This is a genomic window from Parasphingopyxis sp., from assembly GCF_028279465.1.
Lineage (GTDB): Bacteria > Pseudomonadota > Alphaproteobacteria > Sphingomonadales > Sphingomonadaceae > Parasphingopyxis.
On record NZ_JANQNS010000009.1, the window covers coordinates 1 to 57,671 of the forward strand.

Here is a 57,671-nt window from a genome sequence, read left to right on the forward strand (position 1 = left end):
GGTCCCAAGGGTTTGGCTGTTCGCCAATTAAAGTGGTACGTGAGCTGGGTTCAGAACGTCGCGAGACAGTTTGGTCCCTATCTGCCGTGGGCGTCGATATTTGAGAGGAGTTGCCCCTAGTACGAGAGGACCGGGGTGAACATGCCTCTGGTGGACCTGTCATCGCGCCAGCGGTGCAGCAGGGTAGCTATGCATGGACGGGATAACCGCTGAAAGCATCTAAGCGGGAAGCCTCCCTCAAGATAAGATATCTCCGAGCCGTAGAAGACCACTACGTTGATAGGCCGGGTGTGGAAGCGCAGTAATGCGTGAAGCTTACCGGTACTAATAGCTCTTTTTACACTTTCGAGAGTCCCGCCATCAACGACAATGCCGTGCATTAGCGCGGTGCATTGTCCGCGATTTGTGGATGATCTTTAGTCACAGCCCATGACGGGCATCGATTTCTTCCCCTTTTTCACGCCGGCTCCATAGCTTGGTGGCTATGGCGTCAGTGACCCACCCGATCCCATCCCGAACTCGGCCGTGAAACCTGATTGCGCCGATGGTACTTCGTCTTAAGACGCGGAAGAGTAGGTCGCCGCCAGGCTTTGCAGCCGGCGTGGAAACGAACAGGGAAACCCATTTGCGATTGTCTTTTGAGGGCCTCAGGCGCCGGCGCGGATATCCATCCGCTTGGCTACCGCGCCAATAAGGCGCGACGGCCGTTCGGCCTTGCGGACCTGCGGTCCGGATCATAGCGATACTGGACCGGCACAGTTGGCGCGGGGTGGAGCAGCCCGGTAGCTCGTCAGGCTCATAACCTGAAGGTCGTTGGTTCAAATCCAACCCCCGCAACCAACCATACCGATCGATGATCGATAGCCCGGCCCTCATCCGCCGGGCTTTTTCGCATTTGACGCCGATCAAATCGCCAAACCTTTCCAATGCTATGCCCCATGCTATTAAAATACGGGGCGGAGATCGACGCAAACGATCCGCGCGAACGGTATGGAGGATCCGGCATGGGCGAAGATATCGGGAAAACCGTCTTCGGTGAATCTGACTATGATGCCTTTCGCGCGCGCCTGCGCGATGAGACGAAGACGCTCAAAAACTGGTTTGACGACCGGCGGTTTGACGAGGCGGATCGTTTCACGGTCGGGCTCGAGATCGAGGCCTGGCTGGTCGATGAGAATTGCCTGCCCGCCCCGCATGCCGACGAGTTCATCGCTACGGCCAATGACGAGCGCGTCGTGCCCGAGCTGTCGAAATTCAACTTCGAACTGAATGCCGATCCGCAGTCCCTGCACGGCGATTGCCTGGGCGCCACCCATCGCGAAATCGATGCACTCTGGAGCCGCTGCAAGCGTGCCGGTGACACGCTCAATCTGAAGCCGCTGACCACCGGCATGCTGCCGACGGTACGCGACGAGATGCTGCAGCCAGCCTGGATGGCGAGCGCCAACCGCTATGCGGCGCTGAACAATTCATTGCTCAGGGCGCGAGAATCTGAGCCGATCCATATCTGCATCGAGGGCGAGGACAGGCTCGACTATCGCTGCGATCACATCATGCTCGAAGCGTCCTGTACGTCGCTCCAGGCGCATCTCAAGATCAATCAGGATGATGCCGCCCGCTTCTACAATGCGTCGACCATAGCCTCCGCGCCGCTTGTCGCGGCGAGCGCCAATTCGCCCTTCCTCTATGGCAATTCGCTCTGGGCGGAGACGCGGATACCGGCCTTCGAACAATCGACCCGGGTGCATGGGTTTCGCGATCGCGAAGGGCGCGATGTGCTGCGGGTTACGTTGGGGACGGGCTATCTGCGCCACTCGCTGCTCGAACTCTTTCTCGAGAATCTGAGCTATCCGGTGTTGCTGCCGATGCTGCGCGATGACACCGGTGACCTGCCGCATGTCCGGCTGCAGAATGGCACGATCTGGCGCTGGAACCGGCCGATTATCGGGTTCGATGGCGATGGAAATCCGCATCTGCGCGTCGAGCAGCGGGTCATGCCGTCCGGCCCGACTGTGACAGATATGGTGGCCAATCTGGCGCTCTATTATGGCCTGGCTCTGGCGCTGGGGCGCGCAGATACGCCGCCGGAAATAGAAACGCCGTTCGAAGATGCGCGCACCAATTTCTATGCCTGTGCGCAAAACGGACTGGCGGCGCGCGTGCGTTGGGCAGGGCGCGACACCGATGTGCGCGCGCTGTTGCTTGACGAGTTGCTGCCCGCGGCCAAGGCAGCGCTCGCCGCGGAAGGGCTCGACCCGGCGAGTCTCGATCATTATTTCGACGATGTTCTGGTCGAACGCATCGCATCCGGCCAAACCGGGGCGGAATGGCAGCGGCGCTACTACCGCGCCAATGGCCGTAACTTCCAGGCGCTGACCGAGCGCTATGTCGAAATGCAGGCGAGCGGAGAACCCGTGCATCAATGGCAGATATGACGCGCGCGGCCGAGCCGCTGAAACTGGACCGGCTCGACCATTTTCCCGATAAACTGCTGGGCGCGGAGCCGTGCGACATCCTCGGCGTCTTCCCCAACCCCACACTTATTACCCTGGCCGGTGAAGCCGGCCCGCCGCTTTGGGTCACGACGCTTCTGCATGGCAATGAGACAACGAGCTTCTACGTTCTGCGCGCGCTGGCGGCGAAATATCGCGATCGGCCGCCGCCGCGAAACCTGAGCGTTTTTGTCGGCAATGTGGAGGCGACGGCTGCCGGCGTCCGCTACCTGCCGGGGCAGCAGGATTTCAACCGGATCTGGGCGGACGGCCATAGTCCCTATCATCGCCTCGTCCATGACGTCGCCGAAATCGCGCGCGCCGAATGTCCGTTCGCCAGCATCGATATTCACAATAACAGCGGCACCAATCCGCATTATGGTTGCGTCAACGCCCTGCGGCCGGCCGATCTCAACCTCGCCGCGATGTTCGCGCCGCTCGGCGTCTATTACCGGAACCCGGCCACGACCCAGTCGATCGCCTTTTCAAGCTTCTGTCCGGCGGTCACTGTCGAATGCGGCCGCAGCGGGGACGAAGCCGGAATTGCGCGCGCGATCGATTTTGTCGAACGCACAATGCGTCTTGATCGCTTTCCCGATGCACCGCCATCGGCCGATACGGTGCGCCTCTATCATACGCTCGGGTCGGTGCTGATCGATCCGGAATGCGATTTCGCCTTTGGCGGGGACACTATGCCGCTGAACCTGCGGTCCGATCTCGAACGCCTCAATTTCACCGATCTGCCGGCCGATACGCCATGGGCAAACGTGCACCATCCGGTCTCGCCGCTGCGGGTCGTTGACGAACATGGCAATGATCTGACCGCGCAATTCTTTCGGCGGGACGGCGATACGATCCGCCTTCGCTGCCCGGCAACGCCGGCGATGGTAACGCAGGATCGCACTGTGATCCGTCAGGACTGCCTCTGCTATCTGATGGAGCCGCTCTAATGCGCGTTTAGCTTTGCGCCAGATCAAATTGTGTGGTGCATGGCGCTGTAGGATAATCGCCGAATCGAAAGGGCGCGAGCCCGAATACAGCAGGAGAGTTTATCGATGTCGCACACCCCTCACGAACTGGCCGACGAATTTCCGGAGCATGTCGACAAGCTGCACGATCTGAAAATGTCGAACGCGCATTTTGCGCGGATCGCAGAGGAGTATCACAAGGTCAATCGCGAGATTCACCGGATCGAAACCGAAGTGGAGCCAGCGACTGACGAGCGCACGACCGAACTGCGCAAGCGCCGCCTCGAACTGAAGGACGAAGTCAACGCGATGCTGGTCGCTGCCTAGAGCCGCTCGGCGGAAAATCCTTGCGTCCCGGGCGCGATCCCGCTGTTGATGGCGGGATGACCGAAACCGGACACAAGATCCGCGTCGCCGCGCTATATCGCTTTACACCGCTCGAGGATCGCGACGTGATCCGCGCGGACTTGCTGTCCGTGTGCAACGCGCACGGCATAAAGGGCACGATCCTGCTCGCGCCGGAGGGGATCAATGGCACGATTGCCGGTTCCAATTCCGGCATCGATGCTGTGCTCGATCATATCCGCGCGCTGCCCGGCTGCACCGATATCGAAGTCAAATTCTCCGCCGCCTCGGAAATGCCCTTCTACCGGATGAAGGTCCGGTTGAAGCGCGAAATCGTGACGATGGGCGAACCCGATATCGACCCCGTCGGCAACGTCGGCGACTATGTCGCGCCGGCGGATTGGAATGCGCTGATCGCCGACCCGGATACGATCCTGATCGATACACGCAACGATTATGAGGTGGCGGTCGGCACGTTCGAGAATGCGATCGATCCGAAAACGCCGAGCTTTCGGGATTTCCCCGCCTGGTTTCGCGACAATCGGGAAGCTCTTCTGGCGGGGCGAGACAATCCGAAGATCGCGATGTTCTGCACCGGCGGCATACGCTGCGAAAAGGCGACGGCGCTGCTCAAGGCCGAAGGGCTCGATGCCGTCTATCATCTGCAAGGCGGCATCCTCAAATATCTGGAGACCGTCGCACCCGAGGAAAGCCGCTGGAATGGCGAATGTTTCGTGTTCGACGAGCGCGTGAGCGTGACACACGGTCTCGAACGCGGGAGCCATACATTATGTCGCGCATGCCGCATGCCTGTGAGCGCTGCGGATCGGGCCTCTCCCTATTATGTCGAAGGGGTCAGTTGCCCGGCCTGTTATGCCAGCCGAACCGCCGAACAGCGGCGCGGCTATGCGGAGCGGCAGCGCCAGAGCGAGCTGGCGGCGGCGCGGGGCGTGCCCCATGTCGGCGCGGAGCTACCGGACCATGACTGACTGGCCCATTCTCTACAGCTTCCGTCGCTGCCCCTATGCGATGCGGGCGCGGATGGCGCTGCTCGTCTCCGGGCAGCGCTGCATGCTGCGCGAGGTGCTGTTGCGCGACAAGCCGGAAGCCATGATCGCCGCCTCGCCCAAGGGAACCGTGCCGGTGCTGGTGTTGGCAGACGGTGCAGTCATCGACGAGAGTCTCGACGTTATGCGCTGGGCGCTCGCGCAAAGCGATCCGGAAGGCTGGCTGGAGCCGGACGTTTCGGAATGCACGGGGCTGGTCGAGACGAATGATGGCCCATTCAAGCATCATCTCGATCGCTATAAATATGCGACACGCTACGACAGCGACCCGGTCGAACATCGGGCTGCCGCGTCGGCCCTGTTGAACGCGCTTGAGGAGCGGCTACAGGCCAGGGCGCAGTTGCTTGGCGACGCCAGGTCTTTTGCCGATATCGCGCTGTTTCCCTTCATTCGCCAGTTCGCCGCGACCGACAGTACATGGTTCGATGCGCAGCCCTGGGCCGCGCTACGCAACTGGCTGGACGCGCATATCGGTTCTGCGCTGTTCAAATCCGCGATGGGGAAATTTCAGCCTTGGGCGCCGGGCGATCCGGAAATAATCTGGCCGGCCGATGGCGCTCGGTCTGATCTGTAAAGGCGACGCAGACCGTCGCGCGTGAATCAATGCCGGATGGCGACATCCTTCGCTGCCGGTGCATCTGCAGCATGTTCGCAGCCTTGCTGGGCCGCCCAATAGGCGACCTGATCGAGCGGCATGATACGGTTGAATGAAATACCGGCATGATGATCACTGACCCATCGCACGACACTGGCGCGGACGGGGAGGCCTTCGATTTCGACCACCGCGTCGACTCCAGCCTCGAGGAACATGCCGGCGGCGACTTTGACGCCGCCCTGAGATATATCCAACACCTGCAGCCGCTCATGCGTATCGCCGATCGTAACCTTGGCCATACCGTCTATGCTGAGGCGCGGCGCGCGCGGCGCCATGCGTCCGCTATGCGGCGCGAGCACTTCGTGCACGTCGATCGGTGTGTCGAATTCGATTCCGGCGCGGCCATCCTTGATCCAGCGCACGATCCCGCGCGCCTGGGCGCCAGCCTTGAACTCGATCTGGACGGGAGTGTCGATTGCGATGGGCGCGAAAACCTCGGTCATGACGCCGCGGCTCGAAATGTTCCGGATCAGGCACAATTCCTCCACCGTGTCCGTCATGATTTTGCCGGCCTGCAAGACGCTCATATAGCGCTGGCCGGAGCGCCGGTCAGGCGATAGCGGCGGCTGCTCGGACAGCGAAATCGTCGTGAACTCGGTCAAACCCGTATCGCCCAACATGATCTTCCCCTGATGACTATCTCCAAAACGCTAAACACACATATAGCAGAAAAGTTCCAACAAACAGGATTATTATTTGAAGAATATAAAGATTACTTGCCCAGGGGCGGATTTTATTGACCATCGATTTATACCTATAGTTAAGAAATCATAAACTAGACCAGTTACGGTGATCTCTCGCTTCATCCGCGCGGTCCATCAAGGCCATGGCGAATTGCGTTTCGCTTCGATATGCAAGCTCTGAAGGAGCCGCTCATGACCGATCCCAAGCTGCTCGAAGGCATCCGCGTCGTCGATATGACGAGCGTGATTTTCGGGCCCTATGCGACGCAGACACTCGCCGATTGCGGTGCCGATGTGATCAAGGTGGAACCGCCGACCGGCGATCAGTTCCGGTCCGCCGGTAAGCCCGCCAATAATCGCGGTATGGGCGCGTGCCATATGACGCTCAATCGCGGCAAGCGTTCGATCGCGCTCGACCTGAAGAATGACGACGACCGTGCCGTCATGCGGGAGCTGCTCTCTACCGCCGACGTGTTCATCCACAATGTCCGGGCGCATGCGATCGAAAAGCTGGGCTTCGGCTATGAGGCTGTTCGCGAATTCGCGCCCGATATCGCCTATGTCCACTGCACGGGGTTCGGCTCGGACGGGCCCTATGCGCCGCTCCAGGCCTATGACGATGTGATCCAGGCGGCGAGCGGGATGACGTCCATGTTGCCGCGCGCGGACAAAAATCCCGCGCCGCGCTTCGTGCCGGCGGCGATTGCCGACAAGGTGTCTGGCCTGCATGCCGCCTATGCGACGCTGACGGCCGTCATCCACAAGCTGCGCACGGGCGAGGGGCAGTTCGTCGAAGTGCCGATGTTCGAAAGCTTCACGCATTTTTCGTTAGAAGAGCATCTCTATGGCGCGACCTTCGATCCGCCCGTCGAGAGCATCGTCTATAAGCGCCAGGCTGAACCGACACGCCAGCCTTTCCCGACCGCCGACGGTCATGTCGCGATCGTGCCTTATACCGACGCGGATTGGGGTAAGCTGCTGACCGTGCTTGGCGATCCTGAATTCGTCGAGAAAGAACCCTATGACACGCCGCTCGGCAGGTTCCGCAATCAGCCGGATATTTTCACGCGCATCGCCGAGCTCACGCCGGCAAAGACCAGTGCGGAATGGACGCGGCTGCTCAACGAAGTGCGCATCCCGTGCATGCCGTGTCGCGATGTCGCCGATATTTTCGACGATCCCCATCTGAAAGCGACGGGCTTTTTCAAGCGCCGTGAACATCCGAGCGAAGGCGGCTATATCGAGATGCAGCCGCCGGTGCGCTTCGGCGCACGGCCGGACGCCGAACTCGGCTATGCCCCGCGGCTTGACGAGCATGGCGCGGAAATCCGCGAGGAGCTGGCGCAGCGCAGACCTGTCAGGCGCGCCTCATGATCCGGCTCTACGATTACTATCGATCGTCAGCGAGCTATCGCGTCCGCATCGCGCTCAATCTTAAGGGCCTCGACTATGAGCGCGTGGACATCAACCTGCTCGATGGCCGTCAGAAGAGCGACGAATATCGCGCCCGCAATCCGCAGGGCCTCGTGCCGCTCCTTGAGATCAACGGGGCGCAGCTCACCCAGTCGCTGAGCATCGTCAACTATCTGAACGGCGTCTATCCCGATCCGCCGCTTGCGCCCGCTGATCCGATTGCCGCCGCGCATGTCCGCTCGATGGCGCAGGTCGTGGCGAGCGATATTCATCCGCTGAACAATCTGCGTGTACTGAATTACGTCACCGACGTTCTCGGTCATGACAAGGAGAGCAGGGCGCGATGGTATGCGCATTGGGTGCATGAAGGGTTTGAAGCGCTGGAACAGCTCGCGCTCCGCCATGGCGGCGAGTATCTGTCCGGCGATCTGCCCGGCCTCGCCGATCTCTGCCTCGTGCCGCAAATATATAACGCCCGGCGTTTTGAGATAGCGCTGGACGCTTATCCGACACTGGTCGCCTATGACGCCAAGGCGAATGCGCTCGATGCGTTTCAGGCTGCGCATCCCGACAAAATCGGCTAGGCCCGTCCGAACCGCCCGAGTTCGAGTGATCCTTATGCGCAAATTCGCCGCTATTCTCCTTGCTACAGCCGCGTCGCCCGCCATCGCGCAGGGCGATCCGATCATCGTGACGGCCGCTGGTCTGGACGATCCGGTCGGCGAGGTCGCCTATAATGTCGTGACGATCGACGTGGAGGATTTGGCGCGCGAACCAAGCGGCCGGCTCGAAAATATCCTCGGCCAAATCGCCGGTTTTCAGCTTTTCCGGGCATCGGATTCGCGCTCAGCTAATCCGACCAGCCAGGGCGCGACATTGCGCGGGCTCGGCGGCAATGCGTCGAGCCGCGCGCTGCTGATCCTCGATGGTGTGCCGCAAAGCGATCCGTTCGGCGGCTGGGTCAGCTGGCCGGCCTTCGACACAGACACGATCGGGCGCGTGCGCGTCTCGCGCGGCGGTGGGAGTGGCGTGTTCGGGCCCGGCGCGCTCGCCGGCACGATCGAGATGGAAAGCCTGTCGACCGAGAATTTCCAGCCCGCGCGCGCCAGCCTGTCCTATGGCAGCCGCGACGCGATGGAGATGAGCTTCGGCGTGATGCTGCCGCCGAGCGAAAATACGCTGATCGACGTGTCCGGCTATTATGCGGAGGGCGACGGCTTCATCCCCATCGTTTCCGACCAACAGGGCTCGATCGACGAGCCAGCGGCTTATGAGCAATATGGCGGTGCGCTTCGCTATGCCGCGCCGATCGGCAATACCGAAATCCAGGTCGCTGGCCGTTTCTTCCATGACGAGCGCAATCGCGGTTTTCCGTTCAGCGGTAACCGGACGCGCGGCATCGACGGTAGCGTGCGGCTTGTCGGCCGTGGCGCGTGGCAGTGGGAGGCGCTGTTCTACTATCAGGATCGCGGTTTCCGCAGCAGCTTCGCCCGCGTCGATGCGGCGCGCACGACGGCCGATCAGGTGCTCGACCAGTTCAGCGTCCCCTCCACCGGCTATGGTGGGCGGTTCGAAATCCGGCCGGCATTGCCCGGCGATGCGGTCGAGCTGCGGCTGGGCGGTGACTATCGCGAAACTGAAGGACGGACGCGCGAGCGTTTCTTCTTCGTCGGTGGCGCGCCGACACGCGAACGCGAAGCGGGCGGCGTCACGCGCACGGTCGGCGGTTTCGCGGAGATTACGGCACGCGCTGCACCGGGACTGACACTTACCGGCAGCGGGCGTATCGATCGCTGGTGGATCGAGAACGGCTTCTTCCGTCAGGGCGATCTTGGCGGACCGCTGAACGATCAGACCCTGTTTGCGGATCGCGGCGACTGGCGGGTAACAGGCCGTGCCGGCATCGCCTGGGAGCCCGATAATCCGATTACGATCCGCACGGCCGCCTATACCGGCTGGCGTCTGCCGACGCTGAACGAACTCTTCCGGCCTTTCCGCGTCGGTAATGACGTGACGGGGGCGAACGCACTGCTGCGCCCCGAAAGCCTGGATGGTGTCGAGATTGGCGCGGACTATACGCCGGCGTCCTTCCTGCGGCTCAGCGGCACGGTCTTCTACAACCGCCTCGAAGACGCGATCGCGAACGTCACGGTCGGGCAGGGCCCCGGCTTCTTCCCCGGCATCGGTTTTGTGCCGGGCGGCGGTCTGGCGCGGCAACGGCAGAATCTCGACGCCATCGAAGCGGCGGGTGTCGAGCTCGACGCACGCGCGCAGTTCGCCGAATGGAGCGTCGCGCTGTCTTATGCCTTCACTGATGCGTCGGTAGACGCGACAGGAGTGGCGGTTGCGCTCGATGGGTTGCGCCCGCCCCAGGTCGCCCGGCATAGCGCGGCCGCGACGCTCGCTTATATCCGCCCGATGGGCGGCGAGGCGGCGATTACGCTGCGCTATATCGGTAGCCGGTTCGAGGACGATCAGAACCTGCGGAGGCTCGACGATGCGCTGACGGTCGGTGCGCGGGCGCTGATCCCGCTCTACGGCCCGCTGAAGATCGAGGTGCGGGCCGAGAATATCTTCGATGCGCGCGTCGAAGCCGGGATTTCCGGAACGGGCCTGATCGAACGCGCCACGCCGCAAACCTTCTGGGCCGGGCTGCGCTTCGCCTTCTTCTAGGTGCAGAGACCGTATACGGTCCGCCGAAAGACGCTACGGCCCCCTCGATTTCCGCTTTCCGTTCGCGTAACCCATTGGGAAAATAGAATCGGAGAGGCCCAATATGCACCCCTATATCCATGCCGAGTCCAATCCCGATAAGCTCGCGATCATCATGGGATCGACCGGCGAAACGGTCAGCTATGCCGAGCTCGACAAGAGATCGAACCAGATCGCGCATCTGTTCCGCAAACTCGGGCTCGGCCATGGCGATCCGGTCGCGGTTTGCATGGACAATCGCGCGCGCTTTTTCGACATCGCCTGGGCGGCCTTTCGCGCCGGTCATGTCTTCGTGCCGATCTCCTGCCGCCTGACGGCACCGGAGATTGCCTATATCCTCGAAGATAGCGGCGCGAAGGCGCTGTTCGCTTCCGATTATCTTGGCGATCATTTGAACGAACTGGCCGATTTCGGGCCGCCGCTCGAACGGTTCACGGTCGATGCGGCGCGCAAGGGATATGCCAATCTCGATGAAGCGGTCGCCGATATGCCCGAAACGCCGGTCGACGATCAGCGGGCCGGGGTCGATATGCTCTATAGCTCAGGCACGACCGGACGGCCCAAGGGCATCAAGCTGCCGCTGCCCGAAGACCCGCGCATCGATCAGGGCAATCCGCTCATCATGCTGGCCGGCACCGCCTTCGGTTTCACGCCGGACAGCACATATCTGTCACCCGCACCGCTCTATCACGCTGCGCCGCTGCGCTGGTGTCTGACTGTCCACAAGATGGGCGGCACGGTGGTCGTGATGGAGAAATTCGACGCCGAACAGTCGCTGGCGCTGATCGAGCAATACAAGGCGGATGTCAGCCAATGGGTGCCGACCCATTTCGTCCGCATGCTCAAACTGACCGAGGAAACTCGGGCAAAGTACGATGTGTCGTCGCTCAAATGCGCGATCCACGCCGCCGCGCCCTGCCCGGTCCCGATCAAGGAGCAGATGATCGACTGGTGGGGGCCGGTGCTGAAGGAATATTATGCGGGCAGCGAGGGCAACGGCTTTACCTTTATCGATTCCGAGACCTGGCTGACGCACAAGGGGTCTGTCGGCACGGCGCTGATCGGTACGATCCGGATCTGCGATGAGAATGGCGACGAAGTCCCGGCCCGCACCGAAGGCACCGTTTATTTCGAAGGCGGGTCGTCGTTCAAATATCATAATGACGCGGAAAAGACGGCCGAAGCCACGAACAAACATGGCTGGACGACGCTCGGCGATATCGGCTGGGTCGATGAGGAGGGCTTTCTCTATCTCACCGATCGCAAGAGCTTCATGATCATTTCGGGCGGCGTGAACATCTATCCGCAGGAAATCGAGAATCTGCTCGTGACGCATGACAGGATCGCCGACGCGGCTGTGATCGGCGCGCCCGACGAGGATATGGGCGAGCGCGTCGTCGCGATCGTCCAGCCGCTCGACATGGCCGATGCGACACCGGAATTCGGCGAGGAGCTGATCGGCTGGATGCGGCATCATCTTTCGGGCGTGAAAGTGCCGCGCCAGGTCGATTTCCGTGAGGAATTGCCGCGACATCCGACAGGCAAGCTCTACAAGCGCCTGCTGCGCGACGAATATTGGGAAAAGGACGGGGCTACCTGACAGTCTGGCTGAGGAGGAGAGGATGGCAGGAACAGCCGAAGACGTACCGACGCTGTCGGAAGATATGGCACGGCGGGTTATCGCGCCCGAGTCTTACGCCGAATGGGACGGTCTGCTCGATACGTTCGACTGGCTGCGCGACAATATGCCCGTCGGGCGCATCGTTGCCGCCGATGACAGCTTCGATCCTTTCTGGCTGGTCACGCGCTACGAAGATGTGATGCGGATCAGCAAGGACAATGCGACTTTCCTCAACAATCCGCGGCCGGTGGTCCTGTCGACCCGCGATGCGATCGAATTCTCGCTGAAGGTCACCGGCAGCAAGATGCTCGTCGATTCGCTGGTCGTCTTCGACGCGCCGATCCACCCGAAATATCGCCGGCTGACCCAAGACTGGTTCATGCCGAAGAATCTCAGGAAGATCGAGGACGAGATACGCGCACTGGCCAAACGCACGGTCGACCGGCTCGTGGAGAGTGGCCCCGAGAGCGATTTCGTCGCGCTCGTCTCCGCGCCCTATCCGCTCCATGTCGTAATGCAGATTCTCGGCGTACCCGAGGAGGACGAACCCAAGATGCTGTTCCTGACGCAACAAATGTTCGGCGGGCAGGACGAGGATCTGTCGGGCAGCGGGATGAAGGACATGACGCCTGAACAGATCACCCAGATCGTCGCTGGTGCGGTCAAGCAGTTCGAAGACTATTTCGCGAAGCTCGCCGCCGACCGCCGCGCCGATCCGACCGATGATGTCGCCAGCGTAATCGCCAATGCGACCGTGGATGGCGAGCCGCTCAACGACCGCGATATGGCCGGTTATTACATCATCGTCGCTTCGGCCGGACATGATACGACCTCGGCCTCGACCGCCGGGGCGATGCTGGCATTGGCGCAGGACGCGGAACAGTTCACGAAGGTGAAGGCGGACCGCAGCCTGCTGCCCGGCATTGTCGAGGAGGCGATCCGTTGGACATCGCCGGTTCAGCATTTCATGCGTACTGCCGCCGAGGACACCGAGGTCGGCGGGCAGACGATAAAGAAGGGCGACTGGCTGATGATCAACTATGTCGCCGCCAATCACGATCCCGCGCAATTCGATAACCCCCGCACGTTCGACGCCGCGCGGTCACCCAACCGCCATCTCGCCTTCGGGGCCGGCGCGCATCAGTGCTTGGGCCTTCATCTCGCGCGACTGGAGATGCGGATATTGTTTGATGAGCTGCTCGACCGGCTGGAAACAGTGGAACTGGCCGGCGAGCCCAAGCGCGCCAATTCGACCTTTGTCGGCGGGTTGAAGACGCTGCCGCTCAGATATCGGACGGCTGAGGAGTAGTGACGATGAAGGCGATGATCCTGATTGGCGCAACGATGGCGGTTGCAATGCCTAGCAACGCGATGGCGCAAAGCGATGCCGAGCGCGAGGCGGCACAGGCCAATTTCCGCCAAGCCGATGCGAATGGCGACCGCCGTCTCAGCCGGTCTGAATTCCGTACCTTTATCGACGCCAATGCTGAAGACGGACTCGGCCGCGCCAGCGCCGTCCGTCGCCTCGGCGCCTATGATCGCGCTTTCGACCGGGCGGACCGCAACGGCAATGGTGTGGTAACGCCCGCCGAACTTTCCGTCGTGCAGAGCGATTGAGCCTGAGCGGTGCGGCCCGTTCGCGCTAAAATCGGCCCGGCGCGATCGGCGCAACTATTATAGCTGCCGCTTCTCCAGTGCCGCCGCAAATTCCCGTCTGGCCGATGCTTTCAGGCAAGGCAGCAAGATAGCCAAGTGATGCCGCACACCGCGTTGCTGATCGGCCCAGCTTGGTTGTTCCAGTCCTTCCAGTTCGCGCAAATGGTCTATCCAGTAGCGGCTGATGATCCAGAGCGATCGGGCCAGCACTTCGATGTCTTCCGCACCCCTCCGTACGAATAGATCTTCGTCGTCAATCCGCCGAAGCAACCCGAGCAGCTCTTCATAGTCGGCGCCAAGTTCGGAATCGGGCCGCTGACCGATCGGGGCGCCGGCATATTGGATGCGATCGCGCATCAGGAACCGGTAGCGCCAGGTTAGCTCCATCCCGAACAGCAGATGCTCGACATAGTCGTCGGCGAGGGAGCCGGGTTTCAGTGCCGCGCGGCGGTCTTTCATCAACTGCAACGCATCATCTTCCAGCGCCATCGCCAGATCGCGCTTTGTTGGGAAATGATAGGTCAGATTCCCTTGGGACATGCCCAGAGTAGCGGCGACCTCTGTGACCGACGTGGCGGCATAGCCTTTCGCGTTAAAGATCGTGCGGCTCGCATCCAATATCCGGGTTGCCGTGGCGGAGCGCTGTCTCATCGGTTCGATTTTCCACTTCTCTTGCCGGCTGGTTTCGTAACGGGGTTGCAATTTAGTACATAATACCTATTTCTAGGTTTTACTACCTAAATTGATTCGTGTTGTGTGGGACAAGAGAATGGCTGAACAAAAAGGGCGCCATATCGTCATAGTCGGGGGCGGAACCGCAGGATCGGTGCTGGCGGCGCGTCTCAGTGAGGACGACGGCCTCTGGGTCACGTTGCTCGAAGCCGGTCCGGACGAATCGGCCTATGATTCGTCTGTCTTCGATCCGGCACGCGCGCCCGATGCGTGGCTGGGTGTATGCCCCATCGCCCGGACACTCATGCATACGGACAATAACGCGATCCCGATCTTGCAGGGGCGGATGCTCGGCGGCACGTCGGCGGTAAACGGCCTGGCCACTTTGCGCGGCTTGCCGGAGGATTATGACGGCTGGGCGGCATCGGGGCTGGAAGGATGGGGCTGGCAGGATGTTGTCGACACGTTCAAGGCGGCCGAAACAGACATGGATTTCGGCGCCGCCCCCCTTCATGGCGATTCCGGGCCGCTGACCGTCCGACGGTGGCGACGGGACGAAATGAGCCATGCGCAGCTCGCGTTCCTCGATGGCATGATCGAAGCCGGCAGCGATGCGGTGGCGGATATCAATGATCCGGGCCAGCTTCCGGGCATTGGCGTTTTTCCGGTTACGATCGATGCCGACGGCAATCGCCTGACCACGAGTCTCGCCTATCTACCGCCTGCCGTCCGGCAGCGCGAGAATCTAGTGATCCGCACGAACAGCCAGGTCACGGGCTTGCATATCGAGGGGCGGCGCGCGGCTGGCGTGATACTGGAGAATGGGGAGCAGATCGAAGCGGGCGAGGTCGTGATCGCGGCCGGCGCACTCTGGTCTCCGGTGTTGCTGATGCGATCGGGCGTCGGACCGGCCGCCCATCTGACCGATCACGGTATTGGCGTTGTCGCCGATCTCCCGGTTGGTGAAACGCAGCACGATCATCTCGGCCCGGGCGTTCCCTATCGCCATGAGGGGCCGCGCGGCGGCACGGCCGGCCCGGCGCAATCCCTGTATATCGGTGCCTCGAACGGGACGGATGTGGATTACCATCTTTTCCCGATCGCACCCGCGGCAACCGACGGACCGACGGACTTTAACATGGCCGCCTTCCTGCTGCGCTCGTCGGGACAGGGCACAGTCAGGCTGGGAGAATCACCGGAGGCCGATCCGATCGTCACCGCACCCCCCTTGCCCGACGACGGTATGGAACGCCTGCGTCATGCGTTCGATCGGCTCGCGGCATGGGAGCGATCTGACGCCTTTCGGGAATCCGGCTGCACCCCGCTCATTCCTTACGATCTGACCAAGCCCGACGCGGTCTCCGTTGCCATCGAACGCGGACTCATCAGCTACGGCCATATGACCGGCACTTGCCCGATGGGATCGGTGCTCGATGCCGATTGCCGCGTGCTGGGAATGGAGGGGCTGCGGGTCGTTGACGCCTCGGTCATGCCGACCATCCCGTCGGGCAACACCTATCTCGGATGCGTGATGATCGCCGAGCGCGTCGCCCGCAAGATGCGCGCCGGCAGCTAAAGACGACGCCGAACGAAATCGAACACAAATAGCGAGGAAAGACATGGATCTTCAGATCAAAGGCAAGAAGGCGATCATGGCCGGCGGCAGCGCGGGCATGGGGCGGGCGACGGCGGAACGATTGGCGGAGGCCGGGACCGAACTCTACATTACCGCCCGCGGCGAAGAGCGGTTGGCAAAGGCAGCAAACGAAATATCCGAGAAATATGGGGCGAAGGTGACACCGGTTGTCGCCGATTCGTCGACGGACGAGGGGCGCGCGGCGCTCTTCGCGGCCTGTCCCGATCCCGACATCCTCTCGATCACGATCAAGCCGCCGGCGCCCAATGGCGATTTTCTGAAGGTCACGCCCGATATGTGGCGCTCTTCGATCGAAACCACATTGATCGGGCCGATCGAGATCATGCGGCACTATATTCCCGTGATGAAGGACAAGGGCTGGGGGCGGATCGTCAACATCGCCACTTTCTCCGCCAAGAACCCGATGATCTGGCGCCTCATGTCCGGGCCGGCGCGCTCCGCGCTGATCAACTACACGGCCAGCGTCTCACGCGAGATCGCGCAGCATGGGGTGATCATCAACAATCTCCTGCCGGGCATTTTCCAGACCGAAGGTTTCAAGGAAAGCATGGAGGACTATGCGGCCGCGTTCGATCTCGAACCAAAGATCGAGGTCGTCCAGCCGCACTTTGCGTCGCACAACAAGATTCCGGCTGGATTCATGGGCGTGGCCGACGACCTCGCCCCAATGGCGGTTTTTCTGTGCAGCGACCTTGCGCGCTTCATCGTCGGGCAGAATATCGTGATCGACGGCGGCCAGCACTATTCGATATTCTGACAACGGATTGGGGCTCGGATTTGTGGTCGCCAAAAGAAAAGGCGGGCCGCTGCCCGCCTTCTCGTGAAACTGGCTGATCGACCGGCTGGAAACCGTCGAGCTGGCCGGTGGACCCAAGCGTGCCAACTCGACCTTTCTAGCCGGACTTGGAGAGGTCAAGCGACAAAGAGCGCCTACGCCAGTGGGCAAGCTAAAGCTATACGGCGTCCGTATCTAACGAGAAAAATTGCGGCTCTTCTATGTGGTAGCGCATTGCATTGTATTTGAAACCACCATCCGGATATTTGAGGAAACGCATAAGCTTATATCTGAATTTGTGCTTCTGATATTTGAACTGCTGTATGGCGCTCACGCGCGGTTGTCCCCTTGCTTCCAAGTGATAGGAGACCAACCCATCTCCGAGAGGGTTAACGATTTCCATTAGAACACAGGCCCGAATTTCGCCGCTCTCTGCGAGTTCCTTCAAGCGCTTGAAGCCCCAAGAACGCTGAAGAGGCCGCAGAACAGGGTGGTCGTCTTTCTTCGGTTCTACCGAAGTCCGACGAACCGTACCTTCCATATCCACTACCCAGGAAAAAAATTGAAAGTGCTGATTCCATGCCTGATACGAGCGGCACCACTTCTTCGCTAAGGCGAGCAGATCGGCCTGATCGGCATTCAGATCGGCCTCTGAACCTTCGTATGGAAATGGTGACGGCTCAACGCCTGCGTAAACGACATTCTCGCCGAACGCGCGCTTCTCCGCTTCGATAGCATATTTCACGTTCTGCCGATAACTGGGCCATATGAGTCCCTCGCACTCCTGAAGAGTATGCGCACCCGTTTTCGTGTCTCCCGCGAGATATGCTTCCAGAGACATTTCAATTAGTTCGGCGGCGATACCTGCCAAACGTTCATCTTTGAGCTTTCGTTCTGCAAAGTGAAATCCAGATCGAAGTTGATCGAAAGCGTCTTCTAGCTCTTTTTGCTGATCGGCTACGAATGCATCATCGCCGATCTCGCGAAACCGATCCGGGGCGCTCACCAGAACGTATGACCAATGGTCATGATATCTCCCAATCGTTTCGAATTCCCGCAAACTGCGCTCCCAGACCTGAGGACTCCGTATTTTAGAACCTACTACCGCGGCGCCATGCGAATGGCGCCGTCGAGGCGGACATCTTCGCCGTTGAAATACTCATTCTCGATCATCGTCAGCGCGAGATGCGCATATTCTTCCGGATTGCCCAGGCGCTTCGGGAAGGGCACCGAGGCGGCCAGCGCATCGCGGACCTTTTGCGGCGCGCCCATCAGCAGCGGCGTGTCGAAAATGCCGGGCAGGATCGTGTTGATCCGGATATTCTCGCTCATCAGGTCGCGCGCGATGGGGAGCGTCATGCCGACGACGCCCGCCTTGGACGCCGAATAGGCGACCTGGCCCATCTGCCCGTCTTCGGCCGCGACCGATGCCGTGTTGACGATGGTGCCGCGATCGCCGCCTTCGGTCAGCGGGTCGAGCGTCATCATGCCGGCCGCCGATTTGGCGATGCAGCGGAAGGTGCCGACCAGGTTGATCTGGATCAGCCAGTTGAAGGCGTCGGCGGGGTAATGCTTGATCGACCCGTCTTCCTTGGAACGGCTGGCGGTCTTCATCGCCGCGCCCGTACCTGCGCAGTTCACGAGGATTCGTTCCTGGCCGATCGCCTCGCGCGCCTTGGCGAAACCGGCATCGACGCTCTCGTCTTCCGTGACGTTGACTTGGCAGAAGACGCCGCCGATTTCGTCCGCGACGACATTGCCCTTTTCTTCCTGCAGGTCGAATAGCGCGACCTTCACACCTTTCGCGGCGAGCAGGCGCGCGGTGGCCGCGCCGAGGCCCGAAGCGCCGCCGGTGACGACGGCCGAGATGCTGTCATTGAGTTCCATGATAATCCTCTTGTTCTGGGAGCGCCCGAAAAGGCGCGACGTGAAAATACGAACGCCCACCTAGGATAGTCCCGGGCGGGCGTTATGGGAAATCGAAGCGTCTAGCTCATCCGTTCGATGATCGTGACATTGGCTTGGCCGCCACCTTCACACATCGTCTGCAGGCCATATTTGCCCTCGCGCTGTTCGAGCGCGTTCAAGAGCGTCGCCATCAGCTTCGTGCCCGATGCGCCGAGCGGGTGGCCGAGCGCGATCGCGCCGCCATGGACGTTGATCTTGTCGGCGTCCGCGCCCGTATGCTTGAGCCAGGCGAGTGGGACCGGGGCGAAGGCTTCGTTGACCTCATAGACGTCGATATCGCCGATCGAGAGCCCGGCCTTTTCAAGCGCCTTGTCCGTCGCGAAGAGCGGCTCTTCGAGCATGATGACCGGATCGCCGGCGGTGACGGTGAGATTGTGGATACGCGCCCGCGGCGTCAGGCCATGATCTTTCAGCGCCTGCTCGCTGACGACCAGCACGGCCGACGCGCCGTCGCAGATCTGGCTCGACGAGGCCGCCGTGATGACGCCGCCTTCCTGGATGAGCTTGACGCCCTGAATGCCTTCCAGCGTCGCATCGAACCGGATGCCTTCATCGACCGTGTGGGTTTCCGGACCCTCGGGCGTCTCGATTTCGAGCGGCACGATTTCGTTATCGAACGCGCCGGCTTCGGTCGCGGCCTTGGCTTTCTCGTGCGAGGCAAGCGCATATGCGTCGAGCTGGTCCTTGGAGAGGTCATGCTTTTTCGCAACCATTTCGGCGCCCATGAACTGGCTGAACATGATCTTCGGATAGGCGTCTTCGAGGCGCGGGCTCTTATAATTGCCCATGCCTTCCTTCATGTATAGCGTCGCCGTTGAGCCCATCGGCACGCGCGTCATGCTCTCGATGCCGCTCGCGACCACCATATCCTGTGTCCCGCTCATCACGGCCTGGGCCGCGAACTGGATCGATTGCTGCGACGAGCCGCACTGCCGGTCGATCGAAACGGCAGGAATCGAATCGGGCAGCTTGGAGGCGAGTACCGCATTGCGGCCGACATCCATCGTCTGCTCGCCGCCCTGCATGACGCAGCCGGTGATGACGTCGTCGATCGCTGCCGTGTCGAAATCGTTGCGGTCGGCGATGGCGTCGAAAACCGCCGCGCCGAGATCGACCGGATGAACCCCGGCCAGCTTGCCGCCACGGCGTCCGCCGGCGGTTCGCACTGCATCAACAATATAGGCGGCTGCCATCGTATAGTCTCCTCGTTGTCCGTGAGTCGCGGTATCCCGCATTCACCGGCCCTTGTGCATTAAGGTTGACGTTCGCGTCAACCTGCATATCACGGATCGCGATCTGTTTATTCGCTCGCGAAGGATTCTCGCGCGCATCGGCGCGGAGACGAAAGGATATTCCCATGCTGCAGACTGCCAACCGCATTGCCTATGACGAAAATCATGAGCTCTTCCGCGATCAGGTGCGCAAATTCTTCGACAAGGAGCTGCATCCCAATCTCGACCGCTGGGAAGAGGAAGAGATTGTCGATCGCGGTTTCTGGAAGGCGTGCGGCGCAGCGGGACTGCTCTGTCCGACCATGCCGGAGGAATATGGCGGGCTCGGCACCGATTTCGGCTATAACGCCGTAATCGACGAGGAGCTTGCCTATGCCGGGTCGTCCGCAGGGATCACGCTCCAGTCCGATATCGTGGCCGATTACATCCTCTCATACGGCTCGGAAGAGCAGAAAAAGGAATGGCTGCCCAAGATGATATCGGGCGAAGCGATTACCGCGATCGCCATGACCGAACCGGGCACCGGGTCCGACCTCCAAAGCGTCAAGACGACCGCCAAGAAGGATGGCAATCATTATGTGATCAACGGTTCGAAGACGTACATCACCAACGGCCAGAATGCCGATCTCATCATCGTCGTCGCCAAGACCGATCCGACGCTCGGCGCGAAGGGCGTATCGCTGATCCTCGTCGAATCCGATCGTGACGGCTTCGAGCGCGGCCGCAATCTCGACAAGATCGGCCAGCATTCGGCCGATACGTCCGAACTGTTCTTCAACGATGTCCGCGTGCCGATGACCAACTGCCTCGGCGAAGAAGGGATGGGCTTTGTCTATCTGATGAGCCAGCTCCCGCAGGAGCGGCTCGGCATCGCGATCAGCGGCCAAGCGGCCGCGCAGCGCGCCTTCGACGAAGCGGTGAAGTTCACCAAGGATCGCGCGGCCTTTGGCAAGACGATCTTCGATTTCCAGAACACGCAGTTCACGCTGGCCGAGCTTGCCGCCGATCTCCAAGTCGGCTGGGCGCATCTCGACTGGGCGATCAAGCGCCATCTCGACGGAGACCTCACCGCGGAGGAAGGTGCGGCCGCCAAGCTCTGGCATACGGAGCTGCAATGGAAGGCGTGCGATGCCGCGCTCCAGCTGCATGGCGGCGCCGGCTATATGAACGAATATCCGATCGCGCGGCTCTGGCGCGACGCGCGCGTCCAGCGCATCTATGGCGGCACGTCAGAGATCATGAAGCTTGTGATCGGCAGGAGCGTGTAATGGCGATCGAGACCACGGAATTCGATTATGTCATTATCGGCGCGGGCAGCGCCGGATGCGTGATGGCCAATCGCCTGTCCGCCGATCCCTCGGTCTCGGTGTGCCTCATCGAGGCAGGCAAGGAAGACAAAAGCCTGCTCGTGAAGATGCCGGCGGGTGTCGGTGCGCTGCTCAAAAAGCCCAATCCGCAAAACTGGTTCTTCTGGACCGAGCCGCAAAAGCATCTGGACAATCGCAAACTCTACTGGCCGCGCGGCAAGGGCTGGGGCGGGTCTTCGAGCATAAACGGCATGATCTATATCCGCGGCCATGCGCGCGATTACGACCAGTGGCGGCAGATGGGCCTGACCGGCTGGGGCTATGACGATGTCCTGCCCTATTTCAAGAAATCGGAAAGCTATGCCGAAGGCGACGATGCTTATCATGGCCGGGACGGTCCGCTGGGCGTCACCAATAGCCGGATGACCGATCCGATCTACGGTCAGTTCGTCGGCGCCGGGGCCTCGGCGGGCTTTCCGCTGACCGACGATTTCAACGGCGAGCAGCAAGAGGGCATGGGGCCGTACCAGCGCACGATCGCCGATGGCGAACGGTTCAGCGCGGCGCGGGCCTATCTGCACCCGGTTGCCGGTAAGCGCGACAATCTCGCCATTCTCTCCACCGGTCTCGTCACGAAAATCCTCGTCGAGGACAAGCGCGCAACCGGCGTGGAGGCGGTCTCCGGCAAGGGCCGCGACAAGCGAGTCGTGAAAGCGCGGCGCGAGGTGATCGTCTGCGCGGGCGCGGTCCAGTCCCCGCAACTGCTGATGCTATCGGGCATCGGCGACCCGGCAGAGCTCAACAAACACGGCATCGACGTCGCCCACGCATCGCCGCAGGTCGGCAAGAATCTGCAGGACCATCTCGATGTCGTTGTCGCGCATGAGATGACGCAGAAAATGTCGGCCCATTCCAAACAGGCCGGCCTCAAAAAGATTGTCGTCGCGCTCGATTTCCTCGCCCGGCGCAAGGGCGCGGGCACCGATAACTTTCTGCAGGCCGGCGCTTTCCTCAAATCGCGCGAGGGTCTCGATCGGCCCGATATCCAGCTGCATCTCGTCAATGCGATCATGATCGAGCACGGATTTCAGGAGGTGAAGAAGGACGGATTCACTATCCATGCCTGCCAGCTCCGCCCCGAGAGCCGTGGCGAGATCGGTTTGAACTCACCCGATCCCCTCGCGCCGCCGCGGATCGACCCCAATTATCTCGACAGCGAGGAAGACAAGCGCGTGATGCGGGAGTCCGTGCGGATCATCCGCTCGATCTGCCGTCAGGCCGAACTGGATCCGTTGCGCGGCACAGAGATCGTGCCCGGCGATGCCGTGGAAAGCGACACGGAGATCGATGCCTATGTGCGGGAATCGGCTGAAACCATCTATCATCCGGTCGGCACCGTTCGGATGGGCGTGGACGACGACTCGCCGCTCGATGGCAGCCTGAAAATGCGTGGAATGAAGGGCTTACGCGTGATCGACGCGTCAGTGATGCCGACCTTGATTGGCGGCAATACCAATGCGCCGGTCATCATGATCGCCGAAAAAATCGCCGACGAAATGCGTCAAAGCCAGCATGCCGTAGCGTAAATGCGGCGCTCCGTGCCGTACAATCGACTGTTGCAGCCTTGCACAATGGCGGAAATTAAGCGTTCCGCGCACGTCAATTCCGGTTGACGCAGATTCCTGTGCGGCTTAGCCTCAAAGAAAAATAAAATGTCGGAGAGAGTATCGGCGGGGCGAATAATGATGCGGGGAACGGCGGTTTCTGCGCCGTAACCTCGACCTCCCCATCGGTGAAAATCTCTGACAATTGGAGAACTGGCGAAAGCCAACCGCAGACAAGCCGGACCACCGGCGCGCATTATGGGGAGAGAATGCTGTGAAAAAGACTCAGTTGTTGATTGCGACGGCGCTTGGTGCGGGCATGGTAAGCCCCGTAATGGCGCAAACCAGCTCAACCGGTGCCAATGCGCCGATTATCGTTACGGCCCAGCGCCAGTCACAGTCGCTACAGGACGTGCCGATTGCGGTTTCGGCTTTCGATTCAGAAGCGCTTCAATCGCAGCAGATCGAGAATGCGAGCGATCTTCAGCTGACATTGCCAAACGTCTCCTTTACCAAGAGCAACTTCACGGCCTCGAGCTTTACGATCCGTGGCATCGGCGATCTTTGCGTGGGTAACTCTTGTGATGCCGCAACGGCGATCCATCTCAACTCTGCGCCGCTGTTCGGCACGCGTTTGTTTGAAGCCGAATATTTTGATGTCGAGCGGATCGAGGTTCTTCGCGGCCCGCAGGGCACGCTGTTCGGGCGCAATGCTACGTCGGGTGTGGTCAATGTCGTGACGGCTAGACCTGATCTCGGTGGCTTTGCCGCATCGGGTCAGGTTGAATATGGCAACTATGACTCATTCGAAGTGCAGGGCATGGTCAATGTGCCGATTGCGGATTGGCTCGGCATTCGTGCAGCGGGCATTTACGTCAATCGCGACGGCTATACGCGGAATTTGTTCGACAACAGCCGGATCGATGGACGCGATCTCTACGGTCTTCGCGGCTCAATCCGGATCGAGCCGGGTCCGGATACGATTATCGACCTGATCGGCTATTACTTCCGCGAGGATGACGACCGGCTGCGTATTCAGAAACAAACCTGTCAGCGCGATCCAACCGGCGTGCTCGGCTGTTTGAATGCGCGGCGGGAATTCGGACAAGTAAATTCCAATTCGAATTTCACCGGTGTTCTCACTTCGGCTGAGTTCTATGCGATTGCCGGAATTCCTACGGCTTTTGCTCTTGGCAGCGTGTACGGGCCCGATGCCTATGCCAACTTCACCGAGCCTCAAGATCCGCGGGTGGTGAACACGCCGTTCACGCCTGAATATTTCACTGACGAGCTCCAACTGCAGGCGCATTTCGAGCATGATTTCGGCGACGTAAACCTGTCTCTCACCGGCACCTATTCGGAAGGGACGATCGAGTCGCGGCAGGATTATAACCTCGGCATCCAGGATCGCACGTTCTTTGCTCCCGCGCTCAATACCCTGGCCGCTGCTGCTCAAGGTTTGGTGCCCGGTCTTCCGGCTTCCTATTTCGCTCCGGTTGCGAACGCAATCATCCCTAACGGCCCGGACGGTCAGCTCTGCACGTCCGACACCGTCGAGAGCGGTCTGGGCTCCTTTGGCGGACAGAGTATCTGTGGTGATGTGCCGCTTCAGTTCGACCGGTCAAACGCGGATTCCCACGCCTGGACGTTCGAAGGAATTGTGACCTCCGATTTCGATGGCCCGGTCAATTTCCTGCTTGGTGCTATCTATGCGGAGCGCGATATTTCCAATGGCGATTATTATGTAAACGCATTCCCGATCGACTATCTCTCCGGTATTCTCGGTGCGTTCAACTCGTTCCCGAATGCTCTGCCGCCATCCTTTCTGGGCTCGCCTTACTTCCGCAGCAATACGCAGTCCAATAGGCTCGAATCCTATGGCGTCTTCGGCGAGATCTATTGGGATATTACCGATGATCTGACGTTCACCGGTGGCCTGCGGTACAATATCGATGAAAAGGAAACGACACAACGCACGACGCTTGCCGACTTCCTTGTCCCGCATGGAACAAGTACCGATATTTTCGATTCACCCTTTGCGGTTGCTTTTGATGCGGACCCGGGCCGGTCGGGGAACCAGATTATCCAGGAGCGTTCCGCAAGTTTCAATGAGATAACCGGACGCGCCGTTCTTGATTGGCAATATACGCCGGATAACTCCGTCTACATATCCTATTCGCGCGGTTATAAATCGGGCGGTATCAATCCGCCGCTTTCACCGCTGTTTCAGGTGCCCGAGACTTTCCAGCCGGAATCGATCGACGCATTCGAGATCGGTTCGCGCAACGTCTTGTTCGACGGTGAGCTGACGCTTAACGCAACGGCCTTCTACTATAAATATAGCGGCTTGCAGCTCAGCCGCATCGTCGCGCGGACGTCAGTGAATGACAATATCGACGCGAATATCTGGGGCCTGGAGCTGGAAGCGGTCTGGAACCCGATCGAACCGTTGTTGATTAACTTCGGTGCCAGCTATCTTAACACCGAGGTTTCGGACGATCGGCTCTTCGTGAACCAGCGCGATCCCTCAGGCGGCGATCCCAACTCTGTCATCGTCAAAGATCTTCAGGCGGCGTTCAACTGTGCCGTGACGTCCGGAAGCCTGGCCAATACGGCCGGCTTTGTAACGGCGGTCAATGGAGGGCTCGGTCTACAGGGGCCGACGGCGTTCCCCGCCGATAGCGGTCTCGGTACCACGCTGGGCGCTTTCAGCATTTGTAATGTTCTGGCGGCCCAGTCAGCGAATCCAGCTCTTCAGGCGCTGTTCCCCGGCATCCAAGTGTTTGCGGGTCAGGCGCCGGGCATCGATTCGGGTATCCCTGTCAGTATCAACGGCAACGAACTGCCCCAGGCTCCGGACTATAAGATATCGATCGGGGCGCAGTATACGGCCGAATTCGACAACGGCATGTCGATCGTTCCGCGTGTCGATGCGGCGTATACCGGTGAGAGCTTCGGCAATATCTTCAACGGAGACATCAACCGGCTTCCCGGCTATTGGCAGGTCAATGCGCAGCTTCAATTCAATGGGGCCGATGATCGTTGGTTCGTCCGTGCCTTTGTGCAAAACTTGTTCAACGACGATCCGGTGACGGGCCTCTATCTGACTGACCAGTCATCCGGTTTGTTCACCAACATCTTCACGCTGGAACCGCGCCGCTACGGCATCGCCGCAGGCTTCAACTTCTAGACGCGAAGAATCGCAAAGAAACGGGGCGCTGCGTTTGACGCGGCGCCCTTTTTCGTGCGTGTAGGGACTTAAGCCAGTCCCATTCTGATCATCCGCCGGCGGTTAGTCCGAAGCCGGCCCATTATGGAGAATTACCATGTCCGAGACCCGCGAGTTCGATGTCATCATGTATGGCGCGACCGGCTATACGGGCCGTCTCGTCGCCGAATATCTGTCGCAAAATTATGCCGGGGACGTGCGCTGGGCGATGGCCGGGCGCAGCGCCGAAAAACTCGCCGCCGTGCGCGACGAAATCGGCGCGCCCGCCGATACGCCGCTCGTCGTGGCCGATGCGGACGATCCGCAGTCGATTGCCGATATGGTCGCCCGTGCCAAATGCGTCGCGACGACCGTCGGCCCCTATCAGCTATATGGCGAACCGCTGGTTGCCGCCTGCGCCGAGGCTGGCACCGACTATGTCGATCTGTGCGGCGAACCCGCCTGGATGCGCCAGATGATCGATACGTACGAAGCGAAGGCCAAGGAGAGCGGCGCGCGCATCGTCTTCTCCTGCGGCTTCGACTCCATTCCTTTCGATCTCGGCATCTGGTTCGTCCAGCAGGCGGCGAAAGAGGAAGATGGTGTGCCGTCAAACCGCGTCCGGGGCCGGGTGCGGGGCATGCAGGGCACTTTTTCCGGCGGTACGGCTGCCAGCCTGAAAGCAACGATGGCGGCCGCCGCCAAAGACCCGAAAGTCGTCCAATTGCTGCTCAACCCCTTCTCGCTAACCCCGGGCTTTACGGGCGCGGATCAGCCGCCCGGCAATGCGGTCGATTATGAGGCCGATATCGATAGCTGGGTCGCGCCGTTCATCATGGCCGCGATCAACACGCGCAACGTGCACCGCAGCAATTTCCTGCTCGGCCATCCCTATGGCGAGGATTTCGTCTATGACGAGATGGTGCTGACCGGGCCGGGCGACGCCGGCGAAGCGGCGGCCAAGGCGGTCGCCAGCGACAATTCGCTGGCCAGCGAAGACGGCCCCAAGCCCGGCGAAGGCCCGAGCAAGGAAGAGCGCGAAGCCGGCTTTTACGACGTGCTTTTCATCGCCGAAGGCGGCGACGGCAAGACGGTGACGGCCGGCGTGACCGGCGACAAGGACCCGGGCTATGGCTCGACATCGAAGATGATCGCCGAAAGCGCGATTTGCCTCGTCCGCGACGTGCCGGATGCGCCCGGCGGCATCTTCACGCCGGCCGCTATTATGGCGGAACCGCTGATCGAGCGGCTCGAAGCCAATGCCGGGCTGACCTTCAAGCGCGAAAGCTGATCGGTTTTCTCAGGCCCAGCGGGCGAGCACGTCCTCGACCGGCACCGTTCCGCTGGCCGCGCCGATCTCCGCCGGAGTCTCGGAAAAGCGTGGCGCGGGCATGGGCTGCATGATGCCATTGCGCTCAGCAAAGGTTTCGCGTGCGACATTGTGCGGGTGGGACGGCGCCTCGGCGATCGACAGGACCGGCGCGACACAGGCGTCGCTGCCTTCGAAATGCACGGCCCATTCGTCGCGCGTGCGGCTCGCGAACTTCGCGGCGAAAGCTTCAGTCATTTTCGGCCAGCCGGCCTTGTCACCCTGCGGAAATTCGTCCGGATCGAGTTCGAGTTTGGCGAGCAGTTCGGCGTAGAATTGCGGTTCGATTGCGCCGACCGCCATGTAGCTGCCGTCGGATGTCTCGTAGCAGCGATACCAGGGCGTGCCGCCGTCGAGCAGATTGGCGTGGCGCTCGGCCGTCCACATGCCGCCGGCATGGAAGGCGTAGAACATGCTCATCAGCACCGCTGCGCCGTCCGTCATCGCGGCATCGACGACCTGTCCCTTGCCGGTTTCGCGCGCCGAGAGAATGGCCGCGAGCACGCCCGTGACGAGGAACATGGTGCCGCCGCCATAATCGCCGATCAGGTTGAGCGGTGGCGGCGGCGGTGCGTCCTTTGGGCCGATTGATCCAAGCGCGCCCGTGATCGCAATATAGCCGATGTCATGGCCGGCGCTCTGGGCGAGCGGCCCATCCTGCCCCCAGCCGGTCATCCGGCCATAGACGAGTTTCGGATTGCGCGCGTGACAGTCTGCGGGCCCCAAGCCCAGCCGCTCCATAACGCCCGGGCGCTGGCCTTCGAGTACGGCATCGGCATGGGCAGTTAACGCCATCGCCTGGTCGCGCTGGGCATTGTCCTTGAGGTTGAGTTCGGCCGTCTGCCGCCCGCGGTTTAGCACGACATTGCCCGGCATATTCGCCATCGCGCCGCTGCCCGGCCGGCCGATACGGACGATATCGGCACCCAGATCGGCGAGGATCATGCCGGCGAGCGGCACCGGGCCGATCGCGTCGAATTCAACGATTCTGCATCCGGCCAAAGGCCCGGTTTTGCTCGTGCTCACTGCGATGCTCCTTTTCGATATTGTGGTGACGTCAATCGGCCAGTTCTTTCAGCGGGATCGCCGGGTCGGCGAGCTGGGACGGATCGGGTGTGCAATGCCCGAGGATCAGCTTGCGGCCCTGCACATAATCCTTGGTCGCGTTGACGCAGTCGAGCGCGATCACGCGGCCGTCTTTTAGGTAGACGACCGAGAAGCTGCGCGCCGCGGGATTGCCCCTCAGCACAGTTGCGTCATGACCTGCCGACAGGCCGACAGTTTGCAGCTTCAGGTCATACTGATTCGACCAGAACCAGGGGATTGCGTCATATTCCACCGGCAGCCCCATGATTGTCTTGGCCGCGACGGTCGCCTGGTCGTTGGCGTTCTGCACCGACTCCAGCCGGATCGTTTCGCCATCGGCAAAGCGGTTCGCATGGGCCGCGCAGTCGCCGATCGCGAAGATGTCGGGCAGGCTCGTCCGGCATTGTGCATCGACGAGCACGCCATTGTCGCATCGCGCGCCGGCATTCACTAACGCTTCGACAGCCGGGACGATACCGATGCCGATAATCGCCAGATCGGCCGGCACGACCGCGCCATCGGACAGTTCGACGCCTGTGATGTGGTCAGCTTCGCCAGTAACCGCGGTCACCATCGCCCCGGTGCGCAAGTCGACGCCATGGGCCCGATGATCCGCCTCGAAAAATTCCGAGAGTTCCGCGCCCGCCACCCGGGCCAATACACGGTCGAGCGCCTCCAGCAGCACGACCTTTTTGCCGAGCTTGGTGAGCACGGCGGCCGCTTCCAGCCCGATATAGCCACCACCTACAATGGCGACCCGTTTGACGCTATCGAGCTTCGCCATCATCGCATCGACATCCGCGCGCGATCGCACAGCATGGACGCCCTCCAGATCATGGCCGGGACAGGTCAGCATGCGCGGCGTTCCGCCCGCCGCCCATATGAGCGTGCCATATTCGAGCGTCTCGCCGTCCGCGAATGTCAGCGCATGCGCTTCCGGGTCGATCGCGTCGACATGGCGGCCCAGCATCATCGTGACGTCGCGTTCGGCCCAGAATTTCTCTGGCCGGATCATGATCCGTTCGAAGGGCTTGTCGCCGGCGAAATATTCTTTGGACAGCGGCGGGCGCTCATAGGGGAATTCGGGTTCGTCGCCGATCAGCGCGATGCTGCCCTCGAATTTTTGCTGGCGCAGCATGATCGCGGCCTGCGCACCGCCATGCCCCGCCCCGACTATGGCGATATCGGCCCTGTTGCTCATCGTTTCAGCCTAGCCGAGTCCGGTGCGGTTTCAACCGGGGAAATAGCTACCCGCAGCTGCTCGTCAGCCGAAAAGCAATCGACTTGCACGGCCCTTATGCTCCGATATGGTGGCCGGCACAGGAGATGATTGAATGATGAATTCGCCGATCTGTTCGATGCTCAATATCGAATTTCCGTTGCTCGCCTTTTCCCATTGTCGGGACGTCGTGGCTGCCGTGTCGAAAGCAGGCGGTATGGGCGTGTTCGGCGCGGTGGGCCTTGGCCCCGACCGGCTGCGCGAGGAGCTCGATTGGATCGACACGCACGTCGACGGTAAGCCCTATGGCCTCGATCTGATCGTGCCGAACAAATATGAAGGTAAGGGCCGGAAAGTCGATCCGGGCAAGATCGCGGCGTCCATCCCCGATACGCATACCGAGTTCGTCAACGATATCCTCGCCGATCACGATATCGACAGCGAGGGCGTTGTCGAATCGCGCGGTATATCGAGCAATTTCGCGCGCAATCTCAGCGAGGATGGCGCAAGCACGAGCCTCGAGGTCGGTTTCGAATATCCGATCAAGCTCGTCGCCAATGCGCTCGGCGTGCCGCCCCAGGTGATGCTCGATATGGGCAAACAGCATGGCGTGCCGGTGGCGGCGCTGGTTGGCGCGAAGGAACATGCCGTGGCGCAGGTGAATGCGGGCGTCGACATTCTGGTTGTCGCGGGCGGCGAGGCCGGCGGGCATTGCGGCGATGTGTCGACGATGGTGCTGATCCCCGAAGTGGCGCGGGCAGTCCGCGAGATGGGCGCAGATACGCCGATCCTTGCCGCCGGTGGTATCACGACCGGCGAGCAGATGGCGGCAGCCATGGCGATGGGCGCAGCCGGGGCCTGGTGCGGATCGGTCTGGCTGACGACGGCCGAAGCGGAAACCAATCCGGTGGTGAAAGAAAAGATGCTGGCGGCGAGTTCACGCGATACGGTGCGCTCGCGCTCGCGGACCGGCAAGCCGTCGCGCCAGCTGCGGTCGCCCTGGACCGACGCCTGGGAAGCCGAAGACGCGCCCAAGCCGCTGCCTATGCCGATGCAGTCGATGGTGTCCGAACCCGCGCTCAAGAAAATCGACAAGCTCAGCCAGGGCGGCCATGAGGGCGCGAAAGACCTCGCGACCTATTGGGTCGGGCAGGGCGTCGGCCTGATGAACCAGCCGCTCACCTCCGGACAGGTCGTCCAGCAGTTCAAGGAAGAATTTGTGGAAGCCTATGAGCGGCTTTCCAACAGCCTCGGTTAGTTCGGCCAGTAGATCACTTCATCGCCCGTTTCGGCGCGCTCGGCCAATGTCCGGTCGACGGCAATCGGTCCTTCGATCGTATAGGGATAGAGCGCGTCGCGCCCGCCATCCCGATGCCGATCGAGCAGGGCGCGCATCCGCGCAACGCGTTCGGGGTGGCGGTCCGCGAGATTGGTCTGTTCGGTCGGATCGTCGGCGAGATTGTAGAGCCATATCCGGTCTGGCCGTTCGCTGACCTGCAGTTTCCAGTCGCCCTGCCGCACGACGCGATAATAGCCGCTTTGCCAGTAAAGCGCCTCGTTCGGTCGGCCCGGCAAGCCGTCAGCCGCCAGAAGATCGATGCCGTCAATCTCGACGCCCTCGGGTAACGCCGCGCCCGCCGCCGCGGCTAGTGTCGGCATCAGATCGATATGGGCGGCCGGCATCTGGCTGCGCGAACCGGCTGCGATCCGGTCCGGCCAGCGGATGAAGAGCGGCACGCGAATGCCGCCTTCGAAAAAGGTCAGTTTCCAGCCGCGATAGGGTGCGTTGATATCGGGCAGGCCGACATAGCCCGCGCCGCCATTGTCGCTCGAAAAGACAACAATCGTATTGTCGGCAAGACCTTGGGCTTCCAGCTCGTCCATGATCGCACCAACGCTCCGGTCGAGCGCGCGGACCATCGCGGCATAGGTGCGCAGCCGATGCGGCTCGATATCGCCGACGGCTTCGTAATCCGCCCGCGTTGCCTGGAGCGGCGTGTGCACACCCCAATGCGCGAGATAGAGGAAGAAGGGGCGGTTGCGATTGTTCTGGATGACCCGAATCGCTTCCTCGGTCCACCAATCCGTCAGATAGCCGCCGGGTTCGAACCATTCCGACCCGTTGAAAGACGCGGCGAACTGCATCCGCGCCCAGAGGAACTGGTCGATCGGATCGAAATCGAGCCGGGCGTTGACGACGTCCGGATGATCCTCGGGAAGAAACAGTCCGCTCGCCATTAGCAGGCTTTCGTCGAAGCCCTGGGCGTTGGGTTCGAATTCGGGGCCGCGTCCCAGATGCCATTTGCCGATATGCACGGTGTGATAGCCAGCATCTTCAAGTACCTCGGCGATTGTCACTTCGGATTGCGGCAGGCCCTGCTCGGCATAGGGCGGGGCGCTCTCCGCGCGGGTCTGATTCCATTCGATGGGTGGCAGACCGGACCGGTCAGTATCATCCAAAAGGCTGACCATCCGGCCCATTCCGTCCGGGGTCGGCGTAAACTCGAAGCCCGTGCGCGTCGGATAGCGGCCCGTCATCAGCATCGCGCGGCTCGGTGCGCAGCTTGCCGTGCCCGCATAGGCCTGTTCGAAGATCATGCCCTCGGCTGCTAGCCGATCGATATTGGGGGTGGGCACGCGCCCGCCCGCCACACCGCCGCCGAATGTCGAGATATCGTTGATGCCGAGATCGTCGGCGAGAATGAAGACGATATTGGGCGGGCGGTCTGCGGGCGGTGCTTCGGCCTCTTCGGGCCCGGCTTCCCAGGGGATCGGCCGGTTCTCCGCGACCTCAACCTTGCCAGTGTTGGCCACGATGAACAGCGCGATGGCTTGCCGGTTGTACCAGGTGATACCGCCGCCGATGACCGCAACCGCCACTATGCCGATCAGGATTTTCTTGATCATGCCGCCGTCCCCTGCGCTGCCGCCCAGCATGACATGGATCGCAGGCGCAAGACTAGCCCGCTGCCGGTTGCGGCTCCGGATCGTCTCCCTTCGAAAAAGCCCGCTTGATCCGCGCGGTGGCGCGATGCTGCAGGATTGCGAGTGCGGGAATCAGCAGCATCAGCAGGATCGTGCCGAACAGGATGCCGAAGCCGAGACTCGCCGACATCGGGATCAGGAACTGCGCCTGCAGGCTGGTCTCGAAGGTGATCGGCGCGACGCCCAGAAATGTGGTGACCGAGGTCAATACGATCGGTCGGAAACGGGACTTTGCCGCGCTGATGATCGCCGTCTTGATCTCATCGCCTTCCTCCAGCCGCTCGTTGATAAAGTCGATAAGGATCAGCGAGCCGTTCACGATCACGCCCGACAGGCCGATCAAGCCGAACATGCTCAATATGCCGACCGACAGTCCGAGGATCAGATGGCCGATCAGTGCTCCGATGATGCCGAACGGGATGGCGGCGATGATGATCAGCGGCTGGACATAGGATTTGAAGGGGACCGCGAGCAGAATATAAATCAGCAGCAGCGCGACCAGAAACGCCGCGCCGAGATCGCCGAAACTGTCTTCCTGCTCGGCCTGCTCGCCGCCGAAATCGAATAACAGCTGCGGATGATCGCGCTGCGCTTCGGGCAGCACCTCTTCGGTAAGCTGTCGGGTGATCTCCTGCCCCGTAACGACGGTCGTATCAACATTGGCGCTGACGGTGACGACGCGCCGCCCGTCCTGGCGGCGGATAACGGACGGCGATTCCCCGAACGATACCTCGGCAATTTCGCTCAGCGCTACTTCGCCGCCGGGGACGCGAACACGGAAGCCCTCGACATCGACGATCGAGTTGCGCTCGGTTTCCGGCAGACGCACATAGACGCGGACATCCTCGCGGCCGCGCTGGACGCGCACGGCTTCGTCGCCAAAAAAGGCCGCGCGCACCTGCCCGGCGACATCCTGTAGCGTAACGCCGAGCGTCCGGGCAGCCGGTTTCAACCGCAGCTGGATTTCCTGCAGGCCTGCATCCTGATCGGTCTCGATATCGAAAACGCCCTCGAAACGCCCGAGATCGCGCATCAAATCCTCGGATATCCGGGTCAGCGTGGCAGGATCGGGATGCGACAGTTCGACGCTCACGGGGGAACCGGCGGAAAACAGATCGGATGCGAATACAAGCGACCGCGCTTCCGGGATTGGGCCCACGGCATCGCGCCAGGCATCTTCGAAAACCGCGGCGGACACATCGCGCTCGTCACCGGGCAGCAGGGCGAACTGTACCGCGGCCCGATTCGCTCCGGTGGCGGTGTTGCCGCCTTCGGGTCCGCCGCCACCCGCTGTCTGTCCGATCGTCGTGTAGATTCCGCGCACCAGATCGGGCGCGTCATCGTCGCGGCCGCTTTCGATCTCGGCCAGGGCTTCACGGCCGCGTTCTTCGATGTACCGTGCGATCTCCTCCGTGCGCTCGACGGGCGTCCCAGCCGGCATTTCGAGAGTCGCCCGAACGATATCGCCTTCGACATTCGGGAAGAATTCGACCTTCAGTATCCCGGCAGGGACGAGCGACATGAACAGGATGACGAGCGCGATTGCGCCGGCGAGGATGATGCTCGGCGCGTTGACGGCGAAGTTCAGGGCCTTGTCGAGCGGGCCGTCGACGAAACGCTGGAACCGCTCGTCCACGCCTTTTTGCAGGCGGTCGAAGAACAGCATGACCCGCGACTTCGATTGATAACCGGGCGGCGGCAAATGGCTCAGGTGATTGGGGAGGACGAGCAGGCTCTCAACCAGCGACAGCGCCAGAACCGTGACGATCACGAGCGGGATGTCGAACAGCAATTTGCCGAACACACCGCCAATGGCGAAGAGCGGGGAAAAGGCCGCAGCGGTCGTCAGCACGGCGAAGATCACGGGCATGGTTACGCGCCGCGCGCCGATGATCGAGGCGGAGAGGCCGCGCCGCCCGCGTTCGCGCTCGGCATAGATATTCTCGCCGACGACGATCGCATCGTCGACCACCAGACCGAGCGCCAGAATGAAGCCGAACAGCGAGAACATGTTGATGCTCGATCCGACCATATCGAGCACGGCGATTGCGCCGACAAAGGTGATGGCGATGCCGAAGGCGACCCATAGCGCCAGGCGGATATTGAGAAACAGTGTGAGAGCGGCGAGCACGAGCGCGAGGCCGATCGCGGCATTCTTGACGAGCAGGCTCAGCCGGTCCTCGAAAATTTCCGAATCGTCCTCCCAGATCGCATAGTTGATATTTTCCGGCAGGGTCGGCGCGAACTCTTCGGCGAGATAGGTCTCGACCTGTTCGGCGATATCCAGCACACGCTCGTCGCTCGTCCGGAATACTTCGACAAAGGCGACGGGCGTACCGTTGTAAAAGGCGCTGAGATCATTGTCCTCGAACGCATCGACAACGGTGGCGACATCGCCGAGCCGGACGGTCGTGCCGTCCGCGCGACTGATCAGCACGATCTCCTCGAAATCCGACTGGCCGTAATTCTGGCCGATGGTGCGGATGCGCACCTCTTCGGACGCCGTATCGATGGAGCCTGCCGGGCTATCGAGGCTGCTCGCGGCCACGGTGCGGGAGATGTCGGTCAGCGACAGGCCATAGGCGCGCAGCGTATCCTGCGACACTTCGATCGAGACCTCGTAGTCGCGCACGCTGCTGGTTTCGACATAGGAAACCTCGCTGAGCGCAGAGAGCTGGTCCTCGAGCTGATAGGCCTGCCGCTTGAGCGCGTTCTCGCTGACATCGCCGTAGAGCGCTATCTGGATGACGCTCTGGCGGGTAGTGAGTTCGCGAACGTCCGGTTCTTCGGCATCGGCCGGAAAGGTCTGAATCTGATCGACTTCGCTTTTGATATCGTCCAACGCACGGGCGACTTCGGTGCCGAGTTCCAGTTCGACCGATACGCTGCCCAGACCCTCTGACGCGGTCGAGCGGATTTCCTTAACGCCCTCGACGCTTTCGACAGCTTCCTCGATCTTCTGGACGACCGATTCTTCCACCTCTTCTGGCGTCGCACCCGGATAGACGACGCTGACCTGCACGGTATCAAGGCTGCTTTCGGGGAAGACCTCCTGAACGATGGTGCCGTAGGAAAGCAGTCCGGCGATCAGCAGGAAGGCAGCGAGCAGATTGGCCGCCACGCCGTTGCGGGCCATATAGCCGACCGCGCCGCCGCCCTTCGTATAGTCGACATCGGTCGAACCGGGAGGTTCGAAACGGCTCACTGGCTATCGTCCGCCTCGTCTTGCGCCTCATCTTCGGCATCGTCGGCCGTGCGCACCCGCATGCCGTCCGTCGCCACGCCGATATCGCCGACAATCACCTGCGGATCGCGGCCGAGCGCTTCGGCGCGCACAAAGACTTCGGTATCGGTGCGTTGCAGCACCTCGACGGAGACGATCCGCAGCTGCCCGTCGCGCGCCAGCCAGACCTCGTTGCCGGGCCGCAGCGCGCCGATGGGGATCGCCGCATAGCGGGAGAGGGCGAGGCCATCGATCGCCACCTGTACGAAGCTGCCGACGAGCAAAGGCGGGCCCGTGGCCGCGCCGCTATCCTCAGCGCCCGCTTCGCCATCCGGCTGCTCCGCGGCAAGCCGGCCGCGCTGCATCGGATTGGGTACGCGCAGGAAGATATCGATCGTCCGCGTCTCCGGATTCAACACCGGATCGGCGCGGTCGACATAGGCCTGCCAGCGATAGCGGCGGCCGCCATATTCGGAATAGACGGATGCCTCGATCCGCTCGCCGCCGCTCTGCCATAGTCCGGGAATCAGTGCGGCCTCGCGCTGGGTCAGCGGAACGACGACGTCGAAGGTTCCGGACGCGACGATCTCGGCCAGCGATTGTCCGGGCGAAACATAGCTGCCGCGCGCGGCATTTTCCGAGCGGACAAGGCCCGAAAATGGCGCCCGCACAACCGTGCGGCCGAGCGCCAGTTGCGCATCGCCAAGTTGGGCGCGGGCGCGCTGCAAGGCGGCTTGAGCGGCTTGGAGTTGTGGCAACCGTAGGGTCAGGCTGCTGGGCGCGTCGTCTTGCGGCGGTTCGGTGTTCGCGCTTTGCGTCGCTGCGGCTAGCCATTCGGGGGGCAATATCTGCGCGGCGAAGTCGTCGGCATCGACCCCGGCGAAGGGATCGGCGGCCCGGCGGGCTTCGCGATCCTGGAACCGTTCATATTCGCGCCGGGCGAGGGCAGCTTCTTCTTCCGCCTCCATCACCGCGACGCCTTGCTGCGCGACATCGGCCCGGGCGGTGGCGACCTGGTTGCGATAATCGGTCGGATCGATCCGGAACAGCACTTCTCCGCGCCGTACCGCCCGGCCCTCGATCAGGTTCGGACTGACATAGACGAGTTTGCCCGGGATTTCGGCGGCCAGCACCAGTTCTTCGCGGGCGCGCACCGTGCCAGCGCCTTCCACGGTCAGCCGCCCGCTACGGATTTCGGCAGGGACTGTCTGCACGAGCGGCGCGCGCTGATCGGGTGGGCGCTCGTCGGGCGAGGGGCGCACGAGGATCAGCAGCGCGGCGATCAGAATCGCACCGCCGATGATCGCTAAAGCTATCAGCCGGTTGCGGGTCACGTGCGGGCCTCCAATTTCTTAGGATCTGTCCGGCTAACCATCGGTATCTCGCTCTGTCCTGCGCTCGACCAGTGGGACCTCTGGCACGCTATCCTCCTCGGTCCAGCCGCCCCCGATGCCGCGATGTACGGCGAGCCGCGCCAGCGCGACGTCCCGCCCGGCGGCCGAGAGTGACGAACGGACTTGATAGAGGTTACGCAGCGCGTCGAGATAATCGGTGAAGGCGGAGACGCCGCTTTGATATCGCTCCGCCTGCAGATTGGCCGAGGCATCGGCTTCCTGCAGCTGGGCGAAGAGCAGCTCGTAGCGCTGCCGTTGCTCCTCATAATCTTCGAGTGCCGCCGCGACTTCGCGATAGGCGTTGAGCACGGTTCGGGCATAGCTGGCGGTTTGCTGCGCATAACGCGCTTCGGCGACATCGATATTGGCGCGGATACGGCCGCCCTGGAACAGGGGAGCAGTGAGGCTGGCGCCGAGGTTCAGCACCCAATTGTCGAGAATATCGAACGCACCCGAAACATCACCGCCCTGCGTACCGAGCGTGCCGGACAGAGACAGCGAAGGGAACATCTCGGCCCGGCGCGCGCCCACCCGGAAGCGTGCGGCTTCGAAACGCTGGGCGGCGGCCGCGACATCGGGCCGCTGGACCAGCAAATCCGCGGGCAAGCCGGTCGGGATATCGGCGAATACGAGCTGGGGGGCGAGCGTATCGCCCATTTCCGCGCGCAGCGATCCGGCATGGCGGGCGAGCAGCACAGCCAAACGCCCCTCGGCATTGGCGAGCTGACTTTCGCGCTGCGGCAGCGCGGCCTGTGTGTTCCGATAGTCCTGGCGGATCTGGTAGAGTTCGAAGGAGGAGGCGAGGCCGCGATCATAGCGCCGCTGCGTGTTCTCCGTCCGATCGCGGAGGATATCGATCGTCGCGACCGACAGAGCGATCTGCGCGCGCAGGTCGACAATCTCGAAATAGGTCGAAATCGTATCGGCAAGCGCGCCGAGACGGGCCGTACGCAGATCGGCTTCGGCCGCGATCAGATCGGCGCGCGCGGCCCGCGCATCGTTGCGGGCCCGGCCCCAGAAATCGAGTTCATAGGCAAAGTTGAGCCCGGTCGTATAACTCTCATTCGTCAACCGCGTCGGGGCGGCGCCACCGCCGATGGCGCCGAAATTCGTGCCGTCCAGCGGAGAGTCCGAATAGTTGGCGCCGGCAGACGCATTAAGGGTTGGCAGCCGGTCCGCGCCGGCGATCCGTGCCTGGGCCCTGGCTTCTTCGACCCGGGCGGCGGCTTCGGCGATATCGAGATTGGCGAGCAACGCTTCGTCGACAAGCCGATTAAGCGTCGGATCGTCAAAATCATGCCACCAGTTGAGCGATGCCGCTGCGGCGGACGCCGTGCCCTCGCCATAATCGGCGGGAAGCTCAGCGACCGGAGCCGGCAGGCGTTCGGGCGGCGAAAAGTCGGCACAACCGGCCAGCGATCCGGTGAGCGTCCCAAGAATGAAGATACGCGAACACGCTTTCACAGCCGGTTGCCTATGCCGCTATTGAAACTCAATGCCGCCCTGTGCCATATCCGATTTTGAACGGCAACGTTTAAAAACGCATGCGTTCACAAAACGGGGCCGCGTACAGGGGAAAATCGATCGGCGACATATCCAGCCCTGCGTCCGAAACAGCGATGCGGCCATCGTCGCTGCGCAAGATCGATGCCATCCTAAAGGCCGCGAAACAGGAGTTTTTCGCCCATGGCCTCGGCGACACCTCGATCGAGGCGATCGCGCGGCGGGCCGACGTCTCCAAGGTCACGATTTACAATCAGTTCGGCAGCAAGGACGCCTTGTTTTTCAAGGTGATCGACGCGGAATGTCAGCGGATGCGCGGGGTCATCATGGCAAAGCTGGCCGAGGATGCGTCGTTGCGTGAGACGCTGTGCGCGTTCGGCGAAGTGATGTTGGCGATGATGACGAATCCCGAGACCGTGCGGTTCGAGCGGATTCTGGCAGCCGAGGCCGGCCGCGACCCCGAGATCGGGGAACGGTTCCTAGCGTCGGGCCCGCGTGTCATGCGCGGCACGCTGGCCGACATCCTTGCGGACGCGGCGAAACGCGGCGAGCTAGAGCTGGACGACCCCGATGTCGCTGCCGAGCAGCTCGGAGCGATGATCAAGGGCTTTCTCGCCGTCGAACTGCGTTTCGGCCAATCGCCGGATGTTTCGCCAGAGGCGCGGTCGGCGCGTATCGCGCGCGCCGTCGATACCTTTTTTCGCGCCTATGCGACGCGCGGCTAACGCCGCTTATTCGGCGGCTTCGGCCATAACATGTTGATGCCAGACCGGCTGCTTGGGCGCCGGCAGGCCGGTCTCTTCCTCGCAGCGTTCGCGTAGTGTTTCGATGTCAGGGCCCGTATTGAACGGGCTGTCGCTCTCGCTCCGTGCCGCGCGCATCTCTTCGCGTAAGGTTTCCGTCGCGGCGGCATCGACCGCGCCCTTGTCGTCGGCGACCACGCCATAATCGCGCGCGCCCTCCGGCGTCACGAGGCCCTGGCGGATTTCGAGGCCGACCAGTTCGGGATCGCGTCTCAGCGGATCGCCCCAGCCGCCGCCGCCCCAGGTGATGAAGTGCAAAAGGTCGCCTTCCCGGATTTCGATATCGTCCTGCTTGTTGCCGACGACCTCGGTCGTGCCGTCGGCGCGTTCGATGACCTTGCGCGCCCGGCTGCCTGGTTCGCCGCCATTGACGCCCCAGGGATAGGTGAACCAGCGATCGTCATGGATGGCGATGATGCCGGGTTCGAGGAAACGGTAGGTCATGTGAATGCCGTTGCCGCCGCGATTTTCGCCCGCGCCGCCGCTATCGGCCAGCGCCTCGTAACGCTCGATCCGCATCGGGAAATAGCGTTCGAGAAACTCGTTCGGAATGTTTGTAAAGCCCGGCCAGAGCGAATGGCCGTCGGGCCCATCGCCAAACGGTTTGCCCGGAATACCGCCGAAACCGATCTGGAACAGCTGGAACCACTCACCCTTCTTGTCGAAGCCCGAATACATGAGATGCGGGCTTGAGGAGAAGCCGGCAGCGCAAAGGAATTCCGGCGCGCGCTGGCCGAGCAGGCCGCCGAGAATATCGAAGATCCGCCCCAGTGCGTGAGTCCGCCCGGCGAGCGCCGCCGGATATTTGGGTTTGAGCAGAGAACCTTCGGGGATGCGCACTTCGACGAGATCGTAAAAGCCGTCGTTGAACAGGATCTGCGGGTCGAAGACCATGATCATGTAGATGCCGAAGAACATCTTGAACATATTTTCGTTCAGGAGGAAATTGATCGAGCTCGGCGCCTGCGGATCGGTGCCCTCGAAATCGAGGATGACCTTATCGCCTTCCCGCCACATGGTGCAGCTGATCTTGTACGGCCCGTTGCCGACGCCATCGTCGCAGAGATAGTCGGTGAAACTCACAGGCTCGACGCCGACCGACTGTTCGATCAGCGCCTTCATCGCGCGGTGATTGCGTTCGAGCAGCAGATCGGTCGCCGAGGCGAAGACATCCTCGCCGAACCGCGCGCACATTTCGTCGACACGCCGCGCCGCGACCCGGCACGAGGCAATCAGCGCGTTGAGATCGGCCGCGCACCAATCGGGTTTGCGGCTCTGGTGCAGCACGAGCTTGACCAGATCCTCATTATATTCGCCCTTGCGGTAAATCTTCACCGGCGGGATGCGCACGCCTTCTTCGTACACGCTGCGGCTGTCGATCGGGATAGACCCGGCGACCTTGCCGCCGATATCGGACTGGTGTCCGAACATTGCCGTCCAAGCGACGAGACGGCCCTCGCGGAATACCGGGAGCAGCACCAGCCAGTCATTGTTGTGGCTAACCGCCCCCTCGCAGCTATAGGGATCGGAGAGGAAGATCATGTCGCCCTCCTCGATCTCGCCGTTAAAGCCTTTCAGAAAGCCGTCGATAAAACTGCCGAACTGTCCGACGATCATCTTGCCCGAGCGATCGGCGATCAGCGGGAAGGCGTCGCCCTGTTCGCGGATGCCGGGCGACATGGCGGTGCGCACGAGCGTCGCGTCCATCTCGATCCGCGCATTGCGCAACGCATTCTCGATAATATCGAGCGTAACAGGATCGACATCGGCCGTTTCGAAGGGCGCGGCGTTGGTTTCGAGTATCTGTGCGGGCATTAGTCGCGCTCCTCGGCCGGAGTGATCAGAAGATTACCATGGTCGTCGACCCGGGCTTCGTGATCGAGATGAATCAGCGTGGTCGAATCCATTTCGATGACGATGGCGGGGCCCGGGATCACATCGCCGGCGTCGAGCTTGGCGCGGTCGTAAATGACTGCGGGCCGCATCTCGCCATCCATGTAAAGCTCATGATCGCGCAGCTTGGCCTGAGACGGATCGCCATCGCCCTTGCCGATGGTTTCGGCCGTTACGTTCGCGGCCTTGCCGAGCGCGACGGCGCGAATGTTCACCAGCTCATGCGGCAGCGACAGGTTGAAGGTGAACAGCCGCTCATGCTCGGCATCGAACTCGCCGGTCAGCGCGGCGATAGAGAAGTCGGCTGCGTCGAGCGATAGCGGGATTTCGAAGGCCTGGCCCGAATAGCGCAGATCGACCTCGTAGCGCAGCTCGACATCGCCGGGATCGACATCTTCGGCGACGAGTTCGTCTTTCACCTGCGCGCCGAGCTCGTCGAGCAGCGCCTTGAGTTCGGCATCGCTGGTATTCTTGGCAAGCGTATTGAAGCTGCGCTGCGTCTCCACGCGCTGCCGGGTCGTCGCATCGCCATAGGCACACAGCACACCGGGCGAGGGCGGAATGATGACCGGCCAGCTGTTCATGAGCTTGCCCATCGCATTGGCGTGAAGTGGCCCCGCGCCGCCAAAACCCATCAGCGCGAAGTCGCGCGGATCATAGCCTTGCTGAACCGAGACGAGCCGCAGCGCGCCGAACATGTTTTCGTTGACGATGTCGATTATACCTGCAGCCGCCTCCATCAGCCCGATACCGAGCGCATCGGCGATTGTCTGCACGGCGGCCTTGGCGCCTTCGCGATCCAGTTCGAAACTGCCGCCGAGCAGCGATTCCGGCAAATAGCCGAGCACGACATTCGCATCGGTCACGGTCGGCGCTTCGCCGCCCTTGCCATAGGCGACCGGCCCCGGCACGGCGCCCGCGCTTTCCGGGCCGACGCGCAGTGCGCCGGTCAGTTCAGGCACGAAGGCGATGGAGCCGCCGCCCGCGCCCACCGTTTTTACATCGATGGAAGAGGCCCGGACGTTGAGATCGCCGACCGAAGTTTCGCGCTGGAGACGGGCCTGACCGTTTTCGATCAGCGCGACATCCGTGGATGTGCCGCCCATGTCGAGCGTGAGAACATTTTCGATCCCGGCATTTTTGGCGACCCAGACCGCGCCGGCCACGCCGCCGGCCGGGCCGCTCATTAAGAGGTTCACCGGTGCCGCGCTGCTCTTCTCCGCCGACATCAGCCCGCCATCGGATCGCAACAGGCTGAGCTTCGCGTTCGAGCCCCAGGCATCGAGTTCGGTCTTCAGATTGCCGACATAGCGCGCGACGGTCGGCCGCACCGCGCTGTTCGCGACCGTCGTCAGCGCCCGCTCATATTCCTGCATCTCGGGCAGGATATCGGCCGATACGGACACCGGCAGATCGGGAAAGACCTCGGCGCAGATTTCCGCGACGCGGCGCTCATGCGCGTCGTTCACATAGCTGTTCATGAGGCAGATCGTCAGCGCTTCGATCTCTTCCTCGGCTTTCAGCGTTTCGAGCCGCTCACGCAGCGCCCCTTCATCGATCTGACGCACGACCGAACCGTCCGCGCCGATCCGTTCGGGCACTTCGATCGTACATTCGAGCGGCGCCATCGGCTGGGGCTTGGGCCATTGGATCCAGGCGGCAAGGCCGCCGGGGACGAGGCTGCGCGCGATTTGCAGGATGTGCCGATAGCCCTCGGTGACGACGAGGCCGACCCGCGCGATCTTGCCTTCGAGGACCGCATTGGTGGCGACCGTCGTGCCGTGCAGGAAGAGCGAAAGCGATGCCGGATCGATGCCTTCGCGTTCGCAGAGCGTCTTCGCGCCGGTCACCACGGCTTCGGACGGATCGTGCGGGGTCGAGGGGAGCTTGTCGCGGACCGTATGGCCGCTGTCCTCGTCGATGATCAGCAGATCCGTGAAGGTGCCGCCGACATCGCAGCCCAGACGGTAACTCATATGACTGTATCCCCTCTTTGAATTTCAGGCGGCCCGCGCGACGAGCGACGGGAGTTCGCGGCCCATGACGGTCGCGAACCAGCGGTTGCAGGCGATGGCCCTGTCGAGATCGACGCCGGTATCGAAGCCCGATTGCTCTAGCAGATAGACGACGTCTTCGGTCGCGATATTGCCGGTCGCGTTGGGCGCGAACGGACAGCCGCCCAGGCCGCCGAGCGAGGCGTCGATCGTTTCGATCCCGGCCTCGACCGCCGCCCAGGCATTGGCGATGCCGGTGTTGCGCGTGTCGTGCAGATGAGCGCGCAGCGGAATGGACGCGGGTATCGCTTCGCGCACCGCGCCGGCGAGATCCGTCATCTGTTGCGGTACGCCGACGCCGATCGTGTCGGCGATTGCGATTTCCGCGGGTTCGGCTTCGGCCATCGCCTTTGCCATATCGACTACGCGGCTTTGCGGCACATCGCCTTCGAACGGGCAACCGAACGCCGCCGAGATCGTCACCTGCGCGATCATCCCTTCGGCCTTGGCGAAACGGATCATCTCCCGGTTCTCGGCGATACCTTCGGCGATCGTCTGGCCCTGATTCTTCTGCCCGAACGTGTCGCTGGCGACGACGACGCAGCCCACTTCGTCGACGCCGCGTTTTCCGCCCTCGCGCGTCGCAAGCGTGCGCAGCACGCCGCGCTTGTTCAGGCACAGCCCGATATAGCTGGCGTCTGCATGGTCGGGCAGGCCGGCGATGACTTCCTCGGCATCGGCCATTTGCGGCACGCGTTTCGGATGGACGAAGCTCGCCACCTCGAAGCGGCGCAGGCCGGCTTCGTACATCTTCTCGATCAGCGCGATCTTGTCCGCCGTCGAGACGATCTCGGGCTCGTTCTGCAACCCGTCGCGCGGGCCGACTTCCACCAGGCGAACTTTTTTGGACACGTGTTTTGTATACAAAGCGGGTATCGGCTTGTATAGCCGCCAGATTGCTGAGGGAGATTTGGGGCATGGCGAGCGGCGCACTGAACGGGCTCAGACTGATCGAAATGGGCCAGTTGATCGCCGGTCCCTTTTGCGGGCAGCTGATGGCCGATCACGGCGCCGAAGTGATCAAGATCGAGCCGCCCAAGATCGGCGATGCGATGCGGGCGTGGGGGCAGGGCATCCCGCTCTGGTTTTCCGTTGTCGCGCGCAACAAGAAATCGATCACGCTCAATCTGCGCGAGCCGGAAGGGCAGGAAATCGTCAGGAAACTCGCGGCGAAGAGCGATTTCCTGCTGGAAAATTTCCGCCCCGGCACGCTGGAGAAATGGAATCTCGGCTGGGACGAACTCCATGCGATCAACGAGGCGCTGATCATGATCCGCGTGTCTGGCTATGGCCAGACCGGGCCCTATTCTGCGCGCGCCGGTTATGGCGGCATCGGCGAGGCGATGGGCGGCATGCGTTACATTATCGGCGAGCCGGACCGGCCGCCCAGCCGGGCGGGCCTTTCCATCGGCGATTCGCTGGCCGCGACCTATGCGTGTCTCGGCGCGATGATGGCGCTCAATCACCGGCACAATACGGGCAAGGGGCAGGTCGTCGATTCGGCGATCTACGAAGCCGTACTGGCGATGATGGAATCGACGGTGCCCGAATATACGGTGGCCAATCATATCCGCGAACGAACCGGATCGATCCTGCCCAAGGTCGCGCCGTCGAACGTTTATCCGACGAAGGATGGCAGCGTGCTGGTTGCCGGCAATCAGGACAGCGTCTGGAAACGCCTGGCGGCAATGATGGGCGTGCCGGAACTCGGCGACGATCCGCGCTATAACAGCCATATGGCGCGCGGCGAACGCCAGGCCGAGCTCGACGATATGATCGGCGGATGGACGAAAGAGCGAACCAGCGCCGAGGTGCTGGCGCTTTGCGAAGAGTATGGGGTGCCCGCCGGCAATATCTATCGCGCGCCAGAGATGCTGGACGATCCGCAATTCGCGGCGCGCGAGGCGCTGATCGCGGTCGATCATCCGAAACATGAGAATTTCGTCATGCAGAATGTCGCGCCCAAACTGTCCGAAACGCCGGGCAAGGTCGAATGGGTGGGACCTGCGCTCGGCGAGCATAACGAGCTCGTCTATGGCGAGCTTTTGGGCATGGATTCGGCTACACGGGCGGGTCTCGAAGAGCGCGGAATCATCTGACTATGAGCGCGTTGGATGAGGATTATGCCAAGGCCGGATTCAACAAGAGTCTGGGCTTTGGCAAACGGCCGGTGTTGCTCGTTATCGATTTCGTCATGGCCTATCTGGAGGCGGATTCGCCGCTCTATGCGAGTGTGGAAGCGGAACTCGCGGTCAATGAGCGGCTTGTCGCCGCGGCGCGCGATGCCGGTGTGCCGGTTATCTGGACGAACGTGGAGTACGAACCGGGCGGCGCGGACGGTGGGCATTTCTACCGCAAGATCGCCGCGCTCACGGTTTTCGATCGTGGCAGCCCGTTCGGCGCTTTCCCGCCGAGCCTTCAGCCGCTGGCCGGGGAGCGGGTCGTCACCAAACAATATCCGAGCGCCTTTTTCGATACCGGCCTCGCGGAAACCTTACGCGGCATGGATGTCGATTGCTGCGTCATCACCGGGCTGTCGACCTCCGGCTGCGTCCGCGCCTCGGCGCTCGATGCGCTGCAACATGGTTTCATCCCGCTGGTCGTGCCCGAGGCGTGCGGCGACCGGGATCAGGCCGTCCACGACGCCAATATCTTCGATCTCAAGGCGAAATATGCCGATATGCTGAGCGTCGAGGAGGCGCTCGCCTATTTCTCGCGCGTCAGCGACTGAGCGGCCGCCTCGAACACATGGAAGGCGCGCCGGATATGGCTCGTCATGACAGAACGCGCCCATTCTGCATCGCCGCGTTCGATCGCGTCGACCAGCTCGCGATGTTCGGCGAGGCTGCGCTCGAACTGGCCGGCATCATAGTTGCGCGCCGTGCGATGGACGATCGGCTGGCTGACGAGCCGGGAGAGCATCGTTGCCAGCCGCTCCGAACCGGCCCCGGCCAGAACCTCGGCGTGAAAATCGGCATTATGATCGAGAAAAGCCTCCACATCGCGGGGGTCGCCCGCATCGTCGACGATCGCGCGGAGGCGCGCGGCCAGGGCAGGGCCGCCGATAGTCGCGGCGCGGGCCGCGACATGGCCTTCCAGCATGGCCCGCAGGGTGAATATCTCGTCGATATCCTCGACCGACTGGTCGGCGACGAAGCTGCGCTGGCTGTCGCTGCGCGTGACGAAGAACTCGGCTTCGAGGCGTCGGAGTGCGTCGCGGATCGGCGTGCGCGATACGCCGATACGCTCGGCCAATTCTTCTTCTTTCAGCTGCTCGCCGGCGGCCAGGACGCCGTCCAGGATCAGCGATCGGATGCCCATATAGGCTTTATCGGCTGCACTCGACATCAATCGCCTGTTTCCCTTTCCGGAAAAATTGTATACAAAATGGGTCTGCCCGCCTAGACGATAAGCGAAATAGCGCAAAGCGGGACACAAAGGGAGGCTTATGCACCGGATCAAGGTCATCGTTCCGATACCGATGGACGAGGCGGGCGTGGCGAACCGCGCCGAGCAGCTGCCGCCGCCGCTCGTCCGCGATGGGTTCGAGCCGGTGTTCGAGGCCGTGAGCTGGGGCGCAGCGCTCGGCGACAGTTATCACGACATGCTGCTGATGGACTGGACGGTGTTCCAGGCCGGCATCAAGGCGGAAGAAGAGGGCTATGCCGGCGTGCTGATCGACACGGTCAGCGATTCCGGACTGCGCGCGCTCAGATCGCGCCTGTCGATCCCGGTCGCCGGGCCCGGCGAGAGCGCCTTTTACGCCGCCTGTATGATGGGCAAAAAGTTTTCCATTCTGACGATGTGGGACGAATGGTTCCCGCTCTACGAAAAGACGATCACCGAATATGGCCTCGAAAAGCGTCTGGCCTCGATGCGCTCCATCGATACGCGCCCCGACGTCACCGAACTGCTGGCGGGCAAGGAAGAGGTGATCTTCGGCAAGCTCGAAGAGGCCGCGACCCGCTGTATCGAGGAGGATCGCGCCGATGTGATCGTGCTCGGCTCGACGACGATGCACCAGTCGGCCGCGCATCTCGATTCCGTGCTGCCAATCCCGGTGATCAACCCCGGCGTCGTCGCCTACAAGATGCTCGAAACGTTCGTCGAGCTTGGCCTGACGCATAGCAAGAAGGCTTTCCCCACGCCCGAAGTGCCCAAAGACGCGGAGATAACGGCATGAGCAATCCCTATCCCTATTATGTCGATATCGTCACGAAGCGCTATTTCGATGGCGTCGACAATAAGCGCATGGATCAGGTGCTCGACTGTTTCCATGAAGACGCCGTTCTCCACGAGATGACATCGGACACCAAGCATAACGGGATCGATGCGATCCGGGCAATGTTCGAGGGGCTATTCTCGACGAACGGTCGCATCTGGCACGGCAATTTCGTCCATACGGCTGATCCCGAAACCAATTCCGTCTGTTCACAGTTCACCGTTGAGATCGAACCGAACGAGCTGGGCGAGGAACTGATCTACCAGAATTGCAACCGCTTCTATCTGAAGGGCGACAAGTTCCAGACCGTGTTCGTCTACATGAGCGGCGACAATCTGCTGAAATAGGGGAGCGCAAGCGATGCAATATCCGAGCACATTAAACCGCGACGAGCTGATCGAACTCGCGACGAAGACCTATTTCGGCAATGTCGATGCGAAGAATATGGAAGCGACGCTCGACTGCTTTCACGATACAGCGCTCTTCACGATTCAGACCGACCATACGACCCATGAGGGCAAGGCCGGCATCCGCGAAATGTTCGAGACCTTCTTCGGCAGCTACGAAACCATCGTCCATCAGGATTTCAATTGCACGGTCGATGAGAAGAACGGCCGGATCGCGGCCTCGTTCGAGGCCGTCCTGACCGACGAAAATGGCGAGGTCACGCGGCTCTACAACACCAATTTCTGGCGCGTCCGGGGCGACAAGTTCCAGGAAGTGTACGTCTATATGAGCGGGGCCAACGTCCTCGTCTGACACGGCAAGAATAAGAAAGAACAGGGAGACTATCATGTTCAATCGGATCGCACCGACGCTGCTCGCAGCCACGGCGGGCATGGCCATCGCGACCTCCGCCCAGGCGCAGACCACGGGCGGCGGAGCAGGCGCAAGCAGCAGCACCGGCAATGCGCCGATCATCGTGACCGCGCGCCGCCAGGATGAAGCCTTGTCCGATGTCCCGGCGTCGATCACCGTGTTCACCGAAGACCAGCTCCAGACGCAGAATATCCGCCGCGCCGAGGACTTTATCGGCCTGACGCCGGGCGTGACGATCGTAACCAATACGGCGGAAGCCGGCGACAGCCAGATCAATATTCGCGGCATCAACGGGACGCGGGACGCGGAAAGCTCCGTCGCGCTCGTCGTCGACGGTATCCTGCGCACCAATACGGCCGCGCTCAATCAGGACCAGGGCACGCTGCGACAGGTTGAAATCCTCAAAGGTCCGCAGGGCGCACTGTACGGCCGCAACGCCGCGGCCGGCGCCATCGTCATCACGACCGTCCGCCCGTCCGATGTGCTCGAGGGCAGCGTGCGGGGCAGCTATGGCAGCCAGGATACATGGGAGGCCAATGGCTATATCGCCGGGCCGCTGACTGACGGGCTCGGCTTCGTCCTGTCCGCTGACTATCGGTCGACCGACGGATTTTTCGAGAACATCTTCCTCAATAACCGCAACGTCGTGGACGATCAGGAGGTGTGGAACGTCAATGGCCGTCTGATCGCCGAACTTGGCCCGGATACGGAGCTCGATTTCAAGATCCGCTATGGCGAGCTGCGCGGGGCATCGATCAACTTCAACGCGGCCTTCCACCTGCCCAATTTCGCCGGCGCGAACCCGGCCTTTTTCGCCGATGTCGACGATCATGAGTATCGCTATTACAGCAATATCCGGCCCACCAACTCGCAGGATACGCTCGAAGCGTCGATCAAGCTCGAACATGATTTCGGCAATATGCAGCTCACGGCCTGGGCGCTCTATTCGAACATCGAAAACGCCCTGACCGCAGACGGCACGTCGGCCGACTTCGCGCGCTATATCTCAGCGGCGCTATCGCCCGTGCCGATCAGCGCGACATCGACAGCCGTCTCCGATGCCTGTTTTGCGAGCACGGCGGCGCTGACCGGCTTCCCGGTCAACCAGCCCGGCTTTATCGGCCAAGTACCGATCCCCTTCATCTTCGCGCCCGCAACCGGCTCGACCTTCGGCCCCTATTCGCCGACGACCTGTGACGGGACGCAATATCAGATCCGCGATCAGGAAGATTTCAGCGTCGAAGTCCGGCTTTCGTCGAGCGACGGTCCGGTCGATTGGCAGCTGGGTGCCTATTATCTCCATATCGACCGGCAGGTCGGGGTGAGCCTTGGCGCCGATCTCGGCCAGGGCATTACCCGCCAGTTGTTCAACGCGCCCGGCAGCGCCAACCCGACATCGCAGCTCTTCCACGACGACTTCTCGACCGACGTGTTCGCCGCTTTCGGCTCGGTCGAAGCCGAAGTCACGAGTCGGCTGACTCTGGGCGCGGCGGTGCGCTACGATGTCGAGGAACGCAGCGTCGAAAATCTCGTGCCGAACGTGCTGGACCCGATCACGGGGGGGCCGATCAATCCGGGCCAGGCCTTCGGTCCGATCCAGCCGCAGGATGCGAGCTTCGATCAGATCCAGCCGCGCCTCAGCCTTAACTATGCGCTGACCGACGAGATCAATTTCTACGCGACCTGGGGCATCGGCTTCAAATCGGGCGGGTTCAACAATCAGGGTTCCGCCGCCATTGTCGATCAGAATTTCAACCAGTTTCTCGGAACCAACATCCTGATCCAGGATCAATTCAACCGCGAGCGGTCGAGCGCGTTCGAAGTCGGTCTTCGTGGATCGTCGGGCCCGTGGACCTTCGATCTCGCCGGTTATTATACCGAGATCGACGATATGCAGTTCTTCGAATTCTTCGTCGGACCGTTCGGCCTGTTGCGCGTCGTCTCGAACATCGACGAAGTCGAAGTGCTCGGTCTCGAATTCAACACCAATGTCGAAATCGTGCCCGGCTGGGACGTCTTCGGTTCGTTCAACTGGACCGACTCCGAGATCAAGGCGAATAGCTCGCGGCCGAACACCGTAGGCAATGAATCGCCCTACACGCCCGACTATACGATCAATATCGGCAGTCAGGTCGTCGCGCCGATCCACCGCGATTTCGATCTGCTCGTGCGCGGCGATTACCGCATCGTCGGGCCGACCTGGTTCCATACTGTGCAGGATCAAGTGACGCCGACGCTCTTCTCGGGCCTGTTGCCGGGCTCGGCGCTGATGCTGCCGGCGTTCGTCGGCGATGCCGATTATAGTGCGGCGCAGCGCAACAGTTATTCGGTCTTCAACTTCCGTGCGGGTTTCCAAAGCGATCGCTGGAGCCTGATGTTCTTTGCCGAAAACCTGTTCGACGAGGAATATCCGGCCGAGGTAATTCCCGCGATCGAATTCGGCGGCTCGTTCATCTCGCCGGGACCGCGCCGCATCATCGGTGTTGAAGCTGGGTTTAATTTCTAGAAGAAAAAAAGCGGACGCCATAGATACAAAGGCGGGCGGCGCTATGCCGTCCGCCTTTTTTGCACCCGGCTGATCTCAATAGGACCTGGGCAAGCCCAGCACATGCTCGGCGAGATAGGAGAGGATAAGGTTCGTCGAGATTGGCGCGACCTGATAGAGGCGCGTCTCGCGATATTTGCGTTCGACATCATATTCGGCCGCGAAGCCGAACCCGCCGAACGTCTGGATGCAGGCCTCGCCTGCCGCCCAGCTCGCATCGGCGGCGAGCATCTTCGCCATATTGGCGTCCGCCCCGGCATTGTCCCCGGCCTCATATTTGGCGAGCGCATCCTCTACCATCAGCGCTGCCGCGCGCATCTGCGCATAGGCCTTGGCGAGCGGGAACTGGATGCCCTGATTCTGGCCGATCGGCCGGCCGAATACCTGCCGTTCCTTCGCATAGTCCGTCGCCTTGTCGAGGAAGAAGCGTGCATCGCCGATGCATTCGGCGGCGATCAGGATGCGCTCGGCATTCATGCCCGACAGGATGTAGCGAAAGCCCTGGCCCTCTTCGCCGATCAGGTTTGCCGCCGGCACGCGCATATCGTCGAAAAACACTTCCGTAGTCGAATGGTTCATCATCGTATCAATGGGCTTGATGGACAGGCCGTTACCGAGCGCTTCGCGCATATCGACAATGAACACGGACAGCCCGTCGGTGCGTTTTTCGACCGCGTCGCGCGGCGTCGTGCGGGCGAGCAGCAGCATGAGATCCGAATGTTCGGCGCGGCTCGTCCAGATCTTCTGGCCGTTGACGATGTAGCTGTCGCCGTCCTTCTTCGCGATGGTCTTGAGCGAAAGCGTATCGGTACCGCTCGTCGGCTCGGTCACGCCGAACGCCTGGAGGCGCAATTCGCCGCTCGCGATCTTCGGCAGATACTGTTCCTTCTGCGCGTCCGACCCGTGGCGCAGCAGCGTGCCCATGATATACATTTGCGCATGGCACGCGCCGCCATTGCAGCCGCGATATTGAATTTCCTCGAGAATCGCCGCTGCGGCCGATAGCGGCAATCCCGCCCCGCCATAGTCTTCGGGGATCAGCGCCGCGAGGTAGCCGGCTTCGGTCAGCGCATCGACGAACTCGCCCGGATAGGCGCGCGCCTTGTCCTTTTCCTGCCAGTAGCTGCCCGGAAACTGCGCGCAGAGTTTCGCGACTTCCTCACGGATCGCCGAAAAATCCTCCGCCATCAGCCCTGCACCACGTCCTGCCAGTCCGCATGGCGTTGGGCGATCGCTTTGAAGAAGGGGCAGAGCGGGACGATCTTGAAGCCCTTCGCGCGCGCGTCCGCCACCACCCGTTGGGCGAGCGCCTTGCCGAGGCCCCGGTCGCGCAAACTGTCCGGCACGCCCGTATGATCGACAATGACCAATGTCTCCGATGCGCGCGAAAAGGTCAGCTCCGCCTCCTCGCCCACTCCGTCGATCTTCATGAAATAGCGGCCCTTCGATCCGCTATCGTCCAGCTGTATGTCGAGCTTGTCCTCGGCCAATGCAGGGCTCCCAGTCTGTAATTGAGGTCAGTTGACAGTTGCGCCTCTCGCCGTTCGCTGCAAGCCCGCCGCGCGAAGTTTTCGAACGCGGTGGCCCCGTACAGTCCGATCTTGTGTTTTTTCCTGCCCCGACACACAAGCGCGGCGTGGCGGCGGAACGAACCTATGCGATCATCGGATGTGGGATGATGGGCTGCGAGCATATGCAGAATCTCGCGCTCGTACCCGGGGCCGATCTCGTTGCGATTGCCGATCCGGAGCCCTGGTCACGCGATAATGCGGGTCAGCTGGCCGACACGCTCGGGCAAAGCATTACATGCTATGCCGACGTTTCCGCGATGTTGGCGGCGGAAGAGCCCGACGCCGTGATTATCGCCTCGCCCAATCACACCCATTTCGCCGTTGTGCAGCAGGTGATGGACCATGGCTCGGCGATCCTGCTCGAAAAGCCGATGTGTACGACCGTTGCCGATGCCGAAGCGCTGGCGGCGCTGCAGCGCGACTATAATCCGCTGTTCTGGGTCGGCCTCGAATATCGCTACATGCCGCCGGTGACGCGCTTTATCGAGCGCGTGAAGACGGGCGAAACCGGGCCGGTAAAGATGCTTTCGATCCGCGAGCACCGCTTTCCGTTTCTGCCCAAGATCGGCGACTGGAACCGCTTCAATCGTAACACGGGCGGCACTTTGGTCGAGAAATGCTGCCATTTTTTCGATCTGATGCGGCATATCCTGGGCGATGAACCGGTGCGCGTGTTTGCCAGCGGCGCGCAGGATGTGAACCATCTCGACGAGCGCTATGACGGCGAAACGCCGGATATCCTCGACAACGCCTATGTGATCGTCGATTTCGCTGGCGGCGCGCGCGCGATACTCGATCTGTGCATGTTCGCCGAAGGCTCCGAGCAGCAGGAGGATATCTATGCGCTTGGCCCGGCCGGCAAGCTGGAGGTGAAAATCCCGGCTGCCGAAGTGACCTGGTCGCCGCGCGATCGCAGCGGGCCGGTTGTGGAAGCCGTGGCAACGCCGCCCGATGCGCTGGCGGCCGGCTATCATCATGGCGCGACCTATTTTCAGCTGCGCGATTTCCACGCGGCGCTATGCGCGGGCAGCCCGGCGACGGTCACGGCGCTGGACGGGCTACGTTCGGTGCAGATGGGCGCGGCCGCGCAGGAATCCATCGCCACCGGCCAGCCTGTAGCCCTCAATTTCGGAGACTGAACCCATGCCGCTCGACACCATGCCGCAGATCGGCTTCGGCCTCTGGAAAGTCCCGCCGGGGGATTGCGAGGAGACCGTGCTCGAAGCGATCCGGGCCGGGTATCGCCATTTCGATTGCGCGGCGGATTATGGCAACGAAGCAGCGGTCGGGAAGGGTTTAGCCAGCGCCATCGATCAGGGTCTGGTGGCGCGCGACGAGCTCTGGATCACCTCGAAACTCTGGAACACTTTTCACGCGCCCGAGCATGTCGAACTGGCCTGCCGCAAATCGCTCGCCGATCTCGGGCTCGACTATCTGGACCTCTATCTGATCCATTTCCCGATCGCACTCGAATATGTTCCGATCGAGACGCGCTATCCGCCCGAATGGATTCACGACCCGGACGCCGAAAACCCGGTCATGCGCCGCGCTGTCGTGCCGCTGCACGAAACCTGGGGCGCGATGGAGCAGCTCGTCGACAGGGGCCTCGTGCGGAATATCGGCGTCTGCAACTACAACAGCGCACTGATTCATGACCTGATGAGTTATGCCCGGATTGCGCCGAGCGTGCTGCAGATCGAGGCGCATCCCTATCTGACGCAAGAGAAGCTCGTCCGGCTCGCTGGCGACTATGGCATCCATGTCACCGCCTTTTCGCCACTCGGCGCGCTCTCCTATGTCGAACTCGACATGGCCGGCGCGAGTGACTCCGTACTCGAGGAACCGGTCGTCCGCGCGGCGGCCGAGGCGCATGGCAAAACGCCCGCGCAGATCGTGCTGCGCTGGGGTATCCAACGGGGCACGTCGATCATTCCGAAGACGCGCAAGCCGGAGCGGATGCGTGAAAATCTCGCTATAACGGATTTCGCGTTGAGCGACGACGAGATGACGGCGATTTCGGCACTCAACGCCAATCGCCGGTTCAACGATCCCGGTGTGTTTACGGAAGCCGCGTTCAACAGCTTCCACCCGATCTACGATTAGCTATGGTGGTGGCCATGACCGACAGCGCGTTTCCATCCATCGTTAAGGGCTCCGGCGATCTCGCCGCCCATATCGCGGCCGACAAGATCGCGATCGATGCGCAACTGGCCGAGAGCGGCGCAGTTCTGTTTCGCGGATTCGATGTGCCGGATGCGCAGGCCTTCGATGCGGCGGTTGTCGCCTATGGCGAGCCGAACTTCCCCTATGCGGAATCGCTCTCCAACGCCGTGCGCGTCAATGTGACCGACCGCGTATTCACTGCGAACGAAGCGCCGCCGGACACGAGCATCTACCTACATCACGAGATGGCGCAGACGCCCGTCTATCCGAGCAAGCTCTTCTTCTATTGCGAGATTGCGCCGGGCGGCGGCGGTGCGACGCCGCTCTGTCGCTCGGACATCCTGCTAGACGAACTGGCAGCGGCCGATCCCGATCTCGTTGACGACTTCGCCGCGAAAGGCGTGCGCTACACCAATGTGATGCCGGGCGACGATGACGCCGGATCGGGGCAGGGGCGCAGCTGGCGCAGCACGTTGAGCGCTCAGGATCGCGATGCGGCCGAGGCGCGGCTGCGGGCGCTCGGCTATGACTGGGAGTGGCGGGATGACGAGAGTTTGCGCGCGACCACGCCGGTGCTCGACGCCGTGCGGACGCTGCCCGATGGCCGGCGGACCTTTTTTAACCAGCTGATCGCGGCCTTTCGGGGTTGGTCGGACAGCCGCAACGACCCGTCCAAGGCGATTACCTTCGGCGACGGCACGCCGATCACGACCGCACAGATGGCCGATGCGATCGCTTTGTCCGACGCACTGACCTACGATCTCGATTGGCAGGCCGGCGATGTCGCGCTGGTCGATAATTTCCTCGTGATGCACGGTCGCCGCCCTTTCGAAGGCAAGCGCCGGGTGCTGGCGTCGCTCATACAATAGGGCTCGTCAAATAGGCCGCGCGCGCCGCGCCGCCCAGGCCCACATCGCGACATTGCCCAGTGTCAGCATTCCGAGCAGCATCGGTAGCAGTGTTGTCGCGCTGGCACCCGCGGCGAAGCCGATCGGCGAGAAGATCAGATACAGCGCGACGACGCAGGAGAAGAGTGTAATCGCCAGCGGTTTCGCAAAGCGCCACGGCGTCATATCGACCTGGCTGTTCGGTGTGAACGACCAGGCCTTGGCGCGCGGCCGCCAGACGCCGCAGGCCAGCATGATGACGACTTCTATGACGAACAGGATCGCATATTGATGCAGGAAATGCAGTGTGATCGTCTCGTCGAAAACAAAACGCAGCAGGCCATAGGCGACCACATGGAAGACGATCACGAGCTTGGCGCCAAGCGCGGGGACGCGCCGCGTAAACAGGCCGACGATCACGATGACGACGGTCGGGATATTGTAGAAGCCGGTGAACATGCGGATTACCTGCCACAGCCCTTCTTCGGCGAAATAGAGGAGCGGCGCGACGGCGAAGGAGAAGAACGCGATGACGATGCTGGCGATCTTCGCGATGCGGACGAGTTCGCCATCGCTTGCTTTCCCGCCGCGCGCCGGGGCGTAGACATCGAGCGAGAACAGCGTTGCCGCGCTGTTGAGCAGCGAATTGAATGAACTGAACACCGCGCCGAGCAGCACGGCGAGGAAAAAGCCGCTCAAATAGACGGGCAGTACGTCGCGGATTAGCCGGGGATAAGCCTGGTCAATGGAGCCGAGGCCGGGCCCGTAGAGATGGAAGGCGATGACTCCCGGGATCATCATCATGAATGGGACGAGCACTTTGAAAAAGCCGGAGAAGAGTACGCCCTTCTGCCCCTCGGCGAGCGACCGGGCGCCGAGCGTCCGCTGGATGACATACTGATTGGTGCACCAGTAGAAGAGGTTGGCGAAGATCATCCCGGTGAAGATCGTGCCGAACGGGGTCGGGTCCTCTGGCCCGCCGATCGCGTCGAGCTTTTCCGGATGATCGGTTAGCAGCCGGTTGAGCCCCTCGCCGAAATCGCCGCCGCCCAGCGCGACCAGGCCGAGCACCGGCACGAGTATACCGACGATCAGCAGCCCGATTCCGTTGATCGTATCGGACACCGCGACAGCCCGCAGCCCGCCGAACACGGCATAGATCGATCCGGTAATGCCGATCACGATCACCATCGCGACAAGCGCCGGGAAATAGTCGAGGCCGGTTAGCCGCGGCACGTCGAACAGCTGCAGCACCGCGACAGAACCCGAATAGAGGATCGAGGGGATCGTCACGAGGCCATAGCCGAGCATGAACAGGATGACCGACATGCGGCGGACCGTCGGATCGAACCGGTCGTTCAGGAATTCCGGCAGCGTCGTGAAGGCGCCGGCCAGATAGCGCGGCAGGAAGATCAGCGCCATCGCGATGGTCGCGACAGCCGCCGTCACCTCCCAGGCCATGCTCGACAGATTGAAGCCATAGGCCGAGCCGTTAAGGCCGATCAGCTGCTCGGCCGAAAGATTGGTCAGCAACAGCGAACCGGCGATGAAGGTCGCGCCGAGCCCACGTCCCGCGAGGAAATAGCCGTCCTTGGTATCGGCCGTGCCACGCGTCTTCAGCCAGCTGATCCAGCCGACGAGCGCCATGAAGAACAGGCAGCTCAACAGCGTGAAAAGGATCGAGGCGTGCGACACGATGGTTTCCGAACAGAATGGGGTTTCCAAACAGAATGGCCGCAAACGGCCCATCCCCGCCGGGCGCAAGGATGTGAAGCCCATGCTGTCGCGAAAATCCGGCGATGCCGCAAGGTCACAGTCATTCGTGCGGACGTCGTTATGCAGCCGCTGCGCGCAGCCAATTGTTGACTCTGCGGCCTTTGCGATGCTGAGCAGCGCCGCA

46 protein-coding genes, 1 tRNA gene and 2 rRNA genes are annotated in these 57,671 nt (G+C 61.9%); 31 read left to right on the top strand and 18 right to left on the bottom strand.

What is annotated here, in order from left to right; genetic code table 11:
* The 8 genes from Q0974_RS05895 to Q0974_RS05930 all read left to right on the top strand — a co-directional run.
* A 23S ribosomal RNA gene (locus Q0974_RS05895) occupies positions 1-349 on the top strand; the annotation flags it as partial.
* Positions 350-474: 125 nt separating this feature from the next.
* A 5S ribosomal RNA gene (rrf, locus tag Q0974_RS05900) occupies positions 475-589 on the top strand.
* A gap of 174 nt (positions 590-763) precedes the next feature.
* A tRNA-Met gene (locus Q0974_RS05905) sits at positions 764-840 on the top strand.
* 164 nt (positions 841-1,004) lie between these two features.
* On the top strand, positions 1,005-2,435 hold the full coding sequence (locus tag Q0974_RS05910; RefSeq protein ID WP_299323753.1) for a hypothetical protein: 1,431 nt from the start codon (positions 1,005-1,007) through the stop codon (positions 2,433-2,435).
* Positions 2,423-3,442: a M14 family metallopeptidase gene (locus Q0974_RS05915; RefSeq protein ID WP_299323756.1), complete on the top strand. Its 1,020-nt coding sequence runs from the start codon at positions 2,423-2,425 to the stop codon at positions 3,440-3,442. Before Q0974_RS05910 ends, Q0974_RS05915 begins: the two co-directional genes overlap by 13 nt.
* A 105-nt stretch (positions 3,443-3,547) precedes the next feature.
* Positions 3,548-3,787 carry a DUF465 domain-containing protein gene (locus Q0974_RS05920; protein ID WP_299323758.1) on the top strand — a complete coding sequence of 80 codons (240 nt, stop codon included), beginning with the start codon at positions 3,548-3,550 and terminating at the stop codon, positions 3,785-3,787.
* Between the two features lie 56 nt (positions 3,788-3,843).
* Positions 3,844-4,794, top strand: a complete 951-nt coding sequence (locus Q0974_RS05925; protein WP_299323761.1) for a rhodanese-related sulfurtransferase — start codon at positions 3,844-3,846, stop codon at positions 4,792-4,794.
* On the top strand, positions 4,787-5,446 hold the full coding sequence (locus Q0974_RS05930; protein WP_299323763.1) for a glutathione S-transferase: 660 nt from the start codon (positions 4,787-4,789) through the stop codon (positions 5,444-5,446). The genes Q0974_RS05925 and Q0974_RS05930 overlap by 8 nt, the downstream gene beginning before the upstream one ends.
* Positions 5,447-5,472: 26 nt before the next feature.
* Here Q0974_RS05930 and Q0974_RS05935 read toward each other — a convergent pair whose 3' ends face one another.
* Positions 5,473-6,147 (bottom strand): PilZ domain-containing protein, encoded by a 675-nt coding sequence (locus Q0974_RS05935; RefSeq protein WP_299323765.1) that lies wholly within the window; start codon positions 6,145-6,147, stop codon positions 5,473-5,475.
* A gap of 255 nt (positions 6,148-6,402) precedes the next feature.
* Between Q0974_RS05935 and Q0974_RS05940 the strand changes: the two genes are divergently transcribed.
* From Q0974_RS05940 to Q0974_RS05965, 6 genes are all read left to right on the top strand, one after another.
* Positions 6,403-7,584 (top strand): CoA transferase, encoded by a 1,182-nt coding sequence (locus tag Q0974_RS05940; RefSeq protein ID WP_299323767.1) that lies wholly within the window; start codon positions 6,403-6,405, stop codon positions 7,582-7,584.
* A complete protein-coding gene (gene maiA / locus Q0974_RS05945; protein ID WP_299323769.1) occupies positions 7,581-8,207 on the top strand; it encodes a maleylacetoacetate isomerase in 627 nt (208 codons plus the stop codon). The genes Q0974_RS05940 and maiA overlap by 4 nt, the downstream gene beginning before the upstream one ends.
* Positions 8,208-8,241: 34 nt before the next feature.
* Entirely contained in the window at positions 8,242-10,296 is a 2,055-nt protein-coding gene (locus Q0974_RS05950; RefSeq protein WP_299323772.1) for a TonB-dependent receptor, read from the top strand.
* Between the two features lie 103 nt (positions 10,297-10,399).
* On the top strand, positions 10,400-11,935 hold the full coding sequence (locus tag Q0974_RS05955; protein WP_299323775.1) for an acyl-CoA synthetase: 1,536 nt from the start codon (positions 10,400-10,402) through the stop codon (positions 11,933-11,935).
* A 22-nt stretch (positions 11,936-11,957) separates the two neighbouring features.
* Entirely contained in the window at positions 11,958-13,265 is a 1,308-nt protein-coding gene (locus tag Q0974_RS05960) for a cytochrome P450 (RefSeq protein ID WP_299323777.1), read from the top strand.
* Positions 13,266-13,270: 5 nt separating this feature from the next.
* Positions 13,271-13,573 (top strand): EF-hand domain-containing protein, encoded by a 303-nt coding sequence (locus Q0974_RS05965; RefSeq protein ID WP_299323779.1) that lies wholly within the window; start codon positions 13,271-13,273, stop codon positions 13,571-13,573.
* A 57-nt stretch (positions 13,574-13,630) separates the two neighbouring features.
* On the opposite strand, the gene Q0974_RS05970 is transcribed toward Q0974_RS05965, so the two are convergent.
* Complete coding sequence (locus Q0974_RS05970; RefSeq protein ID WP_299323783.1) at positions 13,631-14,263, bottom strand: TetR/AcrR family transcriptional regulator; 633 nt, start codon at positions 14,261-14,263, stop codon at positions 13,631-13,633.
* A 118-nt stretch (positions 14,264-14,381) separates the two neighbouring features.
* Here Q0974_RS05970 and Q0974_RS05975 point away from each other — a divergent pair, with 118 nt between their 5' ends.
* Together Q0974_RS05975 and Q0974_RS05980 are read left to right on the top strand one after the other, a co-directional pair.
* Complete coding sequence (locus tag Q0974_RS05975; protein WP_299323785.1) at positions 14,382-15,860, top strand: GMC family oxidoreductase N-terminal domain-containing protein; 1,479 nt, start codon at positions 14,382-14,384, stop codon at positions 15,858-15,860.
* 43 nt (positions 15,861-15,903) lie between these two features.
* Positions 15,904-16,698 carry an SDR family oxidoreductase gene (locus Q0974_RS05980; protein ID WP_299323788.1) on the top strand — a complete coding sequence of 265 codons (795 nt, stop codon included), beginning with the start codon at positions 15,904-15,906 and terminating at the stop codon, positions 16,696-16,698.
* Positions 16,699-16,894: 196 nt separating this feature from the next.
* Here the strand turns inward: Q0974_RS05980 and Q0974_RS05985 are convergent, their stop codons facing one another.
* The 3 genes from Q0974_RS05985 to Q0974_RS05995 form a co-directional block, all read right to left on the bottom strand.
* Positions 16,895-17,776 (bottom strand): hypothetical protein, encoded by an 882-nt coding sequence (locus Q0974_RS05985; RefSeq protein WP_299323790.1) that lies wholly within the window; start codon positions 17,774-17,776, stop codon positions 16,895-16,897.
* Between the two features lie 41 nt (positions 17,777-17,817).
* The gene (locus Q0974_RS05990; RefSeq protein ID WP_299323793.1) at positions 17,818-18,603 is read right to left on the bottom strand and encodes an SDR family NAD(P)-dependent oxidoreductase; all 786 of its coding nucleotides are present in this window, start codon (positions 18,601-18,603) and stop codon (positions 17,818-17,820) included.
* A 101-nt stretch (positions 18,604-18,704) separates the two neighbouring features.
* Positions 18,705-19,877 (bottom strand): acetyl-CoA C-acetyltransferase, encoded by a 1,173-nt coding sequence (locus Q0974_RS05995; protein WP_299323795.1) that lies wholly within the window; start codon positions 19,875-19,877, stop codon positions 18,705-18,707.
* A gap of 164 nt (positions 19,878-20,041) precedes the next feature.
* Here Q0974_RS05995 and Q0974_RS06000 point away from each other — a divergent pair, with 164 nt between their 5' ends.
* The 4 genes from Q0974_RS06000 to Q0974_RS06015 all read left to right on the top strand — a co-directional run bounded on the left by Q0974_RS06000 (position 20,042) and on the right by Q0974_RS06015 (position 27,326).
* On the top strand, positions 20,042-21,184 hold the full coding sequence (locus Q0974_RS06000; RefSeq protein WP_299323798.1) for an acyl-CoA dehydrogenase family protein: 1,143 nt from the start codon (positions 20,042-20,044) through the stop codon (positions 21,182-21,184).
* Positions 21,184-22,809: a choline dehydrogenase gene (locus Q0974_RS06005; RefSeq protein WP_299323800.1), complete on the top strand. Its 1,626-nt coding sequence runs from the start codon at positions 21,184-21,186 to the stop codon at positions 22,807-22,809. The genes Q0974_RS06000 and Q0974_RS06005 overlap by 1 nt, the downstream gene beginning before the upstream one ends.
* Before the next feature lie 292 nt (positions 22,810-23,101).
* Positions 23,102-26,017: a TonB-dependent receptor gene (locus Q0974_RS06010; RefSeq protein ID WP_366943579.1), complete on the top strand. Its 2,916-nt coding sequence runs from the start codon at positions 23,102-23,104 to the stop codon at positions 26,015-26,017.
* A gap of 136 nt (positions 26,018-26,153) precedes the next feature.
* Complete coding sequence (locus Q0974_RS06015; RefSeq protein WP_299323803.1) at positions 26,154-27,326, top strand: saccharopine dehydrogenase NADP-binding domain-containing protein; 1,173 nt, start codon at positions 26,154-26,156, stop codon at positions 27,324-27,326.
* 9 nt (positions 27,327-27,335) lie between these two features.
* On the opposite strand, the gene Q0974_RS06020 is transcribed toward Q0974_RS06015, so the two are convergent.
* Positions 27,336-28,430 carry a CaiB/BaiF CoA-transferase family protein gene (locus Q0974_RS06020; RefSeq protein WP_299323805.1) on the bottom strand — a complete coding sequence of 365 codons (1,095 nt, stop codon included), beginning with the start codon at positions 28,428-28,430 and terminating at the stop codon, positions 27,336-27,338.
* Between the two features lie 31 nt (positions 28,431-28,461).
* The gene (locus Q0974_RS06025) at positions 28,462-29,691 is read right to left on the bottom strand and encodes an FAD-dependent oxidoreductase (protein WP_299323808.1); all 1,230 of its coding nucleotides are present in this window, start codon (positions 29,689-29,691) and stop codon (positions 28,462-28,464) included.
* A gap of 133 nt (positions 29,692-29,824) precedes the next feature.
* Here Q0974_RS06025 and Q0974_RS06030 point away from each other — a divergent pair, with 133 nt between their 5' ends.
* Positions 29,825-30,967: a nitronate monooxygenase family protein gene (locus tag Q0974_RS06030; RefSeq protein ID WP_299323810.1), complete on the top strand. Its 1,143-nt coding sequence runs from the start codon at positions 29,825-29,827 to the stop codon at positions 30,965-30,967.
* On the opposite strand, the gene Q0974_RS06035 is transcribed toward Q0974_RS06030, so the two are convergent.
* From Q0974_RS06035 to Q0974_RS06050, 4 genes are read right to left on the bottom strand one after another with little or no spacing between them, the layout of a single operon-like run.
* Positions 30,964-32,616 (bottom strand): sulfatase, encoded by a 1,653-nt coding sequence (locus tag Q0974_RS06035; RefSeq protein ID WP_299323812.1) that lies wholly within the window; start codon positions 32,614-32,616, stop codon positions 30,964-30,966. The two genes, Q0974_RS06030 and Q0974_RS06035, sit on opposite strands and share 4 nt — an antisense overlap.
* 52 nt (positions 32,617-32,668) lie before the next feature.
* The gene (locus Q0974_RS06040; RefSeq protein ID WP_299323813.1) at positions 32,669-35,899 is read right to left on the bottom strand and encodes an efflux RND transporter permease subunit; all 3,231 of its coding nucleotides are present in this window, start codon (positions 35,897-35,899) and stop codon (positions 32,669-32,671) included.
* A complete protein-coding gene (locus tag Q0974_RS06045) occupies positions 35,896-37,251 on the bottom strand; it encodes an efflux RND transporter periplasmic adaptor subunit (protein ID WP_299323816.1) in 1,356 nt (451 codons plus the stop codon). Before Q0974_RS06045 ends, Q0974_RS06040 begins: the two co-directional genes overlap by 4 nt.
* A gap of 33 nt (positions 37,252-37,284) precedes the next feature.
* Entirely contained in the window at positions 37,285-38,775 is a 1,491-nt protein-coding gene (locus Q0974_RS06050; protein ID WP_299323818.1) for an efflux transporter outer membrane subunit, read from the bottom strand.
* An 80-nt stretch (positions 38,776-38,855) separates the two neighbouring features.
* Between Q0974_RS06050 and Q0974_RS06055 the strand changes: the two genes are divergently transcribed.
* A complete protein-coding gene (locus tag Q0974_RS06055) occupies positions 38,856-39,539 on the top strand; it encodes a TetR/AcrR family transcriptional regulator (protein ID WP_299323821.1) in 684 nt (227 codons plus the stop codon).
* Between the two features lie 6 nt (positions 39,540-39,545).
* Here Q0974_RS06055 and Q0974_RS06060 read toward each other — a convergent pair whose 3' ends face one another.
* Genes Q0974_RS06060 through Q0974_RS06070 form a run of 3 tightly spaced genes read right to left on the bottom strand, consistent with a single transcriptional unit; the run spans position 39,546 to position 44,416 of the window.
* Complete coding sequence (locus tag Q0974_RS06060) at positions 39,546-41,432, bottom strand: hydantoinase B/oxoprolinase family protein (protein ID WP_299323823.1); 1,887 nt, start codon at positions 41,430-41,432, stop codon at positions 39,546-39,548.
* Positions 41,432-43,486, bottom strand: coding sequence for a hydantoinase/oxoprolinase family protein (locus tag Q0974_RS06065; protein ID WP_299323825.1), 2,055 nt, complete (start codon positions 43,484-43,486; stop codon positions 41,432-41,434). The genes Q0974_RS06060 and Q0974_RS06065 overlap by 1 nt, the downstream gene beginning before the upstream one ends.
* Before the next feature lie 24 nt (positions 43,487-43,510).
* Positions 43,511-44,416: a hydroxymethylglutaryl-CoA lyase gene (locus tag Q0974_RS06070; protein WP_299323828.1), complete on the bottom strand. Its 906-nt coding sequence runs from the start codon at positions 44,414-44,416 to the stop codon at positions 43,511-43,513.
* Between the two features lie 65 nt (positions 44,417-44,481).
* Here Q0974_RS06070 and Q0974_RS06075 point away from each other — a divergent pair, with 65 nt between their 5' ends.
* Positions 44,482-45,663, top strand: coding sequence for a CoA transferase (locus tag Q0974_RS06075; protein WP_299323830.1), 1,182 nt, complete (start codon positions 44,482-44,484; stop codon positions 45,661-45,663).
* Between the two features lie 2 nt (positions 45,664-45,665).
* Positions 45,666-46,295, top strand: a complete 630-nt coding sequence (locus tag Q0974_RS06080; protein ID WP_299323832.1) for an isochorismatase family protein — start codon at positions 45,666-45,668, stop codon at positions 46,293-46,295.
* Here the strand turns inward: Q0974_RS06080 and Q0974_RS06085 are convergent.
* Complete coding sequence (locus Q0974_RS06085) at positions 46,271-46,885, bottom strand: GntR family transcriptional regulator (protein ID WP_299323834.1); 615 nt, start codon at positions 46,883-46,885, stop codon at positions 46,271-46,273. The two genes, Q0974_RS06080 and Q0974_RS06085, sit on opposite strands and share 25 nt — an antisense overlap.
* Positions 46,886-47,012: 127 nt before the next feature.
* Between Q0974_RS06085 and Q0974_RS06090 the strand changes: the two genes are divergently transcribed.
* From Q0974_RS06090 to Q0974_RS06105, 4 genes are read left to right on the top strand one after another with little or no spacing between them, the layout of a single operon-like run.
* Positions 47,013-47,747, top strand: coding sequence for an aspartate/glutamate racemase family protein (locus Q0974_RS06090; RefSeq protein ID WP_299323837.1), 735 nt, complete (start codon positions 47,013-47,015; stop codon positions 47,745-47,747).
* Positions 47,744-48,133 (top strand): nuclear transport factor 2 family protein, encoded by a 390-nt coding sequence (locus Q0974_RS06095; protein ID WP_299323840.1) that lies wholly within the window; start codon positions 47,744-47,746, stop codon positions 48,131-48,133. The genes Q0974_RS06090 and Q0974_RS06095 overlap by 4 nt, the downstream gene beginning before the upstream one ends.
* Before the next feature lie 13 nt (positions 48,134-48,146).
* Entirely contained in the window at positions 48,147-48,545 is a 399-nt protein-coding gene (locus tag Q0974_RS06100; protein WP_299323842.1) for a nuclear transport factor 2 family protein, read from the top strand.
* A gap of 34 nt (positions 48,546-48,579) precedes the next feature.
* Positions 48,580-51,111 carry a TonB-dependent receptor gene (locus Q0974_RS06105; protein ID WP_299323845.1) on the top strand — a complete coding sequence of 844 codons (2,532 nt, stop codon included), beginning with the start codon at positions 48,580-48,582 and terminating at the stop codon, positions 51,109-51,111.
* Positions 51,112-51,186: 75 nt separating this feature from the next.
* Here Q0974_RS06105 and Q0974_RS06110 read toward each other — a convergent pair whose 3' ends face one another.
* A complete protein-coding gene (locus Q0974_RS06110; RefSeq protein ID WP_299323847.1) occupies positions 51,187-52,338 on the bottom strand; it encodes an acyl-CoA dehydrogenase family protein in 1,152 nt (383 codons plus the stop codon).
* Positions 52,338-52,640, bottom strand: coding sequence for a GNAT family N-acetyltransferase (locus tag Q0974_RS06115; RefSeq protein ID WP_299323850.1), 303 nt, complete (start codon positions 52,638-52,640; stop codon positions 52,338-52,340). Before Q0974_RS06115 ends, Q0974_RS06110 begins: the two co-directional genes overlap by 1 nt.
* Before the next feature lie 146 nt (positions 52,641-52,786).
* Between Q0974_RS06115 and Q0974_RS06120 the strand changes: the two genes are divergently transcribed.
* The 3 genes from Q0974_RS06120 to Q0974_RS06130 are packed head-to-tail and all read left to right on the top strand — an operon-like array spanning position 52,787 to position 55,753.
* Positions 52,787-53,860, top strand: coding sequence for a Gfo/Idh/MocA family oxidoreductase (locus tag Q0974_RS06120; protein WP_299323854.1), 1,074 nt, complete (start codon positions 52,787-52,789; stop codon positions 53,858-53,860).
* Between the two features lie 4 nt (positions 53,861-53,864).
* Positions 53,865-54,824, top strand: coding sequence for an aldo/keto reductase (locus Q0974_RS06125; protein ID WP_299323856.1), 960 nt, complete (start codon positions 53,865-53,867; stop codon positions 54,822-54,824).
* Positions 54,825-54,838: 14 nt separating this feature from the next.
* Positions 54,839-55,753 carry a TauD/TfdA family dioxygenase gene (locus tag Q0974_RS06130; RefSeq protein WP_299323858.1) on the top strand — a complete coding sequence of 305 codons (915 nt, stop codon included), beginning with the start codon at positions 54,839-54,841 and terminating at the stop codon, positions 55,751-55,753.
* A 6-nt stretch (positions 55,754-55,759) separates the two neighbouring features.
* Here Q0974_RS06130 and Q0974_RS06135 read toward each other — a convergent pair whose 3' ends face one another.
* Complete coding sequence (locus Q0974_RS06135; RefSeq protein ID WP_299323860.1) at positions 55,760-57,466, bottom strand: solute:sodium symporter family transporter; 1,707 nt, start codon at positions 57,464-57,466, stop codon at positions 55,760-55,762.
* Between the last annotated feature and the right edge of the window lie 205 nt (positions 57,467-57,671).

Bases quoted from the DNA above. Each gene is read 5' to 3' on its own strand.
- Q0974_RS05910 (WP_299323753.1), top strand. From the start codon at position 1,005: ATGGGCGAAGATATCGGGAAAACCGTCTTCGGTGAATCTGACTATGAT.
- Q0974_RS05915 (WP_299323756.1), top strand. From the start codon at position 2,423: ATGGCAGATATGACGCGCGCGGCCGAGCCGCTGAAACTGGACCGGCTC.
- Q0974_RS05920 (WP_299323758.1), top strand. From the start codon at position 3,548: ATGTCGCACACCCCTCACGAACTGGCCGACGAATTTCCGGAGCATGTC.
- Q0974_RS05925 (WP_299323761.1), top strand. From the start codon at position 3,844: ATGACCGAAACCGGACACAAGATCCGCGTCGCCGCGCTATATCGCTTT.
- Q0974_RS05930 (WP_299323763.1), top strand. From the start codon at position 4,787: ATGACTGACTGGCCCATTCTCTACAGCTTCCGTCGCTGCCCCTATGCG.
- Q0974_RS05935 (WP_299323765.1), bottom strand. From the start codon at position 6,147: ATGTTGGGCGATACGGGTTTGACCGAGTTCACGACGATTTCGCTGTCC.
- Q0974_RS05940 (WP_299323767.1), top strand. From the start codon at position 6,403: ATGACCGATCCCAAGCTGCTCGAAGGCATCCGCGTCGTCGATATGACG.
- maiA (WP_299323769.1), top strand. From the start codon at position 7,581: ATGATCCGGCTCTACGATTACTATCGATCGTCAGCGAGCTATCGCGTC.
- Q0974_RS05950 (WP_299323772.1), top strand. From the start codon at position 8,242: ATGCGCAAATTCGCCGCTATTCTCCTTGCTACAGCCGCGTCGCCCGCC.
- Q0974_RS05955 (WP_299323775.1), top strand. From the start codon at position 10,400: ATGCACCCCTATATCCATGCCGAGTCCAATCCCGATAAGCTCGCGATC.
- Q0974_RS05960 (WP_299323777.1), top strand. From the start codon at position 11,958: ATGGCAGGAACAGCCGAAGACGTACCGACGCTGTCGGAAGATATGGCA.
- Q0974_RS05965 (WP_299323779.1), top strand. From the start codon at position 13,271: ATGAAGGCGATGATCCTGATTGGCGCAACGATGGCGGTTGCAATGCCT.
- Q0974_RS05970 (WP_299323783.1), bottom strand. From the start codon at position 14,263: ATGAGACAGCGCTCCGCCACGGCAACCCGGATATTGGATGCGAGCCGC.
- Q0974_RS05975 (WP_299323785.1), top strand. From the start codon at position 14,382: ATGGCTGAACAAAAAGGGCGCCATATCGTCATAGTCGGGGGCGGAACC.
- Q0974_RS05980 (WP_299323788.1), top strand. From the start codon at position 15,904: ATGGATCTTCAGATCAAAGGCAAGAAGGCGATCATGGCCGGCGGCAGC.
- Q0974_RS05990 (WP_299323793.1), bottom strand. From the start codon at position 18,603: ATGGAACTCAATGACAGCATCTCGGCCGTCGTCACCGGCGGCGCTTCG.
- Q0974_RS05995 (WP_299323795.1), bottom strand. From the start codon at position 19,877: ATGGCAGCCGCCTATATTGTTGATGCAGTGCGAACCGCCGGCGGACGC.
- Q0974_RS06000 (WP_299323798.1), top strand. From the start codon at position 20,042: ATGCTGCAGACTGCCAACCGCATTGCCTATGACGAAAATCATGAGCTC.
- Q0974_RS06005 (WP_299323800.1), top strand. From the start codon at position 21,184: ATGGCGATCGAGACCACGGAATTCGATTATGTCATTATCGGCGCGGGC.
- Q0974_RS06015 (WP_299323803.1), top strand. From the start codon at position 26,154: ATGTCCGAGACCCGCGAGTTCGATGTCATCATGTATGGCGCGACCGGC.
- Q0974_RS06025 (WP_299323808.1), bottom strand. From the start codon at position 29,691: ATGAGCAACAGGGCCGATATCGCCATAGTCGGGGCGGGGCATGGCGGT.
- Q0974_RS06030 (WP_299323810.1), top strand. From the start codon at position 29,825: ATGATGAATTCGCCGATCTGTTCGATGCTCAATATCGAATTTCCGTTG.
- Q0974_RS06035 (WP_299323812.1), bottom strand. From the start codon at position 32,616: ATGATCAAGAAAATCCTGATCGGCATAGTGGCGGTTGCGGTCATCGGC.
- Q0974_RS06055 (WP_299323821.1), top strand. From the start codon at position 38,856: ATGCGTTCACAAAACGGGGCCGCGTACAGGGGAAAATCGATCGGCGAC.
- Q0974_RS06060 (WP_299323823.1), bottom strand. From the start codon at position 41,432: ATGCCCGCACAGATACTCGAAACCAACGCCGCGCCCTTCGAAACGGCC.
- Q0974_RS06065 (WP_299323825.1), bottom strand. From the start codon at position 43,486: ATGAGTTACCGTCTGGGCTGCGATGTCGGCGGCACCTTCACGGATCTG.
- Q0974_RS06075 (WP_299323830.1), top strand. From the start codon at position 44,482: ATGGCGAGCGGCGCACTGAACGGGCTCAGACTGATCGAAATGGGCCAG.
- Q0974_RS06080 (WP_299323832.1), top strand. From the start codon at position 45,666: ATGAGCGCGTTGGATGAGGATTATGCCAAGGCCGGATTCAACAAGAGT.
- Q0974_RS06085 (WP_299323834.1), bottom strand. From the start codon at position 46,885: ATGGGCATCCGATCGCTGATCCTGGACGGCGTCCTGGCCGCCGGCGAG.
- Q0974_RS06090 (WP_299323837.1), top strand. From the start codon at position 47,013: ATGCACCGGATCAAGGTCATCGTTCCGATACCGATGGACGAGGCGGGC.
- Q0974_RS06095 (WP_299323840.1), top strand. From the start codon at position 47,744: ATGAGCAATCCCTATCCCTATTATGTCGATATCGTCACGAAGCGCTAT.
- Q0974_RS06100 (WP_299323842.1), top strand. From the start codon at position 48,147: ATGCAATATCCGAGCACATTAAACCGCGACGAGCTGATCGAACTCGCG.
- Q0974_RS06105 (WP_299323845.1), top strand. From the start codon at position 48,580: ATGTTCAATCGGATCGCACCGACGCTGCTCGCAGCCACGGCGGGCATG.
- Q0974_RS06110 (WP_299323847.1), bottom strand. From the start codon at position 52,338: ATGGCGGAGGATTTTTCGGCGATCCGTGAGGAAGTCGCGAAACTCTGC.
- Q0974_RS06125 (WP_299323856.1), top strand. From the start codon at position 53,865: ATGCCGCTCGACACCATGCCGCAGATCGGCTTCGGCCTCTGGAAAGTC.
- Q0974_RS06130 (WP_299323858.1), top strand. From the start codon at position 54,839: ATGACCGACAGCGCGTTTCCATCCATCGTTAAGGGCTCCGGCGATCTC.